The sequence below is a fragment of the Rhizobium sp. RCC_161_2 genome (genome assembly GCF_041355235.1).
GTDB lineage: Bacteria > Pseudomonadota > Alphaproteobacteria > Rhizobiales > Rhizobiaceae > Rhizobium.
Genome location: NZ_JBFUPL010000001.1, coordinates 746,006 through 803,676, shown reverse-complemented (window position 1 = coordinate 803,676; position 57,671 = coordinate 746,006). Strand labels below are relative to the sequence as shown.

Genomic DNA, 57,671 nt, shown 5'->3' with positions numbered 1-57,671 from the left:
CGCGCCGCGTACTCGACCAGACGGGCAATGACGTCAAACTCGCCATTCTCATGGAAATTACCGGAATGGGCATTGAAGAAGCCCGCGCGGCGTTGCAAAACGCTGGTGGATTCCTGCGCAAGGCGATCAGTGCGAAGACTGCATGAAGTAATATCGCGATCATAAAGAAATGGCCAAAATCGGCTGGGGTAACAAGCTCAGGGGGCAAAAAGAATGAAAAGGTATTTTCCAGGCAGGCTGATGTCCTGCATCGCATTGGCGGCCGGTCTCGGCATCGCGGCGATATCGACACAAGCCCATGCGGCTACGTTGCGCATGGCATGGTCGCAGGATGCAACCGGGCTCGATCCGCACAAGCAGACTGCCTTTTCCTCCATCCGTTTGCTGGAGTTGATCTATGAGCCGCTCGTCCGGCTCGACGGCAATCTGCAGATCGTACCGGCTATTGCCGATAGCTGGCAGTTTTCGCCCGATGGCAAGGAACTGACCTTCAAGCTCAATGCGAATGCCAAGTTCCAGAACGGCGCCGCGGTTACTTCGGCCGATGTGAAGGCGTCGTTCCAGCGTATTCTCGATCAGGCGACCGCCGCTGTCGCTCGCGCTAATTTCCTCTCGATCGCCAGCATCGATACGCCTGACACGACGACCGTCGTCTTCCATCTGTCGCAGCCGGACGTTCCGATCCTCACGGCGATGACCAGCCTCAACGCCTCTATCGTTCCGGCCAGCGAAATCACCGCCGGTTCGATCGGCACGAAGGCGATCGGTTCCGGTCCCTTCAAGCTCGACAGCTGGGTTCCGAATTCCAAGGAAGTTCTGAGCGCCAACAAGGCCTGGGCCGGTGGCGCGGTCGGTGTCGACGGGATCGACATCAGCGTCCTTCCGGACGAGACGGCGATCCTGGCGTCGCTGCGTACGGGCCAGATCGATTTCGCGCTGCTGAACGACCCGCTGGTGGCGACGCTTGTTCCCAAGGAGCCGAAACTGCAACTGACCCGGACGCCCGGACTTTCCTATAATGTGCTCCAGCTCAACCCTTCGCACAAGCCGATGGATCAACTCGCGGTGCGCCAGGCGATCTCATGCGCCATCGGCCGGCAGGATGTGATGGATACGGCGGCGCTCGGCGAGGGCAAGGTGACGGGACCGTTGACCATGCCGCTCTATGCGACCGATCCGAACCAGCTCTTCTGCTACAAGCGCGATGTCGAAAAAGCCAAGAAGCTGATGACTGATGCCGGCTTTGCCAATGGCTTTTCGGCAACCGTGATCGCGGCGACCGGCGAGCCGCCGACCGCAACGGCCGAAGCCCAGGTCATCCAGTCGCAGCTTGCCGAGATTGGCATCAAGCTCGACATCAAGGTGATGGAACTCAACGTCTATGTCGATGCCTGGCTGAAGGGCAATTTCAACATGGCGGTCGCGCTCAACGGCGGCAGCGCCGATCCCTATACGATGTATAACCGCTACTGGACGAAGACCGGAAACCTGCAGAAAGTGGCGAACTATATCGACGATACGCTCGATAGCCTGATGCAGAAGGGCCGCGTCGAGACCGATCCGGCCAAGCGCAAGGCGATCTTTGCCGATTTCGAAAAGCACATCGCCGAGGTGTCGCCCTGGATCTGGCTCTATACCGCCTATGGCTATACGGCCGAGCAGAAGAATGTTCAGGGCTTCGTGCCGACGCCGACGGGCTCTCTCTTCGGTCTCAGCAAAGTCTCCATCCAGTGATGGAAAGCCTGACCTAGAGGACGTTTCATGGGGTATCTGGCGCGCCGGCTGATGACATTCCCGCTGATCATGTTGGGGGTGTCCGTCCTCGTGTTCATCGCCATTCGGCTGGTGCCAGGCGACGCGATCACGGCGATGCTGGGAACCAATGCGGGCCTGCTGACGCCGGAGCAGCGGCAGGCGCTTTCCGCCTATTTCGGCATCGACCAGTCGTGGTTCGTGCAGTACTGGCGTTGGCTGTTCGGCATGCTGCAAGGCAATCTCGGCCTCTCCGTCACCTACGGCAAGCCGGTGCTCGATATCATTCTCGAGCGGTTTCCGCTGACCCTTGAGCTTGCGCTGCTCTCCATGATCATCGCGCTCCTGATCGGCCTGCCGGCGGGCGTCTTCGCCGCGACGCGAAATGGGAAACTGTCAGATCTTCTGGTGCGTATCGCCGCCATGGTCGGACAGTCCACGCCGAATTTCGTGCTTGGCCTTCTTATCATCTATGCGCTCTCGGCGGGCTTCGGCGTGCTGCCGACCATGGGCGCCTTCACGCCGATCTGGCAGGACCCGCTCGGCAATCTGGGACAGATGATCCTGCCGGCGCTGACGCTCGGTTTCGCCTTTGCGGCTTCTGTCACGCGCGTTGTGCGCTCGGCCATGCTCGATGTTCTGAGCGATGACTATGTCCGCACCGCCCGCAGCCGCGGCGTGCCGGCGCGCGGTGTCATCTGGCGACATGCGCTGCCGAACGCGCTCATTCCGGTGGTGACGCTGAGCGGTGTCGAGTTCGGCTATCTGCTTGGCGGGGCTGTTCTGGTCGAGCAGATCTACGCTCTTCCGGGGCTTGGACGTATGGTGCTCGATGCCATCCTGCAGCGCGACTACGCGCTGGTGCAGGGCAGCGTCTTGTTCATCGCTTTCAACTTCATGGTCGTCAATCTTCTCGTTGACCTCGCCTATGTCGCGCTCGATCCGCGCGTTCGCCTGGGGGAGGGCTGATGCGTATCGTCAGGGCCATTTTCGGGCACACGAGCGGCCGTATCGGCGGCGTCATCGTCCTGATCTTTTTCGCGCTTGCCGTGCTCGGCATGCTGGGGCTGACGCCGCACAATCCGCTGACCCAGAACCGGATCGACCGCCTGCATTCGCCGAACGCCATCTACTGGATGGGCACCGACCTCTTCGGTCGCGATGTCGCAAGCCGGCTGATGAACGGGATCGGCGAATCCTTCACCGTCGCCTTCCTGTCCGTTGCGCTTGCGAGCCTGATCGGCACTGTGCTGGGTTTGACCGCCGCCTGGTTCGGAAAGCGCTGGGATGGGGTGATCATGCGGATGATGGATGTGCTTCTGGCTTTCCCGGCCATCCTGCTTGCCCTCCTGATCATCGCCATTGTCGGCCCCGGCACCTGGACCAGCGTCGCGGCCATCGCCATCGTCTATACGCCGATCTTCACCCGCGTCGTGCGCGGGCCGGCGCTATCGCTGAAAGCGCGCGATTTCGTCGATGCCGCCCGCACCTTCGGCAGCAGCAAGCGCTATATCCTGACGCGGCACCTGCTGCTCAATCTCGTTGCACCGCTGACAGTGCAGATCACGCTGGCGCTCGCGTGGTCGCTCCTGACCGAGGCCGGATTAAGCTTCCTCGGTCTCGGCACGCAGCCACCGGCGTCTTCGCTCGGGCTGATGCTGAGCGACAGCCGTAACTTGATGGAGACAGCACCTTGGCTGCTGATCTTCCCCGCCATCACCATCATGATCAGCATCCTCGGCTTCAATCTGCTCGGCGATGCCCTGCGCGATATTCTCGATCCAAAAATGCGGAGAGCTGGCTCATGAACCCTCTGCTTTCCGTCTCCAATCTGGACATAGGCTTCGGACGTAATCCGGACGCCAACAAGATCGTCCGTGGCGTCAGCTTCGATCTTGCCGCCGGCGAGACGCTGGCCATTGTCGGCGAGAGCGGTTCGGGCAAGTCGGTTACCGCACTATCGATCAACCGCCTCGTCGATTTCGGTGGCGGCCGCATTGTCGGTGGCTCGATCAGACTGAAGCGTGCCGACAATAGCATTCTCGATCTGACGACGGCGTCGGAAGCGGTGCTGACGAAAATCCGTGGCGCCGAGATCGGCATGATCTTTCAGGAGCCGATGACCTCGCTCAATCCGGTGCTGACCATCGGCACACAGATCGAGGAATCCTTCCGCCTGCATCGTGGGCTGACCGGCCGGCAGGCAAGAGTGGCTGCAAAGGACGCACTGGATCGCGTTCGTATCCCTGACGCCGCGCGGCGTCTGAAATATTGCCCGAACCAGCTCTCCGGCGGCATGCTGCAGCGGGTGATGATTGCGACCGCACTTGCCTGCAATCCGCGTCTGCTGATCGCCGATGAACCGACGACGGCGCTGGACGTGACGGTGCAGGCGCAAATCATGGCGTTGCTTGCCGAACTGAAGCGCGAGACCAGCATGTCGATGATCTTCATCACCCACGATATCGGCCTCGTTGCCGGTATTGCCGACAAGATCATGGTGATGCAGGCCGGTCAGGCTGTCGAGCAGGGCGAGTTGAACCAGATCCTCGATAGACCCGCGCATCCCTATACGCAGCACCTTCTTCATTCCGTTCCGCACTTTTCGGCTGGCCGTGCGGCGCGATCGGATTTTAGTCGCGACGAAGTGGCTGAACCCGCCCCAGCGTTAAAGGTCGAAGGGCTGACCGTTCGTTTTCCCGTATCGGGCAGTTTCTTTCATCGTCCGACCGGCGCAGTGCATGCAGTCGAAGGCGTCGATTTCGATCTGCTGCCCGGCGAAACGCTGGCGATTGTCGGTGAAAGTGGCTCGGGAAAATCTACCACCGCGCGAGCGATCCTCGGACTGGTGAAATCGACACGCGGTACGTTTACGGCACGTTCCGGCAAGACTGCGGATCGGACGAGTGCCGTGCAGATGGTGTTCCAGAATCCCTACGCCTCGCTCAATCCCCGGCTTCGTGTCGACAGTATCCTGGCGGAGCCCGTGATCGCGGCCGGTGGCCGGACTTCCGGAGAGACGCGCGACAGGATGGTCATGCTGTTGAAACGCGTCGGCCTGCCCGAAAACAGTCTAGAGCGCTATCCGCATGAGTTCTCGGGCGGGCAACGGCAGAGGCTCTGTATCGCCCGCGCGCTGATGCTGAACCCCTCTGTTCTGGTGCTGGACGAAGCCGTTTCGGCGCTGGATGTCTCTGTTCAGGCGCAGGTGCTGGACTTGCTGATTGAATTGCAGCGCGAATATCGCCTCGCCTATCTCTTCATCTCGCATGACATGGCGGTGGTCGAGCGGATTGCGCACAGGATCGCCGTGATCTATGCCGGAGAGATCGTCGAGATCGGCGATGCCGCTTCGGTGCTGTCTGAGCCGAAACACTCCTATACCAGGCGGCTGATATCGGCCGTTCCGACGGTCGAGCGCCGACGGGAGAATTTCGCGCTGGATACGCGCCAGGTTCCGTCTCTGGTGCGCCCGATTGGTTTCGAGCCGGACGCACCCGAATGGCGCCGGTTCGCTGCGGATCATATGGCCCAGGCGGAAGCTTGAGAGAGATGCGGTGGGGAGGGACATGACGGCAGCGGCGAAAACGGAACTCACACAGCGTTTCGACCGGGCATTCGCCCCTGTCGAAGCCGCCGTTGCGGCCGGACGCATTCCCGGCGGCGTGCTCGGCATTGTCGATCTCGATGGCGGCCGCATGGTCCGCGCGGTCGGCTTGGCGCAGAAGGTTCCTGTCACACGACCGATGCTCGCCGACACATGGTTCGATCTGGCCTCGCTGACCAAGGTCATCTTTACCACTCCGCGCATTCTGGCTTTGGCGGACGCCGGCACGATCGATCTCGATGCGCCGCTGACCTCGCTGCTGCCGGACCTGCGCCAATATGATGCGAACGCGTGGGAGCGGAAGGTAACCTTCCGCGAGTGCCTCGGCCACCAGACGCCGTTTCCCGCTGTCGCGCCGCTCTATACCTATGGCCAGAGCCCCGATCTGCTGCGTGCCTTCATCCTGCAGCGCGAATGGCGGTCCGGTCCGCCGGTCTATTCCGACATCAACTTCATCCTGCTTGGCTTCGCGCTGGAGCGCCTGACCGGGCAGACGATTCGCGATATGGATGCCGGTCCCGGTTTCGCTTTCTCCGCCGCGCCCGATCAGGCGGCCGCCACGGAAGACTGCACCTGGCGTCATCGAGTGCTCTCGGGCGAAGTCCATGACGACAATTGCTCGGCGCTGGAGGGTGCCGGTCATGCCGGCCTTTTCGGGACAGTTACCTCGATCCTCGATTTTGCCGAGGGATTGCTGACCGGCACCGGTGCCGCCGAACGCTCAATCAACTTGATGCGGACACCACTGTCGGCGACGCGCACCCATGGATGGGAGCGTCCCTATGATGACTGGTCCGGCGGCCAGCTATGTTCGTCGGGCACGATCGGCCATACCGGCTTTACCGGCACCGGCCTCTGGATCGATTTCGACAAGGGCAGGGCCTGGACCCTGCTCACCAATCGCATTCATCCGACACGTCATTTCGACAGCGGGATACTGATGCTTCGACAGAGCGTCGGCGATCTCGTCAATAGAGTTTAGGAGCTTGATCATGGAACCAATCTGGGCAGTCGGTCTGATGACCGGGACCGTTCTCGACGGCAATATCGATGTAGCCTTGATCAAGACCGATGGCGAGCGGATCGCGGAATTCGGACCCTATGCGCTGGCACCCTATCCGGACTGGATCAGGCGGCTGCTGGAAGAGACCTTGGCGCAGGCAAGGGTGTGGAATTTCAACGGGCCGGAGCCGGCGATCTTCAAGGAGGCCGAAGAGGCATTGACGCGCGCCCAGTCGGCTGCGGTCAAGGAACTCGTCGAAGGCTTTGGCCTGACCATGGCCGATATCGGCGTGGTCGGCTTCCATGGCCAGACCGTGCTGCATCGCGCCCCGCAGAAAGGCCGCCTCGGGGATACGCGCCAGCTCGGCGATGGCGAGTTGATGCATTCCATCCTCGGCACGAAGGTCGCCTATGATTTCCGTTCCGCCGATGTGCGCGCGGGCGGTCAGGGTGCGCCGCTGGCCGCCGCCTATCATACCGCTTTGCTGCGCAGCGCGGGTACCGGTGACGACACCGCCATCCTCAACCTAGGCGGTGTCGCCAATATCACCTGGTCGGATGGTGAGGGCAATTTCGTCGCCTTCGATACCGGGCCGGCCAACGCGCCGCTCAATGACTTCATCAAATCCCATGGGCTTGGCGAGATGGACCGGGACGGCGCGCTCGGCCGGGCGGGGACGGTAGACGAAGCCAGGCTCGCCAAGCTCCTGGAGCATCCCTATCTCAGCGCCCCCTATCCGAAATCGCTGGATCGCTTCGATTTCGGCGCCTCCATGGCCGATGGGCTCGGTGTCGAGGATGGAGCGGCAACGCTGTCCGCCTTTACGGCCTCGGCCGTCGGTAAAGCGCTGGACCTACTGCCGCGCCGTCCGAAAAAGCTGGTCGTGAGCGGCGGCGGCCGCCACAATCCGACGATCATGTCGATGCTCGAGGCGCGCGCCGGTGTAACGCCGATCGGTGCCGAAATGTTTGGCTGGCGCGGCGATGCCGTCGAAGCCGAATGCTTTGCATTTCTTGCTGTGCGCGTACTCCGCGGCCTGCCGATCAGCTTCCCCGGTACGACAGGCGTGCCCGCGCCGATGCGCGGCGGCCGTCTTGCCGAATAGATTGTGCCATCGGCGCCATTGCGGCCTTTGCGGTTTTCGTCAACGCGCATCGATGCTATCTATTCCAGAGCTAGCGATTTGACGGTTTCCAATGGGTCTCGCACGAATGGCAGGCAGACAGCTTCGGCCCGGCTTTGTCGGAAAGACCATAGGCTTCGTTGTTGCGTTCGGCGTCTTGACGATGTCTGCCGTTGTTCCCGCAAGGGCGCAACCCGAATGGAGCGTGGCACCGCCGTCCTGCATCTCCGGACCGTTCATCACCGACAGCGGCGAAACGCTCTGTATCCGCAAGGAAAGCTACAATCGCGATCTCTGCCAGGCGATCGACTATTTCGCCAAGGCCAACAAGCTTCCGCCGGACTATCTCGCCCGGCTGATCTGGCGCGAGAGCATGTTTCGGCCCGACGCCGTCAGCCCGAAGGGAGCGCAGGGCATTGCCCAGTTCATGCCGGGAACGGCGAGATTGCGCGGCGTTCGCGACAGCTATGATCTGTTGGAAGCGCTCAGCAAGTCGGCGATCTATCTCGATGAATTGCGTGGCCGTTTCGGCAATCTGGGGTTTGCGGCCGCTGCCTATAATGCCGGTGAAAATGGTCTGGCGAATTTTCTCAATTCCGGCAGCCTTCCCTATGAGACGCGCAGCTACGTCACGGCGATCACCGCCTATACGGTCGAGCAATGGAAGGATGATCCGCCTGAGATCGCAGCACCGGAACTCGACAAGGGCAAGCCCTTTCTAGAGGCCTGCATGGCGCTGGCCGGCACGCGGCGGCTGAAACAGGTCGCATTGCAGCAGGAGCGGCCCTGGGCGCCTTGGGGCGTTCAGCTTGCGGAGCATTTTCAGCCGAGTGCCGCCAGACAGCTTTTCTCCGAGGATGTGAGCAAGCTTCCGGCACCGCTCAACAAGGAAAAGCCGCTCATCGTGCGCCAACGCAACCGTGACTTCGGTTTCCGCGTCCGATATGCGGCCCGTATCGGCCGGGAGACGCGCGCCGAGGCGGAGGCGGTTTGTGCTCAAATCCGCCAGCGAGGCGGCACTTGTTTGGTGTTCAAGAACTGAGCTCTTGCGGCGGCCCGACCGATCCTTTGGATCGTCCAGACGACACATCGATTTATTGCACTTTACTCGCCAATGTCCGAAGAATATTCGTCAATCATCCAGGCTCGGGGAGGGAGTCTTGGGATAGAATTAAAGGAGCGTGCGATGGTGCAGAAACGTGAAGTCCCGGGTATCCGACCCTATAGTGGCCCCGCCGGCGGCTGGGGTGCGCTTAAAGCCACCGCGAAAGCCGTCCGCGAGCAGATGGATGTGACCGAAGCGCCTCTGCTGTTGTTTCGTACCAACAAGCCGGATGGTTTCGATTGTCCCGGCTGCGCCTGGCCCGACAAGGAACATACATCGACCTTCCAGTTCTGCGAAAACGGCGCCAAGGCGGTAACTTGGGAAGCGACGAACAAGCGCGTGACGCCCGAATTCTTCGCCGAGCATACCGTGACCGAGCTGCTCCAGTGGAGCGATTACGATCTGGAGAACGCCGGCCGGCTGACGCACCCGCTGGCCTATGACAGCGCGACGGACACATACAAGCCAATCGAATGGGAGGCAGCCTTTGCCCGGATTGGCGAAGTCATGCGCAGCATGCCCGATCCGGATATGGTGGAGTTCTACACTTCCGGCCGCGCCTCCAACGAGGCCGCCTTCCTGTTCCAGCTCTACGCGCGCGAATACGGCACCAACAACTTCCCCGATTGCTCCAACATGTGCCACGAGGCGACGAGCACCGGCCTGCCGAATTCGATCGGCATCGGCAAGGGCACGGTATCGCTAGACGATTTCGACCATTGCGACCTGATCATCTCGATGGGCCATAATCCCGGCACCAATCATCCGCGCATGATGGGGACACTGCATGAATGTTCGAAGCGCGGCGTGCCGATCATCGTCTTCAATCCGCTGAAGGAAAGAGCGCTCGAGCGCTTTGCCGATCCGCAGAGCCCGGTCGAGATGGGCACACTCAGCTCGACGCGGATCGCGTCCTCTTATTATCAGGTCAAGATCGGCGGCGATGCGGCGGCGCTCAAGGGCATCATGAAAGCGGTGCTGGCGCTGGCGGAGACACAGCCGGATGCGATCGATCGTGCCTTCATCGACCAGCACACCAATGGCTTCGACGCGCTCGCCGCCGATCTCAAGCAGACGGAATGGGCCGATATCGAGCGGGTTTCCGGTCTGACGCGCGCCGATCTCGAACGGGTTGCCGACGCCTACGTCAAATCCAAGGCGACGATTATTCCCTACGGCATGGGCATTACCCAGCACGCCAAGGGCACTTACAATGTGCAGCAGATCGCCAATCTTTTGCTGCTGCGCGGCAATTTCGGCAAGCCCGGCGCCGGCATCTGCCCGTTGCGCGGCCATTCCAACGTCCAGGGCGACCGGACGGTCGGGATCACTGAAAAGCCCAATGCAGCGTTGCTGGCCGGCATCGAGCGCGCTTTCGGCTTCAAGCCGCCGGAACATCACGGGCATGACGCGGTTGCCGGCATGCAGGCGATGGCAGAGGGGCGCTCGAAGGTGCTGCTCAGCCTCGGCGGCAATCTCGCCATCGCGCTTCCCGATCCCGAGCTTTGCGCCGAAGCCATGCGCAAGCTCGATCTCGCGGTCCACATGAACACCAAGCTCAACCGCTCGAACCTGCTGATCGGCAAGGAATCGATCATCTTGCCGGTGCTCGGGCGCACCGAAGTGGACATGCAGGCGTCCGGTCCGCAATCGGTGACGATCGAGGATTCCATGTCGATGGTGCATGCCTCGCGCGGCAAGCTGAAGCCGGCCTCGGATCAGTTGCGGTCGGAGCCGGCGATCGTTGCTGCCATGGCGCAGGCGACATTGCCCAACAGCAAGGTCGAGTGGATGCATCTGGTCGACGACTACGACCGCATCCGCGACAAGATCGAAATCGTCTTTCCCGATTTCGAACGCTACAACGAGCGCATCCGTGTGCCAGGTGGCTTCCGCCTGCCCATCGGGCCGACCGAACGCGTCTGGAAGACACCGTCGGGCAAGGCGGAGTTCCTACTGTTTCCGGGTCTCAACGAGGACAAGGAGCTTGCTGACGCAAGCATTCTGAAGCTCGCGACCATTCGCAGTCATGACCAGTACAATACGACGATCTATGGCCTCGACGATCGCTATCGCGGTGTCTTCGGCCGCCGCGACGTGCTGTTCATGAATGATGGAGACCTGGCGGCAAACGGCCTGGAGCATGGCGACCTCGTCGAGATCTCGACGGCGTTGCCCTCCGGCGGCAAGCGACAGATGAAGCTGACGGCGATTTCCTACGATATCGCCCGTGGCTCTGTCGCCGCCTATTATCCGGAGGCGAATTGCCTGATCCCGATCGACTATCAGGACAAGCAAAGCGGCACGCCATCCTATAAATCGCTGCCGGTGCGTATCACCAAGGCAGCATAGCCTTGGTGTCTCTCTAAACCTTGCGGCCACCGACCCAGGTGGCCGTGAGGTTTGGCTTCGATGCGGTGTAGATGATTTTCTGCAGGATGCCTTCACCCTGATCGCGGTCTTCGAATAGCCTGACGGTGCCTTTCTCGGCTTCAGTGTCGATGAGCACGGCGTCGAACTGATAGCCGGGCGCGAACTGCCCGACAGGCAGGTCGAGCGCGATGCCACCGCCCGATGTGGCGATATAGAATGCATCGCGGAAATTGATCTGCGCCGGGCCGAAGGTCGAGCGCGGGGCGGGCGGCAGGTTCGGGTCGACGCCGCTTTGCAGCATCCGCGAGACGAGGATCGCGCCGCGAGCGTTTTCGAGCATCGACGCGCTCGGGCCGCCGGAAATGTCCGTGCCGAGACCGACATGCAGCCCCTTTTCGAGCGCAGCCCGCAAGGGAAAGACGGCATTGGCGAAATAGGCGTTCGACAGCGGGCAATGGGCAACCGCTGCCTCACGCGCCTTGACGGTCTCCATGTCCTTCGCCGTCAGGAAATTCGCATGCGCCAAAACCGTCTTTCGTCCAAGTAGGCCGAAGCGATCGAGGCTGTCCGTATCCGTCATGCCATGGCGGGCGAGAACGTAGCCGTGCGCCCAATCGCTTTCCGAACAATGGGTCTGCACATGGCAGCCGCATTCCCTGGCAATGTCGCTCAGACCTTCGAGCGTTGCATCGGTGCAGGAGGGAATGAAGCGCGGCGTGACAACAGGGACAACGCGCCCTTCGCCATTGTCCGGATGGCTGCGAACATAATCGATCAACGCCCGTGTACCGTCGAGCGCCTCCACCGGCGACAGATCGCGATAATAGTCCGGGCATTCCTCGGCATTGTCCATCGCCACCTTGCCGATCAGGGCGCGCTGGCCTTTTTCCAGGCAGGTATCGACCAGCACGCGCGTCGCTTCCTGATGGATGGTGGCGAAATAGAGCGCTGTCGTCGTGCCATTGGCGAGCAGGTCCTCGACCAGCAGGTCATAGACCCGGCGTGCGAAGGCGGCGTCCTGATAACGTGCTTCCAGCGGGAAGGTGTATTTCTGCAGCCAGACCTCCAGCGGCACGTCGAGCGCGTCGCCGAGCTGCGGATATTGCGGCGCGTGCACATGCAGATCGACGAAGCCGGGCAGGATATAAGAACCCGCCGGCAGGGTCACTAGCTCGCCGGAGGCGTCACGGGCATCGCGAATGGTCCGGTAATTTGGATCGCCGTGGCGATGAACGGCGGTGATTGCTCCGTCGGCATCGATCTCGATCAGCACGTCGTCCAGAACATCGATTGTGCCGCGTTCGGGCGAGTGAAAACCCGATGCGCTCAGCGTCTTGCCGCGTAAATCCATTGCACTCTCTTTCAGGCGGCCATGATTGTCGTGCCGTAGGTGATACCCTTTTCCTTCAGCCAGCGACGATAGGCAATCGAGGTGGCATCGGCCCGCGTCGGAATTTCGGCGCGCGGCTCCAGTGGTAGCAGCACGGGACGCTGGTTCTCAAGAATGATGCGGTCCTGCAGGAAAATGAGCTGTTGGAAATGCACCAGTTCCGTCGTCGTCGAGACATCGTCGATCAGGAACATCACCGGATGGGCGCGGCAGCGGTCGGGATCGAGTGGCTGCACGAAGAGGCAAATCACATCCCAGCGGTTCGCCGCATTCGGGCAGGTCTTGTAGAGCAGGGTCGTGAACGGAGTCATGACGCGATAGATGTAATCGGTCATGATGCCTTCGCTGGCCGAAAGAGCGGCCTGCGGTTGGAAGAACTGGCAATTGGTCGCCCAGACCTCATCGACATCGCGGCGGATCTCGACATTGTACTGCGTCACCTCGGTATGCGGTTCGGCGCCGAGGATATCGGTGTGGACGAAGGGGAAATGTGCCAGATCGAGGAAGTTCTCGACGATTCTTAGCCCGGACGCGCGCACCGCGACCGTGCCGCAATTGACGACGCGCCGATCCGGCTCATCGGCTTCCGGCAACTCGAAGAGCCCGCCTGCCGGTGTGCCCAGCGTGGTCCAGACAAGGCCGAAGCGCTTGATCAGTGGTAGGGGGGCCTCTCGATCCTCGGCTTTGACAATCACCGTGCCGTCTCTGCCGCGCGTGACCGTAAGATTGGTGCCGAGAAGACGGTTTGCGGAGGTTCCGAACGGAATCTCCTTTTCGGTCTCAAGCGCATACCACTGATCGAGGGCTGCCTTGTCGGAACATGGGCTCATGTGACGCTCCTTTTCCTTGTCCATCGATACCTTACCGGACATCGCGATAATAGGGCAGGCCGATTGCGGCGGGTGCTGCCATGATACGGCGCATGCGCTGCCAGGCAAGAACCGGCACGATGATGAAGGCCATGGTGCCAAGATAGGGCAGCATGGACAGGAAGGCAGGTGCGATCGGCCAGCCACGCGCCTGGCCGACGAAGCCGAGCGCGGTGATAAGGCCGAAGAGTAAGCCTGAGAGAACAGCGGGGATCGGCCGATAGCCGGCAAAAATCACCAGCGCCACCGCAATCCAGCCGCGACCGGCAATGACACCGTCGGACCAGGAGGGCACGAAGGCGAGTGTCAGGTAGGCGCCGGCCCCGGCTGCAAGCGCCGAACCGGCGGTGACATAGGCAAAGCGAATGAGATTGACCGGAATGCCGGCGGCGTCGGCTGCGGCCGGATTTTCGCCGACGGCGCGCAGGTTGAGACCATGACGGGTACGGAACATGATGTAGCTCAGCGCCACCGGCAGGATGATGTAGATGAGATAGACAAGGATATTCTGCGAAAAGAAGGCCTTGCCGAGAATGGGGATATCGCTCAGCAGCGGAATCTCGATCCCGGAAAAGGTGGCGCGGGCCGGCATGCCGGAATAGGCACGGCCGATGCTGGAGGCGATGCCGTTGCCCATCAGCGTCAACGCCAGACCGCAAAGCACCTGATTGGCGCGCAGCAAAACGGTGGCGGCGGCAAAGAACATGCCGAAGACCGCGCCGATTGCCAGCGCGGCGATGAAGCCGATTACCGGCGAGGGGAAGGCCGCGACTGTTGCAATCGCCGTTATTGCTCCCATCGCCATCAGGCCCTCGACACCGAGATTGACGACGCCGACACGTTCGGCAAGCACTTCACCGAGAGCGGCAAGCGCCAGCACGCCGCCGGCAAGGAAGGCTGTGGTGAGGATGCCGGTCAGAAGTTCCATGGTCTCGCTTCCCTTCAGGCCTTGTCGCGGGCGATGCGGTAATGGGCGAGCTCGTCACCAATCGCCGTCAGGAATAGGATGAGGCCGGTGATTGCCAGCACCGCCGACGTCGTTAGCCCCTGGGTTTGCAGAATGATGCCGGAATTGAGGATGAAGGCCATCAGCGCGGCGGAGAAGATGACGCCGATGGCGGAGTTGCGGGCCAGCACCGCGACCATGATGCCGAGATAGCCGTAATTGTTGGATATGCCGCCTTGCAGCCGGTGTACGGTGCCGGCGATCTCCAGCATGCCGGCAAGACCGGCGATTGCGCCGGAAAGCAGCATGACAGTGATGAGATGGCGACGGGCCGGCATGCCGGCATAGTGGGCGGCCGACGGATTGGAGCCGACGAGCCGCACCTCATAACCCCAACGCGAAAAGGCCAGTACGCCCGCAACGAGGAGGGCGGCAAGAATGGCAATCGGGAACCCCCAATGGACCGATCCCCACAGTTCCGGGATTTCGGCTGAGAGTCTCCGTGTCGCTGAGTTTGACATCCGGTCGCGCCAGGCGCCGGTGGAGACGTAGAAGACCAGGAGAATGGCGACGAAGTTGAGAAGCAGCGTGGTGATCAGCTCGTTGACGTTGCCATAGGCGCGAGCAAGCGTCGGGATGAGGATCCAAACAGCGCCGCCGAGGAGACCCGCGACAAACATCAGCGGCAGGATCACGACCGGCGGCCCTGGCACGAAGAGGCCAACCGTGGCGGCGCCAAAGGCCCCCGCGTAGAATTGCCCTTCGGCGCCGATATTCCAGACACCGATCTGCTGGCCGACCGCAACCGAAAGCCCGGTCAAAATAAGGGGGACGATAAGAACGCCGAGATCCTGAAGACCAAAGCTGGAGCCGAAGCTCGCATCAATCACCTCCGAGGCAAGCTCCAGTGGGTTTGCACCGGTGGCGGCCAGAATGAGGCCGGCGAAGACCAAAGCCAGCAGAATGGCGGCGATGCGGGCACCAAAGGCAATGACGGGCGAGGCGGAAGGCATGCGCTGGAAACGCCAGGATGCGGCCATGTCAGGCGACCTCGCGCACTTGGGCGCGACCGCCCATCATGAGGCCGATCTGGTCGATGTCCGCCTTGTCATTTTCCACAATCCCCATGACCTTGCCTTCGTAGAGGACGGCGATGCGGTCCGAGAGGTTCAAGAGCTCTTCCAGCTCTTCGGAAATCAGTACGATGCCTGCGCCTGCATCGCGCAATTCGACGATATAGCGCAGCATGGTATTGATGGCGCCGACGTCGAGGCCTCGGCTTGGATAGGCGGCGATCAGCACCTTGTTTGCGATACGCATCTCGCGGCGGGCAACAAGACGTTGCTGGTTTCCGCCCGAGAGGTTGCGGATAGGCATGCCGAAATCCGGAATAGCGACATCCGCGACCGCCGCAATCTCTTTGGCAAGCGCCGTCGCAGCACCCGGACGGTAGACACCGCCGGATGAAACCGGAGGGTGCTTATATTCGCGCATCACTGCATTGACGGTAATGCTGAGCGCTGGCGCGAGGCCACTATGCAGACGGTCTTCCGGGATATGACCGATGCCGCGCTCGACGAAGGCGGCGGCGTTGCTGCGGCTGATAGGTGCTCCCTCGATCAGGATACGACCGCCGCTGACCGGCCGCATGCCTGCCAGCACCTGGCTGAGTTCGCGCTGGCCATTGCCCGCCACGCCCGCCACTCCCAGGATCTCGCCCGCGTAGACCTGCAGCGAGATGCCATGCAAGGCTTCGTCGCTGGCATCGTTAAGGGCGGATACATTGTCGAGGCTGAGCACTGGTTCAGGCGAGATCGGTGCGGCTCCCGCTGCCCGTTGCCGCATATCGGCGAGCACGATGTCGCGTCCTACCATCAGCTTGGCGAGCATACGCGGATTGCAATCGGCCGTCTTCTCCGTGGCGATCTTGCGCCCGCCGCGCAGGATGCTGATGCGGTCGGAAATCTCCAGGACTTCATCGAGCTTGTGGCTGATGAAGATGACGGCGTTGCCCTGTGCCACGAAATCGCGCAGCGCCTTGAACAGTTCGCGCGCCTCGGCCGGTGTCAGCACGGCCGTCGGTTCGTCCAGGATCAGCACGCGGGCCTGCCGCGCCAGGACGCGGAGGATCTCGACGCGCTGTTGCTCGCCGGTGGAGAGATCGCTGACACGGCCGCCGGGGCGGGTTTGCAGGTTGAATTTCGCAGCCAATGCCGCCGTGCGGGCCTCCAACACCTGGGCCGAGGCCCGGCGCGGCGTTTCCGACCAGCCGAGATGAATGTTTTCGGCCACAGTGAAGGCCTGCACCAGCTTGAAATGCTGATGCACCATGCCGATACCGGCCGCGATCGCCTGAAGCGGCGTAGCGAATTGCTTGGCATAGCCGTCGATGATGATCTCGCCGGCATCGGGTTGATAGATGCCGGTCAGGATGTTCATCAGGGTCGATTTGCCGGCGCCGTTTTCGCCGAGCAGCGCGTGGATCTCACCCGGCAAGACGTCGAGATCGACATCCTCGTTGGCGATGACACCCGGAAAATATTTGGCGATGCCCTTGAGCTGCACCAGAGGCGGTGTGCCCGGGGGCGCGGAGAAGGGTGTCGCGGTCTCAGTCATCGGAAGGGCACCAGAGTGTCATGAAGAGCAACTCTGGCCGGACGCGCCGGCCAGGTTCTTGTTGGGCGACGATATCGGTCAGGCGCTGAGGCCGGTGACGCCTTCGACCGACCAATCCCAATTATAGAGCTCATTGTCGGTCATCGCCTGGCCGGCGGCGACGCGAACCTTGCCGGTCGAATCCTTGATCTCTCCGGTAAACGGCGACCAGCCGCCAATGATCTTGGCACGCACCGCATCGGCCGCGGCAGCGACATCGGCCGGAACCTTCTCGCCCCATTTGTCGCGATCGACACCGGCGCCCATCGCAAAGAGCGTGTCGCTCGGCGCCCAGGTCCCGGCCAGGCGCTTGCCTACTTGATCGACGTAGAACTTGTTGAAATCGATGAGAATTGAGGAGACATAGGAATTCGGGCCATAACGGCGGACGTCGGTGTTCCACATGGCGGCCCAGACACCACGCTTTTCGGCGACCTGCAGGTAACCAGCTTCGTCCATGATGCCGAACAGGAAGTCGCAGCCATTGTCGATCAGCGCCGTGCCGGCCTGGGTTGCGGCCTGCGGGTCGAACCAGGAGTTGATGGCGATGGTTTGCAGCGTCGCATTCGGATTGACGGAGCGGGCGCCCATCAGGAAGGCGTTGGTGGAGGCAAAGACCGACGAGACCGGGAAGGAGGCGACATAGCCGAGCTTACCGGTCTTCGACAGGTGGCCGGCGGCAACGCCGATGACATAGGTCGGATACCAGTGAGCCAGATAATACCAGCCGAGATTGTCCATGTTGACGAGGCCGCCGCATTCGAGGAACGCAACCTCGGGGGCCTGCTTGACGACGGCGTGCAGGAAGTCGCCATTGGAGGATGTGTCGAAGATGATATTGGCGCCCTGGCTGACAAACTGGCGATAGGTGCGCGTCGCGTCGGCCGAATAGGGGATGTTCTCGACTTCCAGGATCTTCTTCAATTTCGGATAGGCGGCTTTGACCGCGAGCAGGCCCTGGTGATGCGCCCAGGTCCAGCCCTCATCCGAAATCGGCCCGACATGGCCGAAGCCGACGACCGCATCCTCTTCCTTGATCGCCGGAAAGGATGCCGCCGCGAGCGCCTGGCTGGCAAGGCCGGCAGGCAGCGTCAAGGCGGCCGCGCCGGCAGCACTCATATTCAAAAATCCGCGACGGGACAGCGAACGCAAGTCAATCATGAAATCCTCTTTTGGTTTGGCACGCCAACCGCGTCCGGAGGTAATCGACGCAACAATTATGCCAGTTGGAGAAGGGCGCTCTGGGTGCTTTGCTCACATGGCTTGTTGGCAGCTATGCGTAGGCCCTTGAATTTTCATGGGGAGGCCGGCTAGAATGCCTAAAAGTGAAGCACGTATGATTTTTATGCATCGTGAGTATTTTTAATGCAAAAGGTGAGGCGTGACGAGGGCGAACGGACATTCCGCAATATGACCGAGCGTGCGCGATTTATCTTTCGAGGGCAAATGGTCTGCGACAGTTTCATCGAGTTTGCGCAGCATCGCGCCCGGCGGCTGGATCTGGACATCGAGATGGAAGCCTGTGATGCAATGTCGGCGACGCTCGCCGTCAAAGGGCAGGAAGATCTGGTCGACGCCTTTGAAATGGCCTGCAGTCTCGGGCCGTATGACTGTATCATTCTCGATATCGAGCGGAGTGACATATGAAACTGGAAGCGGGATGGGTGCCTGTCGCCCTGTCGGGGTCGATCGAGCGGGGGACCTCGGCGGGCGCCGTCGTCGAGGGCAGCGAGATCGTCGTCTGGCGTGACAATAGCGGCAATGCGCATGTCTGGGAGGACCGTTGTCCGCATCGCGGCATGCGTCTCAGCTTCGGCTTCGTCCGTGGCGACCACATCGCCTGTCTCTATCACGGCTGGCAGTACGATACCGCCGGGCAATGTCGCTACATTCCCGCGCATCCGAGCCTGGAGGTGCCGCAGACGATTAAGGTGCCGACCTACTTTGCAGAGGAAAGATACGGGATCATCTGGGCGACAACGGCGTCGGAAGCTGCCTTGCCGGAGATCGACGTCGCGATGGGCGTTACCCCGGTACGTAGCCTCTATGTCGAGCGCGGGGCAGACGATATCTTGACGGCGCTGGAGAAAGCTGGCGTGGGCAATTTCGCCGGGAATGCCGGCATATTGCAGGCGGGCGACGATAGGCTGCTGGTTGCGGTTCAAGTCGTTTCACCGGCAAAAACCGCCATCCACATAGTTATTCTCGGCTCGCCGGCGGTCAATGCCGGCGCGAAGCAGAAGCATTATGCGCAATGGGCCGAGGGTCTTCGTTTCGACCTCGAAACTATGGCGGAGGTCGCGTGATGGCGGAGATCACGCTTTATAATTACGAGATGGACGAGGGGAGCTATCGCGTTCGCCTGCTGCTCTCCATGCTCGACCTCCCATACAAGACCATCGCCGTCGATATGTTTCCGGGCAAGGAAGAAAGCAAACCAGCCATGCTGGCGCTTAATCCGCTCGGCACCATGCCGGTGCTCACCGACGGCGACCTCGTGCTTCACGGCACGGAAGCGATCCTCGCCTATCTCGCCAAGGCTTACGACCCGGTGCGGCACTGGTTGCCGGAAGAGGCGGCGAATTTCGGCCTAACGACGATGTGGCTGCATTTCTCCGCGACCGCGCTTGCGCCCGCCGTCGCCGCGCGCCTGCAATCGCTCTTTGATACGCCGGGCCACGAAGTGTTCCTCAGCGCCGCCGCCCGCAAGGCTTTCCGCATCATGGACGACCATATGACGCTGCGCCACTTCGACGGCTGCGAGTGGTTCGTCGGCGATGGGCCGACGCTTGCGGATCTGACGCTGTTTCCCTCCTTTGCCCTCAGCCGCGATTACGGCGTCAATCACGACGACTATCCGGCGCTGCGCCGATGGCTGCGTCGTTTCCGCGCCATCAAGGGCTTCCGCACCATGCCCGGCATTCCCGATTATCATTGATTTTGAATTGGATATCCGATGACGCTCACACGTTTTTCCGTCAAGCCGCTCTCGACCATGACGCGCACGCTCGCAGACGTCGCCTCTGCCCGCCGCGATCCCGATCTGGTCATTCAGGGTGCGCGCGTGCTTTCGACCTACTCCGAGCGCATCCTTCCCGACAAGGAAATCTGGGTTTCTGGGGGGCGTATCGCCGCAGTCAAACCGGCCGGCAGTTATCGCGGCGGCGGCGCCAAGCTTTACGACGCCAGGGGAGGGATTATCGCGCCCGGCCTGGTCGATCCGCATATCCATATTGAATCCAGCATGGTGACCGCTTGCGCCTATGCCGAGGCCGCGCTTCTGAACGGTACGACGACGATCTTCTGCGATAGTCACGAAATCGGCAATGTCATGGATGTCGCCGGTGTCGAGGCAATGCTGGAAGATGCCCGCCAGGCGCCGCTGTCGATCTTCTTGACCGTGCCGAGCACCGTGCCGGCCACGTCGCCGGAGCTTGAGACCGCCGGCGGCGATCTGACGCCGGGAAAGATCGCTGATTTGTTCGACAAATGGCCGGAAGCCGTGGCGCTCGGCGAGAAGATGGATTTCGTGCCTGTAGCTATGGGTGACGAGCGCAGCCATGCCATCCTGGCGGCAGCGCTCGAGCGCGGGCGTCCAGTCTCGGGCCATGTCTACGGCCGGGAATTCGTGGCTGCCTACGCCGCCTCCGGCGTGACCGACACGCACGAGGCGATCGACCGAGAAATCGCAGATGATCTGCTGGAGGCCGGTATCTGGCTCTTTCTGCGCGGCGGCCCACCGACGACGGCGTGGCACAGCCTGCCGCATGCGATTAAGACCATTACCGAGTTCGGCGCGTCCCACAAGCGCATTGCGGTCTGCACCGACGACCGCGATGCCGACGATCTTCTGCTCTTCGGTCTCGATTGGGTCACGCGTCAGGCTGTCGTGGCCGGCATGACACCGGAGCAGGCCTGGGCCATGGGCTCGTTGCATGGCGCGACCCGCTTCGGCATGGAGAACGAAATCGGCGGCCTCGGCGGCGGACGCCGGGCCGATCTCGTGCTCCTGACAGACGACCTGAAGCCGGTCAGCACCTGGTATGGCGGTGAACTGGTGGTCGAGGATCGCAAGATTACCTCGGTCCTCGATGCCGCCCTGTCCAATCCCTATCGCTATCCGGAAGCCGCCTACCATACGGTGAAGCTGCCGAAGGACCTGAAACTGACGCCGGAACTGCCGACCGAGCCTGTGATCGCGCATACCATCAAGACCGAATTGCCGGGCATCGTGCTCGGTCATGTCACGGTCGAACTCGAACCGGCCAATGACTGGCAGACGCATTTCGACCGCCACGGCCTGTGCTTCGTGACGGTGGTCGAGCGCCACGGCAAATCATCAGGCAATGTCGCACATGGCCTTCTGAGCAACTTTGGTTTGAAGAAGGGAGCGGTCGCCTCTTCCGTCGGGCACGACAGCCACAACATTATCGTTGCCGGCACCAATCAGGCCGACATGCAGGTCGCGCTGGATGCGATCGACGCCAAGCAGGGCGGCGCCTGCGTCGTCATGGACGGTAAGGTGACGGCGATGGTGCCATTGCCGATCGCCGGGCTGCTCTCCGACAAGCGGGTGCACGAGGTTGCCGAGGAGGTGAAAGCATTGAAGGTGGAATGGGAAAAGGCTGGCTGTACCATCCCTTATATGGGTTTCAACCTGATCCCGCTTTCCGTCATTCCGGAAATCCGCATCACCGATAAAGGCTTGGTCCTTGTGCCGGAAATGGAGATCGCACCGTTGTTCGAACCGGTTTGACACTGCCATCTAGCCATCACTTGCCATCTTGATGGCTAGATTGGGACGGCTTATATTGGTTAGACAGGAGATCAATATGGCTGAACCGCAACTGTCTGTCCGTAGCGCCAAGGCGCGTGATCTGGCGCATCGGCTGGCCCGACGCGAGAACCGCACCATTGCGGATATCGTCGAACGCGCGCTCGAATCCTATGAAATTCGGGAGGCTGGCCGCGAGCCGGCTTCGTCTTTCTATGCTCGCATGGCTATGAGCGACGACGAGGATATTGATCTGGACGCCGTCATTCGCGAGGGACGGCAGGTTAATCACGGAATCGATCTGTGATATTTCTCGACACAAACGTCATATCGGAGACACTCCGGAAGCTGCCCGATCCGGCTGTTATTGCTTGGCTCGACCGACATGATGCGGAGATCGCCTTGTCGACCGTTGCGATTGCCGAAATCGCTTTCGGTATTCAGAAGATCGTGCCCGATCAACGCGCGGCACGGCTGGAGCAACGATTGTCCGAATGGCGTCGTCGGTTCGCCGATCGAATCTTCGGCCTCACGGAGGAGGCCGCATTGACTTATGGCGACATCATGGGGGCAGCCAAGAGGCAAGGGCGGCCAATGTCGACAGCGGACGGGATGATCGCTGCCATCGCCCGTGTGAACGGCGGCCGCTTGGCGACCCGCAATTTACCCGATTTCCAGACAACGGGCCTTGAGCTCATATCACCCTGGGAATTCTAGCGCCGCATCCAGCTTCAATAATCTTTCCCGATCATCTCCGCCGCCTTCGAGCCGATTGCCATGGCCGGGGCATTGGTATTGCCCGAGGGGATGAACGGGATGATCGAGCAGTCGATCACCCTCAATCCATCGATGCCGCGCACGCGTAGCGTTCCGTCGACCACGGACATCGGATCGCTGTCCGGTCCCATGCGCAGGCTGCCGGACGGATGGTAATTCGTCTTGACCGTCTGGCCGGCGAATTTGGCCAGAGTTCCGTCGTCCTGAAGCGCCCGGCCGGGAAGGATCTCGTCGGCAATTTTCGATTTGAAGGGTTCCGTCTCCAGCAATTGCCGCGCGACCTTCAGCGAGGCGAGCGTTAGGCGCAGATCGTCGGGGTCGCCGAAGAAGTTGCAGTCGACCAGGGGCTGATCGGCTGGATTGGCCGAACGCAGCTTGACGCTGCCGCGCGCCTTCGGGCGTAGTAGGCAGGAGGTGAAGGTGACGCCGTGGGTCGGCTTGGCGGAGGAGACGTCACGGTCGAGATAGACGATCGGGGCGCAATAGAGCTGGATCGTCGGCCGCTCGCTTCCGTCCGGGTCGTAGAACAGGCAGGACTCGATGCCGGTTGTTGTTACAGGGCCGGAGTTGAAGAGCAGGTATTGCAGCCCGTTGCGCAGCATCGGCCAACCCTTGTCCTCGCCAAAATAGCCAGACTTTCCCTTCGTCGTGGCGATGACGGGGACTTCATGATGATCCTGCAGATTGGCGCCGACGCCGGGGAGATCGAGGGCGACCGCAATACCGTGCTCGCGAAGATGGTCGGCCGGACCGATGCCGGAGAGCATCATCAGCTTGGCGCTGTTATAGGTGCCCGAGGCGACAAGGATTTCACGCTCCGCCCGAACCATGTGGCTTTCGCCATTTCGTGTATAAGTAACACCTGTCGCGCGGCCGTTTTCGATAACGATGCGATCGACGCGGGCGTCGGTGATGATATCCAGGCGTGGATCTCCATCGAGCGGATCGAGGAAGGCCTTCTTGGCGTCAGAGCGCTCGGTCTTGCCGTTCCATTCGCCGTAGGTGTGCTGCATGATGCCGACGCCGTTTTGTCGGACGCCGTTAAAGTCTGGATTGTAGGCATGGCCGAGCCCTTGAGCTGCCAGCAGGAAATCCTGTGTGGTATCGCAGGTGTGCTGTGGTTCCGATATCCGCAGATTGCCGGAAATGCCGTGATACTCATTGTTGAAGCGCGTATTTGCTTCGATGCCCTTGAAGTGCGGCAGCATGTCCTCGTAGGACCATTCCATCCCGTTGCCGAGATGGGTGGCCCAGCCGTCGTAATCCTCTCTCTGGCCACGCATATAGACCATAGCGTTGACGGCACTGCCGCCACCAAGTGCCTTGGCGACCGGAACAATGGGGCCGCGACCACCAAGCTGCGGCTGCGAAACCGTATGGTGCATTTCGAGGAAGTCGTCGCGGGCAAGGTATTTCATATAGCCGGCGGGGAAAGCCATCAGCTTCGCTGTTTTGCGCGGCCCGCGTTCGATGATGAGCACGGAAAAGCCGAAATTCCGCACCAGCCGCATGGCCGCGACGCACGCCGCCGAGCCGCCGCCGGCGATAATGAAATCATACGTCTTCGCCACCAAAACTCCCCCCTTGATCCGATCTGACGGGGCGAACATCGCCATAATTTTCATTATTGGTCAAACGATTAGGCCGCGTCACTTTGACAGAGCAGCGCATCAGCGCAGCCGATTTCCCTGTCCGTCGAAATAGCGACGTCGCTCGGGCGCGCAGCGCAGATGAAGCGTGTCGCCGCGCTGGATGTCCGGACCCTCGCGATATTCGGCGATCAGGCTCTGGCCGTCCTCCGTCTGGCAATAAAGATAGCGTGTGCCGCCGAGATATTCGTCGAAATCGACCTTTACCCGCACGGTATCATCACCATCCGATACGACGACCAGATGCTCCGGACGCATCCCCAGCATTAGCTTTTCGCCGGACGCGAGGCTGGCTTGCGATAGATCGGTCTTGATCGCGCCACCCGCGATTTTTGCAAGGCCATCGGAGCCCCATTCGGCTGCGATCATGTTCATGCGCGGCGAACCGATAAAGCCGGCAACGAAGATGTTGGCCGGATCCTCGTAGACCTCGCGCGGGCTGCCGACCTGCTCGATCTTGCCGTCCTTGAGCACGACGATCTTGTCGGCAAGCGTCATCGCCTCAGTCTGGTCGTGCGTTACATAGATCATCGTGTTGCCGAGCTCGCGGTGGAGCCGGGCAATTTCGATACGCATCGAGACCCGCAGCTCCGCGTCGAGGTTGGATAGCGGCTCGTCAAACAGGAAGACGTCCGGCTTGCGCACGATCGCCCGGCCGATGGCGACGCGCTGGCGCTGACCACCGGAAAGCTGGCCCGGACGGCGGTCCAGCAGATGATCGATCTTGAGGATCGCCGAGGCAGCCTTGACGCGCGCCTCGATCTCGGCTGTCTCGGTTCGGGCCATCTTCAGCCCGAAACCGAGATTGTCGCGCACGCTCATATGCGGATAGAGCGCATAGGACTGGAAGACCATGGCGATGCCGCGCTCGGACGGGTCGAGATCGGTGACATCCCGGCCCTTGATGGCGATCTCGCCATCCGTCACTTCTTCGAGCCCGGCAATCATCCGCAGCAAGGTCGACTTGCCGCAGCCGGAGGGGCCGACAAAGACGACGAATTGACCTTCTTCGACTTCGAGATCGATGCCGTGAATGACCTCCAGCCCGCCGTAGCTCTTGCGGACCCCAGTCAGCATCATGCTGTTCTTCGCCATGTCAGGCTCCGCGTTGCAACTGGTCGGCACGGATCCAGACCAGCATCTCGCCCGGCTCGCGGTTGTCCCAGAGATGATAGGGAACAAAACGCGCCGTGGTGGACCGGCTTTGGGGCGGCGCTGTCCGGTAGAGGTCTGCTCCCCAGTCCGCATCGTCGCGTGTTACCGGAATGTCGAGCGCCACTGCGCCTTCCAGCGCAGCAATCTCCGCTGTCTGAGCAGCCGCTGGATCGCCGGCAAGCGAGATGCCGTTGAGATCCGCGCCGTTGTCGGTTGTTTCGACGCAATAGACCAGTGGTCCGCGCATCAGTGCCGCGCGGCCGGCATCCTGGCGCACCTTGGGATTGGCAAACAGGGTGCGTGGAATCAGCGGAATATTGAGATCGACCCTGTCGCCAGCCTGCCAGTCGCGCTCGATGCGCGCATAGCCGTCGATGGTAACAGCGGAGAGGTCGATGGGTGCGCCATTGACGGCCAGAGTCGCGCCGTCGGCCCATTCGGGAATGCGCAGCGAGAGCGCGAAGCGGGCGTTGCGGTCGGGATGTACCTCGAAGCGGATAGCGCCATCCCAAGGGTAACGCGTCTCCTGAGCAAGTTCGACGGTTACGCCGCTTGCAAGCGGAACGCGGGCTTTGCTTTCGCCGTAGAGATGCACGGCAATTTCGTTGTCGGCAGCGGCATACATGTAGGAGCCGATCGAGGCGAGCAGGCGAGCGATGTTCGGCGGGCAGCAGGGGCAATGATGCCATGTCCAGCGGTGATGCTTGCCGCCGCTTTCCAGCGGGTTTTCATAGAAGAATGTCTTGCCGTCGAGCGACAGCCCGGCCATGGCGCCGTTGTAGAGCGCCTGTTCCATGATATCGGCATAACGCCGGTTCGGACCACGGCCGAGCATCCGGTTTGCCCAGAAGACCAGCCCGACCGAGGCGCAGGTCTCGGCATAGGCGCTTTCGTTCGGCAGGTCGTAATAGTCTGTGAAACCTTCATTGGATGCGGCCGGCCCGATGCCGCCTGTGACATACATCTGCTTGGTGGTCAGGTCGTCCCACAGCGTTTCCAGCGCTGAGGTCAGGCTGTCGTCGTTATATTCGGTCGCGATATCGGCCATGCCGGAATAGAGATACATGGCACGCACCGCATGTCCCACAACCTTGATCTGCTCACGCACCGGCTGATGCGCCTGATTGTATTCATAGGTCTTCTGTACGAATTTCGCCGGGTCGCGGCCATCGCGCAGCGCCTCGTCGGTAAAGAAATGCGGCTCCTGCCCACGCTCATCGACGAAGTATTTGGCAAGGTCGAGATATTTCTTCTCGCCGGTGACGCGGGCGAGCTTGACCAGCGCCAGCTCCACTTCCTCATGGCCGCAATAGCCCGGCAGTTGGCCCTCGCCATGGCCGAAAACCGTGATCATGTAATCGGCGAAGCGGCTCATGATATCCAGCAGCTTGCGCTTTCCCGTTGCCTGGTAGTAGGCGACGGCAGCCTCGATTAGATGGCCGGCGCAATAGAGCTCGTGATGGTCGCGAAGATTGGTCCAGCGGCGGCCTGGCTGGACACGCTGGAACCAGGCGTTCAGATAACCATCCTTGTCCTGCATCTTGCCGTACATGTCGATGATGGCGTCGGCGCGGGCCTCTAACTCCGGGTTGGGGCGACGATAGAGCGAGTAGGCGATGGTCTCGATCGACTTGCCGAGGTCGCTGTCCCAGAACATCTGCGTCGAGCCCGACCATGTCTGCAGCGGAATGACGATGCCGGGGCTTGGCCGTTCGACGTCGATCGCCTGGATCATACCGGCCTCGACGCAGCGGTCGAGCAGGGTTGCCGCTGTCGAATTGCAGATCGCGTCCTGGCGAGCGCCGAAAAGGCCGTGCAGTTCGACATTCGGAACGGGCAGCGGACGGAATTGGCGATTTTGCTTGTTTGACATAGCGTTAATCCGTTTCGTTAGAGTATCTATTTCACCGCGCCGGCCATCAGGCCGCGCATGTAGTAGCGTTGCAGAAGCAGGAAGACGATGACGCAGGGGATGGTCATGACGGCGATACCGGCCTGGACCGCGCCCCAGTTGACCGCGCCGAGCCGCCCGGTCCTGACGGCGATCATCAGCACCGGCAGGGTGAATTTCTCGCTGCTGGAGAGCAGGATCAGCGCCGCTAGGAATTCGTTCCAGGCGTTGAGAAAGGCGAAGATCGCAACGGTCGCCACGCCGGGCAGTACCAGAGGTAGCAGCACGCGGAAGAGCAGCTTCAGGTCCCGCGCCCCGTCGATGCGCGCGGCCTCCTCAATTTCCTTCGGCACGGCATCGAAGGCGTTACGCATCATGAAGACCGAGAAGGGCAGTTGCAGGGTGACATAGACGAGCGTCAGCCCGATGAGCGAATTGTTGAGCCCGAGCTTCGCCAGCATGATGAAAAGCGGCGTCAGGATCGACTGGAAGGGGATCATCAGTGTCGCGATGATCAGGACGAAGAAGACGTTCTTGAACGGAAACTGGTAGCGCGAGAAGCCGTAGCCGGCGAGCAGGCTGACCGTGACGGTGAGAACGACCGTCGCCACCGAGACGAAGAGCGAATTCAAAGTGTGCTGCAGGACGCCGGCGCCGAAACCATCGAGGGAACGATAGGCGTCGAGGCTGAAGCCGGTTGTCGGCCATGGCGGCAATGGCGGCAGGCTCGCCTCCGTGCCGTGCCGGAAGGAGGAGAGCAGGGCGATCGCAAAAGGCGCGAAGAAGAAGATGACGATGATGACGCCGACGCCGTGATAGCCGATGCCGCTCAACAATTTCCGGCGCGCCCGTCGCTCTTTTGCGGGTGTGAAGTTCTTGACGGTCATGGACGATCCTCCCCAACGCGCAGCAGCCAGAGCTGGACGATGCTGATGAGCACGAGAATGACGAGGAGGACGATCGACAGCGCCGCGCCATAGCCGAGATTGAAGGACACGAAGGACTGGTTGAAGATGTAATAAACCACCGAGATCATGCGGTTCTGCGGGCCGCCGCTGGTCATGATGTAGAACTGGTCGAAGGCGAGCACGGAGCCGGTGACCGAGATGATCAAGGCGAGCGCGATTGTGCGGCGCATCAGCGGCAGGGTCAGGAAACGGAAGCGCTGCCAGCGCCTGGCGCCATCGATCCGAGCCGCTTCCGTCAATTCGGATGGGATCGCCTGCAGGCCGGTCAGCAGGATGATCATGGTGAAGCCGGCGATCTTCCAGACCACCATGACGACGATGGTGGCAAAGGCCATGTCGAAATCGGCAAGCAGGTTCGGCTTCTTGTCGACCAAGCCGAGCGCCTGCGCCACTGGTGAGAAAAAGCCGCTATCGACATTGGCAAGCCAGACCCAGAGCAGCGAGGCGGTCGCGAGACCGACAACGACGGGCAGGAAGATGATTGTGCGATAGAAACCGACAAAAGGCCGCTGCTTTTCGACGTAGAGCGCCAGGGGAAAGGCGATGGCGAAGATGGCGATAGTGACGATCACCGTATAGTACGCGGTGAAACGCAAGGCCGCCATGAAGCGGATATCTGACAGCATCCTCGTGTAGTTACTGAAGCCGATCCAGCGCGGATTGCCGAGCAATGGCCAGTTATGCAGGCTCATCCAGCCGGTGAAGAGAACGGGTACGACGAAAAAGACGATGACGAGCGCCATGGCCGGCGCGATGTAAAGAAATCCGTGCCAGTTGGCACTTCGCCGCCGTGTGCGCCGCCGCACTGCTCCAATAGCTCCAGGGCTCGCCATGGAATGCTCCTGATGTTCCGATGGGAAGGACCGGGAGACTTTAAGCCTCCCGGTTGGTCGAGCGATTTTTGTTACTGGGCGTTGTCGATGATCGACTGCATTTCCGACTGCGCGTTAGAGAAGGCAGTGTCGACATCGTTGCCGAAGATCGCGGCATTGGTGAAGCCGGCCCATGGCCCGTTGGCGCTGTTGATCAGATCGTTGAACTGCAGCGTATAGGGCGTCTTCGCAACGGAGATAGCTTTCAGCCCCACCTGCATGCGCGGATCAAGGCCCTGAAGCACCTGATCGGCAATATCGCCGCGCGTCGGCAGGCTGCCATATTTCGCCATGATCTTCTGACCTTCCAGCGAATAGGTGTATTCGAGGAATTTCTTCACCGCATCGAGCTTCTTCGTGCCCTTGGAGATGACGAAATTATCGCCGCCGGCAAAGGAGGACGGGTTACCGTCGACGCCGGGGATCAGGGTCACGCCGAAATGGATATCGGGATATTGCGTGATCAGTGTGCCGATCGAGAAGGCACCGATGGTTTGCTGGCCGATTCGACCGTTGCTGATGCTGAGGAAGTTGGCGCCGGTATCGCTGGCGGCGCCCGCCGGAACCAGATCTTTCTTGACCATGCTGCGGTAGATATCGACCGCCTTGCGCATCTGCGGCGTATCCAGCGTCGCCGTCTTACCATCAGCCGAAAGAATGTCGGCACCGGCGCCCCAGACGAGTGGCGTGAAGGTGAAGATCATGCAGCCGCCGCAACCGCCGCCGGAGAAATAGAAGCCGTAGGTGTCGCCGCCAAGCGCCTGGATCTTTTCGGCATTCTTCTCGATCTCGTCCCAGGTCGTCGGCGCCTTGTCCGGGTCGAGGCCGGCCTTCTTGTAGAGGTCCTTGTTCCAGGCGAAGACCGAGGTCTCGACCGAAAGCGGCAGGCCGTAAACATGGCCGTCATAGGTGCCGAGCTTCACATGCGATGGCGAGAGCGAGTTGAAATAGGGCAGGGCCTTCGCCCAGTCCGTCAGATCTTCGAGCTGGCCCGCTGCGGCAAAGGCCGGCGTGTAGATCAGGTCCATCGACAGCGCGTCGGGTGCCTGGCCGCCGGCGATCGCGGTCGCATATTTCTGCACGAGCTCGGAGAAGGGCACTTCGGTGAGGGTGACCTTGTCGTCGTGGCCGGCATTATACGCCTCGACGACCTTCTTGAAGGAATCGCCGATGCCGGACCGCACCCACATCGAGATGTTTTCGGCGGCAGATGCACTTGTCATCAAGCATAAGGATATGAGGCCCGTCGCGGCCAGAAGTCGCTTCATCATGTTTCTCTCCTCCCATGGGCGTTTCTCCCGCCCTTTTCCTCAACCAGTCAATTCTCGAGGTTTACCCTCATGACTGCCGCACGATCAGTTCGCACGGCAATGTCCTGATCCCCGGTTCGACGGCGCGTCCCTCCGCCAGCGCCAGAACCGTCAGCCCGGCTTCCCGCCCGAGCGCCTTGAGATTCATATCCACCGTCGTCAGCGGCGGTCGGGTTTGAGCAGCGACAATCTCCCAATTGTCGAAACCGACCACGGACACATCCTCCGGCACCCGTACGCCACGCTCGCGCAGCGCATCCACGACCGCCCGCGCGATCTGATCGTTGCCGCAAAAGATGCCATCCGGCTTCGATCCGGACACACTCCACATCCTGGCTACGGCCTCATGTCCCCAGGCTTCGGACCATTCGCCATACATCACCGGCAAAGCATCGCCGGTGAGATCCCGATAGGCCCTGGCGCGCTCGCGCACCGAGACGAAACTGTCCGGCCCGGTGATGTGGGCGATCCGTTTGCGGCCGAGGCCAATCAGCCGCTCGACGGCGAGCGTCGCCCCCTGAAAATCGTCAGCGCAGAAGGTAACGCTGTCGGCCGTTCCCTCAGTGAAAGCGTAGACGACCGGCACGGGCAGGTTGGACAGATCCACCGGCAGCCGGCGGTCGATCCTTTTTCCCGAGGCGATGATGCCATCGACGTGTTTGTCGAGCATGGCGTCCACATGAACCTTTCCGAGCGCAGGATCGTCTTCGATCGTGCAGAGAAACACCGAGACCCCGTGATCCACGAGAGCTTCCGTAATGCCTGCCATCACCGGGAGGGTAAAACGGCCATAGGTATCGTTGGTCAGAAGACCGATGGTGAAGCTGCGGTTGCTGAGCAGACCCTTGGCCAAGGCATTTGGCCGAAACCCGATTTCGGTGGCGACCCGCTTGACCCGCTCACGGGTCTCCTCGCCCATTCGACCGGTATTGTTCAACGCCTTCGATGCCGTCGAAATGCTCACACCCGCGGCGGCGGCAACGTCGTGGATCGTCGTCCGCCCGCTTCTGCCACGCTGATTTTCCAGATGTCCTCTCCCGAATTATTTGCAGTGAGAAAAGCTTTTCTCATATCGAGAGTCAAGATGAGAAAAGCTTTTCTCAAGATTTTTTGATTGTGCGGTGCAATCAGGGTTGAGCTTCATGGAGGTAGGCAACACAGCTGAGTTCGTGTTGCAGTTCTTGGGATATCAGTCAGATGTGATTGCTGCATGATGGGGGCAATGGTCAGGAATCTTGCTGCAGACTGACCCAGGGCCAATTCCTACTATAAGAGCTTGTGCGCGCTTGATCATGACCTACTTTTCTTCTTCCGATTGCAGGCCATGGAGACTCGGTGATGAACTTAAAATACTGGCGAGGCTTTGTTGGGGTGTCGGCATGGGTGGTCAGCACGCTAGCCGCCGTCGGATTTGCCATTGCTGCACCTCAAACACTATCACCGACGCGTCTGCTGGAGGTTTGCAATTCTGAGACCATCGCTGAGGTCACTGCGAAAGGCGATCAGCTTGGCTGGGAAGCTATACCTGCGACGGACCCCGGCAATATTGAATGGCGACAAAGTTTCATGTCGTACAATGGCGGGTCAGTCGATGTCGTTGGTTGGCGAAAAAACTCTGCGGAAAATGATGAGTCGATTTTGTTTTGGATAGCGCAAGGTGCTAATGCTCACAAAGCATGTTCTTATTCGGTCAAAGTCGCCGGTGGATTGTTGGATGCGCTGATCGAACTTCTTGGCCGTCCGTCAAATCTTGACAGAAATGAAGTAGCAACAACCGCTCTCTGGAAGCCGGGAAGGGGAGAGGTTTCTTTCTCGCAAGTCGGTTCGGCAGCCCTGGTCGTCGTTTCCCCCTGAGCCGTCAATCCTATCATTGCTGAATATCGCCTCCCGCTCTGATCATCGGGAGGCGACATCCCTTGATACTCGTCTACCGCATATCGGACACGTCGATACCATGCGTGTCGAACCACCATTCCGGGCTCATGTCGGAATATCTGTCTCGGTGCAATTATTCGCACGCTCCCGATGTCTGTTCACTGGAGCGGTAAGCGGACAAACATCATCTCCAGATGCATGTTTCCATTCCCGACCACATCATTGGGCTCCCCCTCGGCTGGCTTGCTGCCGCGCCCAGGCGATCCCGTCGGCGAGCGACTCCGCCTTGTAGGACAGGTCGGTTCCGCCAGAAAATGCCGCCATAAATCGCCGGATCTTGCCATAGCTGTTGTCGAGGACAGCATGTGGTCGTCCGAGCAGCAGCGAGCAAATGTGCACATGCAGGCGATCAGTAACGATCGCGCGTCCGCGTGAGATCTGCCGAATGCCGCGCTGGAAGCGGTTGTGTGCAGCCGCATCGAGCTTGCGTAGCCGCGTCTCCGCGGGCTTGAGCGCCAGGAGCGCCCCCGCCGCGCCTAATGCCTTGGAAAGGCGCACGCGCTTGGCGGATTCGGTTGTCCAGTCTTCTATCGGAATGTCGGAAAAGGCCGACAGATCCGCGTCGCCAGCCTTTTCGAGATCCGTCCGCAGCATTCCAAGTACGGGGAATTCGGACGCTGCAGGTGGGAGTGCTCCGATAGAGAAGGCCATGTCCGGGCAGAGACGCACAACGCAATCGAAGTGCTTCTCAGCGAATTCTTTCGATTCCTCATCGCGGACTAGCAACACGAAGTTCTTGTGACGTCCGATGATCCGCGCGCTCTCGTCCAGGCGGGCCTGCGACTTGTAATGGATCGACTGAGGAAACTGGATGACCTGACGATTGGGAAACCGCTCGAGCACACGCTCGCGGAAATCCTGATGCGCAGGCCAGATATCGCCGAAATTGCCGCCGCCATGGATGAAGATCGGTCCCGTCGGCATGACACGTTCAAGATCATCGGGCGAGAAATCATCTACCCGCGAAACATAGGCTGGCCGCTTGCCGTATCTATCCTTGAGATAGGCCATCTCCCCCAACCAGATGGCCGAGTCACCGCAGTTGCGGATATCAGGAAAGTCAAGAATCGCCACGGGCTCGTCTTTAGAAACGTAGTCCTTCAGGCAATCGTGAATCATATCCTGCAATTTTGCGATCAGGACCAGATTTGATTGTGACGTCATTCCCCATTCCCCTTTTACTGGTATTGCAAACTACGCGACTGGAAGTTTGCGGCGCATTCTTCAAGCAAGACGAAATTTCGGAAGGATCTTCCCGATGATATTCCGGACCTCCGTTTCGGGGCCGGCCGGTCGCTGCATCGATATCCAGAGCAGCAAGCTTGATCCGCAGTACAGAAAGCCACCGAGCACAATCAGGATCACCAAGTGCAGCGAGAGCATGACCTTGTCCGTTGTGTAGGCCAGATGGCTGGAAGCAAGAGAAACCCCTGCCGCCATAACGGCGACGCTTATAAGCGCACGCAGGTTCACCGAAAGCTGCTTCAACACCGTGACGCCAATGAAGCGCCGCACCAGCATCATGTTGACAAATGTGCTGAACAATCCGGTAAACACGCGGCCAATGATGACCCCCGGAAGTCCATAGAAAATCAGGCTGACGATCATGATCGGAACCCGGATACACAGCATCTGGCTGTCGCGGATGAACAGCACGCGCGTCTCACCCTTTGCCATACCAAGGGGCTGTACCAGCGAACCCAACGTCTGGAGCGCGAAAACTGCGGCGAGCGACTGGATGATGAAGACTATCGGCACCCATTTCTCACCGAGTGCGAGTCTGACCAGCGGATCGGCTACCACCGCAACCCCGATACCGGCGGGAAGTGCGACCGCGGCGACCAGCGCCTGCACACGCTGATAGGCGGCGGCAAGGCGTGGGGGGTCGTCGCGAATGCTGGAGAAGGCGGGGTAGATTGTCTGGGTGAGCGGCGCGGTCGCTTCGCGTGTAGGCATCATAGCCAGATTGCTACCGACTGAATAGTAGCCGAGCGCGCCCCCGCCGAGCATCTTGCCGACCAGCAGATAATCAAATCGCCAGTTGAGCGTGCTGACAATTTGGCCGGCCGTCAGCCACGCGGAGAAGGAAAAGAACTCACGCATATGCCGGAAAGTGATCCTGGGCCAGAACGGCAACACGAGATAGGAGACGATGACGTTCGTAGCCTGGCTTACCAGCGTCCCAATCACCAGCGCCCAATAGCTGTGATAGATTATCGCGATTGCCACGGCAGCGACGAAGCCCGTGAACTTTTGTGAGACGCTGAGGACAAACTCCTGCCAGAAGATCAAGTCGCGCTGAAGCATGATCCGACGCGGGTTGGTCAAACCGCCCATTAGCACGCTCAGGCCCAGTGCAAACATGACGCCGAACAGCCTCGGCTCTTCGAACAGTTTGGACGCCGGATAGGCGCAGACCGCAAAAAAAAGGCAGAGGAGCAGTCCGCGTGCGGCGTTAAGTGTCCAGGCGGCGCTGAAATGCGATTCCTCGGGCGCTTCGTGTCGGATAAGTGCCTCGGCAAGCGAAAATTCGGTAACGGTGGTGACGATCAACAGGATAGTCATCCCTAACGCGACGACACCGAAATCGGAGGGCGCCAAGTACCGCGCCAGTACGAAGGTGCTTAGCGTCGCGAGCCCGTTCACAATCGCCCGCGATAGGCTCAACCACATGCTCCCCTTAAAGAGCCGCCCGGTGATGCTGGTCATAGTATGTTCAAATCCCACAGCTCGGCGACACGATCGCCTCATTCTTAGTCGCAGAAATATCCCTTGACGCCGCAACCATTGGTTACGGGCCAGAACAACAACAGTTCAAAAACATACGATAGTCGTGAACGAATGATGGACCCCAGTGTCTGAACGTGACTTAGTTCGGGGTTTCTATTTGTCAATTTTTCTTCGTCGTTTTTAGGCCGTGTCTGTGGGCTCGGCAAAACCGGGCCCTGGGAATCATGGGGAATCCCTACTCAACTTTGGTCTAAATGCCGGAAACAGAAGAGAGCGCGAGACGACCGCGCATCTGCATTTTCTTCGACCGCGACACCTTTTGGTCAAGGTCATGCTGCAATGCAATATATATGTCTGTCTTTTGCTGGACAAATTCGAAGCGTGGCCTAGATGAGCATCGACGGCGCCTTTCAGTTCGCATCGGATGACAGGCAACTATGCAATTCGCTGACGTCGGGAGACGTTGGCGCCACAGAATATGCGAAATGACTGATATGGAGCAGGTGATTGCTGGCTTCCCAAGCGGACGATATCGTCTTTGAACATTTAAGTGAAAACCGATCGAGGGCGGCGCTGAGAGGGGCATTCTGGTCGGCATTGGATACCTTGATACCCACCGTGCTCAACGGCCTGGTTTTCATCGTCACATCACGGTTTCTGCAGCCACGGGATTTCGGCCTTGTGGCGCTCGCTTTCAGCATCGTGAGCTTTACCGCGGGTCTAGGGCCGACCGCCTTTGGCGAAGCGCTGATCCAGCAGAAGTCCATTAGGCGAAGCCATCTCGATACGGTTTTCTGGCTGTCATTTTTTTCGGCGGCACTTCTTTATGGAGTGTTGTTCGTATTGTCTCCGCTGCTTGCCCATTCACTGGGTCACGATGAAATCGTCGGCCTCTTGATGATCATCGGATTGAAGATCTTCTTCGACATGATGATCATTGTTCCGAATGCCCTGATCGGAAGGACGATGTCCTTTCATTTGGCGGCGGCGCGCACCGCGATTTCCACCGTCGTTTCTGCCATCATCTGTCTGTCGCTGATACTGGCCGGCTTCGGCTTATGGGCTTTGGCGATTGCGCAGATCGCTGCGCCGGCGGCAGCTTGTGTCGCAGCTTTCTGGGGCGCGCGTTGGCTGCCCGGCGTCCGGATCAAGCTCAGCAGTCTTCGCGAACTGCTGCACTACGGTATCTTTGCTTCCGGGAACCGATTCCTGCAGACCATGAATCTGGATCAATTGATCATTGGGACGCTGGTTAGCCCGGCAGCACTCGGCATCTATAATTTCGCGAGACGGCTGTTCGAAATGATCAACAACGTTGTCGCCGGCGGCTTGACCTCGGTGACCCACGTTCTCCTCTCTTCCCTGCAGCACGATCAGAACAAAGTCCGCGACGCGTTTCTGATGACGACCTTCGGCTGCTCGCTCATTTCCTTTCCGGCGTTCATGGGACTTGCAACGGTGGCGGGCGATGCCATCCCGCTGATCTTCGGGCCACATTGGGCCGCCGCCGTCTGGCCGGTTCGTTTCTTCTGCGTCATTGGACTGATGAGCAGCATCGGCGTTGTCCAGTCGTCTTTGATCACAAGCCAGGGACGATCGGACTGGTGGTTCTACTATCAGCTGGTACGCAATATCGTCACGATCCTGACGGTTCTCCTCCTCTATAAATATGGTGTTGCCACCATTGTCTTTGCGCTGATGCTCGAGGTGTTGCTGATGTGGCCCATCACGCTGTGGATGGTTTCACGGCTGATCGGCTTGAGCATCGGAGAGTATTTTGTCCAGTTCCTGAGACCGACGGCGGCCTATCTCGGCATGCTTGCGGTTGTGTTGGCTGCGTCGGCAGTGTTGCATGACTGGCCGCCGGCGTGGCGATTGGTCATCGAGATCTTGGTCGGCGGCATCACATACTCAAGTCTCATATTCCTGTTGTGCAGGGAGAGGATCCTCTTCCTCATGCGAATGGCGCTGCAAGGTCGCCGCGTAAAAATGCAGTAGTTGCCATCAGGAACCGCAGACCGAAAGCGGCTGCGATTCCCGACATTTCCACAATTTCCGCGATTGCGATTCCGACCCTCAAAGAAGAGGAAGCTCAATGACGCTGATGACATTCATCATCCCAGTCCGTCACCAGGAAAATTCGAACGATTGGCCTTCTTTGAAGAATAGGCTGTCGCAGACGATAGCGTCGATCGCCGGCCAATCAAATAGCGATTGGCGTGCCGTTATCGTCGCCAACGAGGGGGCGGATCTCCCCGATCTGCCGCCGCAATTTTCGGTCGAAAGGGTTACCTTTCCACCAAATCAACTTTACGATCTGAATGGTCCGGATCGTGAAAAAGCCTATGACGCATTCCGTCTGGATAAAGGTCGTCGCGTGATGAGCGGAATGCTCTCCGCTCGTGACACGCGGTTTTTTATGATTGTCGACGACGACGACTTCGTCAGTGCGAATATTGTCGCCTTTGTCGCCAAGCATCCAGATGCAAACGGCTGGAAAATCGAAAAAGGTTACATCTGGAGCGACGGCGGCCGCTTGCTTCTGCACCAAAACGACTTTGCAAATTTCTGCGGTACATCCTTGATCGTGCGTTCGGATCTTTACCGCCTTCCCGCAAAGTTCGAGGATGCCGATATCGACCACATGAAATCGATGATGGGCAGCCATGTCCGCGTTGGCAAGGCACTTGCCGAGGCGGGTAATCCGCTCGCAATATTGCCCTTTCGAGGTGCGATCTATCGGGTAGGACACAGCGGCGCTCACAGCAAATCGCCCAGCCTGCTCAGGACGCATTTCCTGAGCGCATTTGTCCTTTGCCGCCCTCACCGACTGCTCCGCAATCTCTCACGGGTCCGCCTGCTCGATAACGGCTTGCAAAAGCAGTTCTTTGGCACGAGGGCGAACGGGTAAATACGCATCCAGTCATTTAACGAGACATCGACCAATGCCGGCTGATGAGACAAGACACAGATACGCCTCTCTGGATGCGATGCGCGGCTTGGCCGCGTTCGCGGTCGTCGTTTACCACTTGCAGAGACCATATGCCCCCTCGGCCTATGTCGCGGTCGACTTCTTCTTTGTTCTCAGCGGATTTGTAATTGCCAGAGCCTATGGCGAAAAGCTTGCAAGCGGCATGACTGTCCTGGCGTTCATGAAAGCTCGCTATTTGCGGCTTTATCCGCTTTTCCTGATTGGCAGCTTCTACGGCCTTGTCCAATTGCTGTCGCATTGGCCATCTTCTGGGGCCAGCCGTACCGATCTGCTGGCGAGCCTCATATCGACCGCATTCATGCTGCCTTCACCCAGCTTTATGACGAGGTCGGCAGCGGATCTTTGGCCGTTATATCCGCTGAACGGACCTGCTTGGTCCTTGTTCTGGGAACTGCTGGCAAACCTCATATTTGCATTCGTCTTGTTCAGGTTGAGAACACGAAACCTCGCCGCCATCGCCGCGGCTTCGCTGATCATGCTCCTTTGCTCGGTCTTCGTGCATAAGTCGCTCGACCTTGGCTGGGAATGGCGCTCTGTCGACGGGGGCCTTGCTCGGGTTTTCTTCTCGTTCACGATCGGAATGATCATTTACAGGCTCAGAAGTTTCCACGGAATTGGACGCACCGTTACCAGCTATTTCGCCATCCTTCCCATTGCCGCGGTTTTCGGACTGCTTTTCCTGCCGACTGACTCGCTGAAATTCGCGCTGCCGTTTTGCATCCTGATCTCTCCGCTCATCGTTTTCGCAGGCACGATGCTCGAAATCCCCTCTAGATTTCAGCGGTCCTGCATTTTTCTCGGTTACTTGTCCTATCCCATCTACATGTGCCACCGAGGCTTTACCGAAATCTATGGCCACCTTCTCCGCAACGTACAGATCTCACCTGTCGCTTACATCCTCCTGTATATCGCGTTGATTTCAGTGATAGCTTTTCTGTCAGCGCAAGCAGCGACTGTTCTGATGAAATATGTGTTGTCGTGGAGAGACGCGACCAGAAAGGTACGCGCGAGCACGGCTGGCTCTTAGCGTGCAGCTTGCCACGTTTGGCCCGCTGACGGTTTTCAGATATGCGGTCAAGCTGATCCACGTTGGTTTCAAAGTCATTGAGGCTGAGATAGTTCAGTGTCGAGTGGCGACGCTTCGGGTCGTAGGAGCGCTCGATGTGATCGACCATATCCGCTCCGGCATCATCTCTCGTCTGATAGATCTACCGTGCTGTTCTCTCCGTTTTCGGCCAGGCGCACCGTCATCAGGCACAACATGCCCATACAGTGTCAAACTTTCGATGGACTGGAATTTCATGAGGCATTTTCCGCTCTGGCTAACCAGACTGCTTGTCGTTTGCTTGGTCTCGCTTGCGCCGTCCGCATACGCGCAGGGATTTGTCCGTGCCGACCACCAGCAAATCGTGGATGGTCAAGGCAATCCCCTGATCCTGCGCGGCGTGGGTCTGGGAGGTTGGATGGTCCAGGAAGGCTATATGATGGGGCTGTCCAATCTGAAGGCGCAACACATCATTCGCAGCCACATTTCCCGGATCATTGGTGAGAAAAAGACCGAGCAATTCTATCAATCCTGGCGCGACAATGCCGTGACGAAAGCCGACATCGACGCAATGGCCAGGTGGGGTTTCAACAGCGTGCGCCTGCCGATGCACTGGAACCTGTTCATTAAGGATGTGTCCCTCGACACCACCACAGGTCGGATCGTCTGGAACGAAGAGGGGTTTCGGCGCGTCGATGCACTGATCGCCTGGGTAAAAGCCAACAACATGTTCCTGATTCTCGACCTGCACGCGGCCCCAGGTGGGCAGGGTCATGATATTGCTATTTCCGATCGTGATCCGCGCAAGCCCTCCCTCTGGGACAGTCGTGAGAACCAGGCGAAAATGATCGCGCTCTGGAGCGAGATTGCGCGGCGTTACAAGGATGAACCGGCGATTGCGGGTTACGATCTGCTCAACGAACCAAATTGGGGTTTTCAAGACAAGGACGATAAAGGCGGCTGCCGCGAAACCGGCAACAAGCCAATGCGCGACCTTTACGAGCGTACCATCCGGGCAATACGTGCCATCGATACCCATCATATGCTGATTATCGAGGGCAATTGCTGGGGCAACAATTACGCCGGTCTATTGCCCGTTGCCGACAGCAACACGGCACTGAGCTTTCACAAATACTGGACACCCACGACGCAAGAATCGATCGAACCATTCCTGAAGTTGCGGGAACAATACGACATGCCGCTATGGAACGGCGAATCCGGCGAGAATAACAATGACTGGTACGCGCGCGCTGTCGCGTTACAGGAAAGGAACGGTATCGGCTGGGCGTGGTGGCCGCTAAAGAAGATTGGCGCGGGCAACCCCCTCGAAATCAAGGCTGGAGCGGATTACCGCCGCTTGTCCGCTTATCTGCGTGGGGAAGGCAAGAAACCTCCGGCCAAGGTGGCCTTCGCCGGTCTCATGCAACTGGCAGCCGACAGCCGTTTCGACAGAAATACGTATCATCAAGACGTGGTCGATGCTCTGTTGGGGCCTTCGGGTCGCCACAAGAAGATGCCATCCGGATCGCAATAATTGAAAATTGGTGCCCTCCTTTCTACCGTATGGCGAGAGGCATTGTCTTGGAAGCGGCAAGCTATCACCAGCGCGATGTGGTCGCCTCGCTTGCCGAGGCGAGCCAATTCTGCGGGGAGGGGACTGCCTTTGGACTCTTATTGGCCGATCAGTCCTTCGCTCGCGATGCCCTTCGTCAGCTCCAGCGCCTGGCGCTCGAACAGCCCACGATAGATCCCGCTTTCGCGCCGAATGAGGCTAGCATGGGTGCCTTCCTCGGCAATATGTCCGTGCTCGAAGACCAGCAGTCGATCGAGCGCGCGCACAGTCGACAGTCGGTGAGCGACGACGAGCGTCGTGCGTCCCTCCATCAGCCGCTCCATTGCCTGCTGGATGAGCATTTCCGATTCCGAGTCGAGGCTTGAAGTCGCTTCGTCAAGGATCAGGATCGGCGCATCGGCCAGGAAAGCGCGGGCGATGGCTATGCGTTGCCGTTCGCCGCCGGAAAGCTTGATGCCGCGTTCGCCGACAAGCGTCGCATAGCCCTTTGGCAGCGCTTCGATGAAGTCGTGGGCGCTGGCAAGCTGTGCAGCCCTCCTGATCTCCGCTTGCGTGGCTGTCGGCCTGGCATAGGCGATATTTTCCGCCAGCGAGCGGTGAAACAGGATCGGTTCCTGTTGCACGATGGCGATCTGGCGGCGAAGAGAGGTCTGCGCCACCTTGGAAATATCCTGTCCGTCGATCGAGACCCTGCCGTGGTTGACGTCATGCAGGCGCTGGATCAGCTTGATGAAGGTCGTCTTTCCGGAGCCCGAATGGCCGACGAGACCGACCCGCTCGCCCGGTTTGATGGTGACCGAGAAGTCCTTGTAGAGCGGGGCGTGGTGGTTGCCATAGTGGAAGGTGACATGATCGAACGTGATCATGCCGGCCTTCACATGCAGAGCCGGCGCACCGGGAACGTCCTCCACGCCCAAAGGCTGCGCATGAATGGTGACAAGCTCCTCCATGTCGTTCACCGAGCGCTGTAGGTTGCGGATATGCATGCCGATTTCACGCAGATAGCCCTGAAGGATGAAAAAGGCAGTCAGGACGAAGGTAATGTCGCCCGCATTGGCCTTGCCGTTGGCCCAGAGCCAAAGGGCAAGGCCAAGCACGCAGCCACGCAACAGGCTGAGCAGCGCGTTCTGCGAGGTGCCGTTCAGGGTGCCCCGCGTCCAGGTGCGAGCGGTGCGATCCCGCCACTTGCGCATGACTGTGGCGAGACGCTTGTCCTCACGGTCCTCGGCGCCAAAGGCCTTGACCACGGCGTTGCAGGTCACGGCATCGGCAAGCGCGCCGCCAAGGCGCGTATCCCAGCTATTGGCCATGCTGGCCATCGGCGCCACATAGCGCAGAGCCATCGTCGCCGTGAAAGCGATAAAAAGGACGGATCCGGCGCCAACCAGCAATCCCATCATCGGCCAGTACCACGTCATGAGAATGGTCGAGCCGATGAGCATCACCAGCGATGGGAACAGCGCGACGAAGACGGTGTCGTTGAGTAGATCAAGCGCCCACATGCCGCGCGTCACCTTGCGAACGGTGGAGCCGGCAAAACTGTTGGCGTGCCAATCGCTCGAAAAGCGCTGAATATGGAAGAAGGAATTCGCCGCGATCTCCGACATCGACTTCAGCGTGAAGCCAATGATGGCGGTGAACGTGGCATGCCGCAGAATGACGGCGCCGACTGACAGTGCCATCAGCCAGCAAAATGCGTTGACGGCGTTGTTCCACGTTGCGGCGTCGCCGGCATGGCCGGACACCACGGCATCGACCAGCCGGCCGGAGAACAAGGGCGTGAGCACATCCGCAAATGTAGACAGCATCGCTGTGAACAACATGAAGGAGGCGCGGCCCGGCTGTTGCTTCCAGTGAGCCCAGCAAAAACGGAAAACGCTACGAAAGGCACCGCCGCGGCGGGATTTGAAACCAAGAGCCATTGATGTATCCGGCTTTCGCCGGCTCCGTCATAGGGAAAAGGATCTCCGCGCAAAACCGCGCGAAATGGTTTGGTGAGGAACGATCGACGGGAGGGTTAGCACCAGTCCATCAGGTTCTGTCGCGTTGGAAAACGCTGACAGCTTCAGGCGATATTCGCGGAAGCCACTGGGGAGTCGGAAAAAATAGCCATCGAAAACTCCCTCGAACCGTGTTGATGATGTTCAACCCTAGATCGGTTGGGCGCGCAGGCCAAGTCAAATCCGGCGAAATTTTCGACTAAGCTTTGAGATGCGGCATACTTGCAACAGCGGCGCGGTCGTATGCTTCCTCGGGACTCTTGTCGAGCTGAACCTTGACGATCCATATTGGTTCGTAGACAATCATAGTGAACCAAGGGAGGTTGAGTGTTATGACTGCATTCACCGTGCGCGTTTCGGACGAAACGGCTAGAAAGCTCGACCAGATCGCGGAAAAGCTCGATCGTTCTCGCTCTTATATGGCAGCCCAGGCCATCGAAGATTACGTCGCTCGTGAAGAGTGGCAAATTGCCGAAATCGAGGCCGGATTGGCTGAAGCCAACCGGGGAGAATTCGCTAGCGATGACGAGGTAGCGAAAGTCATCGGAAAATACGTCAAGTCTGCTCGCCAATCATGAGCGGAAAGCGCATTCGCTGGACGATGAGAGCGATCCGACGGCTTGATGAGATCGGTGCACATATCCAGAAGGATAATCCAGACGCCGCAGCGCGAGTGGTCGCGCGGATCGTGTCGGCGGTAGATATGCTCGTCGATTTTCCCGCGACGGGTCGTGTTGGTCGCATTAATGGCACGCGCGAAGTGGTGCTGGCAGATATACCATATATCATCCCCTATCGTGTTGGGCAGGACATAGAGATTCTCACTGTCATGCATGCTCACCAGCGATGGCGCTCGGTGCTTTAGGTTTCGCCTCGGGCTCCGAGCCAACGTGGGCGATAGAGACAATGTCGTTGTGAATACGCACGCAGCGGGAATGAAAAATTTAAAAAGGATGTTTGGGGCGGACGCCGATTCCCATCCCTGCCGCCTCCCTTCCAGCCTCTTGAAAACGACTTTCGACTGTTGAGCTTATTCGCGCTGTGCGAGTAGTCTCATTGAGGAGTTGTCCGGCATCCACCTCGCCAATTTTTTCTCCCTTGATACAATCTTTTTCACCGTTCGACGCCGTGGAGTTCGGCAATATCGCTCCTGACGCCATATCTTCTCGCCATCAACCATTCGCTGCGCACCTCGCTGATGGCACGGGGCATGGAAATACCGGTCATGGGTTCGTTCAACGAAGCTGATGACAATATCGTCGCGCGCATCACACCGGAATCGATCGAACGCGCCATTCTCGATATTGGCGCCTCCGACGAATGCGACGCAGTCTTCGTATCCTGCACAAGCCTGCGTGTTGCTCGAATTGCCGAGGATGTCGAGAAGACGCTCGGCAAGCCGGTAACATCGAGCAATCATGCGCTCGCGTGGCACATGGTGCGTCTGGCCGGGATGGAACCAAGCCTCGAAGGCAAAGGCGAGTTGTTTCGAAGAAGGGGATGAAGCGTTCGGATATTGTTCTCTCCCGCTATCCGGCTGATTGATTGTCGCTGGCCGATGAACAGAGGTTTTTGCGCGAAGCCAGGAAATCGATGAAGGTGCGGACCTTGGCGGAAAGGTACTTTCTGCTGGGATAAACGGCGTGGAGGGTCGCGCTGAATTTGACGGCATCGGGCAAGACCAATTCCAGCCGGCCTTCGGCAATGTCGGTTTGCGTCATCCATACAGGCAGAAAGACAAGTCCCATGCCCTCAAGCGCCGCCAGATGCAGCATGATCTCGTTTTCACTTTGCATGACGGGGCGGAAGTTCACCGTCTCCGGCCCCTGTGGCCCCTTGAATGCCAAGCTGCCGTCCGCGTTCATGCCGCTATAGAGCAGCAGCGAGTGGCCATTGAGATCGGCCAGTGCGACCGGACGGCCGGTGCGCGACAGATAGGCGGGAGCCCCCACAAGATGAAAGCCGACCTCCATCAATGGGCGTGCGATAAGGCTGGGGTCTAGCCGCTCGGGTGTCGTCGCCCGTAGGGCAAGATCGAAGCCTTCGTCCACGAGATTGACGATCCGGCCGCTGAGATCCATGTCGAAGCGCACATCAGGATAGCGCTGATGATACTCAGCAATCGTGCGGGCTATGAGCGTATTTGCAATCCAAACGGGAGCGCTGAATTTCAAGATCCCGCGCGGCATGACCGTGACGTTGCTGACGGCGGCTTCCACTTCGTCCAACCCGTCGAGCATTTGCCGGGCTTGATTGAAATAGAGCATGCCGGTTTCGGTGATGCTGACGTGGCGGCTGGTTCGGTTCAGCAGCCGGGTTCCGAGGCGGTTTTCCAGGTGCATCACATGCTTGCTCGCCATCGCCGGCGAGAGACCAAGACGATCCGCGGCAGCCGTGAAGCTCTTAAGCTCCGCCACCATGCAGAAGACCCGCAGGCTCGTTAACGTATCCATTGATCATCAACATATAGGAAATGTTCCTTCAATGTAAGGCGCATTGATCAACTTTGGTGAAAGGCTCAGTTTAGACGGACGAGAAGGAAAAACCTTCCTATCGGTTTTGCACCCGCTGCTTCGCAAGGATAGACTATGACGACCGAACTCCGCCTTCCGACCTATTTCGTCAGTCATGGCGGCGGTCCCTGGCCGTATATCACCGACGACTTTCGCCGTAATTTCGACAGGCTCGAGCAATCGCTGATCGAGATGCGGGCGGAGCTCGACAACGCACCCAAGGCGATCCTCGTGGTCTCGGGTCATTGGGAGGAGCCGGGCTTCACCATCTCATCCGGGGTTAGGCCGGGCATGGTCTACGACTATCACGGTTTCCCGGAGTACCTCTATCAGATCAAATATGACGCCCCCGGTTCGCCCGCGCTTGCAAAGCGCGTGCAGGATCTTCTGCAGGCACGCGGTTTCGATGCCGGACTTGATCCGGCCCGCGGCTTCGATCACGGTACATTCAGCATCATGAAGCCGCTCTATCCGGATGAGAATATTCCGGTCGTTCAGCTCTCACTGGATGCCAGCTACGATCCGGCGCTGCATCTTGAGGCCGGGCGCGCTCTGGCGCCGCTGCGTGACGAGGGCGTGCTGATCATCGGCAGTGGCCTCAGCTATCACAACCTGCGGGAAATGCGGGGCAGCAACGGCCATGAGCCCTCCCGCCAATTCGACGCCTGGCTCCAGCAGACGCTGGTTCACTCCTTGCCGCATGAGCGTGCCGAGCGGCTGCTGGAATGGGAGAAAGCTCCCTTCGCCCGTGCCGCTCATCCACAGGAAGATCATCTCATCCCGCTGATGGTGGCGGTGGGTGCTGCCCGGGACGAACCCGGCGCGGTTACCTATCACCAGACTGACTTCGCGGGCGGGCTTACCGCATCCAGCTTCCGCTTCGGCGACCCGCCCGGAGCCGCCGCGCGCTGAAGCCGCCACCGCTTGACACTCTCAATGCTTACTCAGGAGAAATACCATGCCTAACACGGCCAAATGGACGCCCCATATCCTCACCATCTTGCGGATTGTGACCGCGCTGTTGTTCCTTGAACATGCGACGATGAAATTCTTCCAGTTCCCGGCAGCGATCCCGGGCGTGCCTTATCCGCTGCCCGCCATCATGCTGGTCGCCGGCGCAATCGAGATCGTGACCGGATTGTTGATGACGGTCGGATACTACACCCGCATTGCCGCCTTCGTCGCCGCAGGCGAAATGGCCGCCGCCTATTGGATGGCCCATGCGCCACAGAGCTTCTGGCCGGCGCTCAATATGGGCGAGCCCGCCATCATGTTCTGCTTCATCTTCCTTTATCTCGCCTTTGCCGGTGCGGGCAGCTGGGCGCTCGATAATGTCTGGCGCCCGTCCACGAAAGAGGTGTCGCTCGCCAAAGGCGCGTGACCTTCAATCAATGCGCTCCCCTAGCCCGGGGAGAGAAATAGTCCCCGTCAAACCGATCAGACACGCTCCCTGATGGGAGCCCTTAAAGGACGACTCGATGAAACTGCTACACATTGATTCCAGTGTTCTCGGTGACAATTCCGTCAGCCGCATTCTCTCGGCCGAGATCGTCGCCCGCCAGAAGGCATTGCACCCTTCGATCGATATTATCTATCGCGATCTGGCCTTGGATGTTGTGAGCCATCTTTCGGGCGGTCACATCGCTGCCCGGCACGGTGCACAGATAGAAGAACAGGGCCTGCGTGGAGACATTGCCAAAGGCGACGAATATCTGACTGAGCTCCTCGGCGCTGATATCGTTGTCATCGGAGCCCCGATGTATAATTTCTCGGTCTCTTCGCAATTGAAGGTCTGGATCGACCGTATTGTCGTCGCGGGTCGCACATTCTCGTACAGCGATACTGGTGAGGTTCAGGCCCTGGTCTCTCCGTCGAAGAAGATCTTCATTGCGTCCACACGCGGTAGCACCTATGCCGCTGGTTCGCCTTATGCCGCATTCGAGCATCACGAGAGTTATCTGAAGGGCGTTTTCGCCTTTCTGGGACTGCATGATGTAACCATCATTCGGGCAGAAGGCCTGGCATTCGGCCCCGAAGCCAGAGATGCAGCTATTTCCCAGGCTCGCGGCGAGATTTCGTCTATGGCAGTCTAGACATCTCTGCGCGGTAATTTTCCGTTGCGAACGCTCCCAGGAATGTGAATCGGCATCGGATTCCGATGCCGATAAAGCGCAATCAACGATTGTTTTGCCGATGTGTCCGAGGTCATTGCGCGGTGCTTATTCACAGGCATCATTGGCCCGTAGCCGCGCACAATCAACCGATCGAGCTCGGCGATGGTGGAGAGACGGGGTACCATGGTAAGGACGGTCTTGTGCTGCATCAACCCGTTGAATTTCACGGTTGCGGCCCGGTCGGACGTGCGGACCGACTATCCCAGTTCGCAAAGTTAAGCTCGTATTTCGAACCAGCCCGTCGTGGCACGAATGACGTTCCAGATCTTGGCCGGAAGTCCAATCGCCGAAACCACGGCTGGGCTCAGCTCTATGACGATTTCATGGTCTATTTCGCTTTGCACAGGGAACCGAGCCCAGCCGCGTCCAGGACGGATTTCGGAGGTAAGGTATATATAAAGAATAGTCCGGTAATGGACTGTATTTTTGAATAGATATACCAATGGATTCGTAATAATAATCCTTCCTATTGATACCTGCCTGACGGTAGCAATAAATGAAGGATTGAAGCTGCATGGCTCTTCCATCGAAAAAACTGCCCCGAACATTTCTGATGGCGGTACTGTCCTCCCTGCGAAAGGCGTTCCTGAGCATTGCGATCGCCAGCGCCGTGTTAAGTGTGCTGGCCCTGACAGGCTCCTTTTTTATGCTGCAGGTCTATGACCGGGTCATCCCCGGCCACAGCCTTCCGACGCTTGTCGGCATTGCGATCATTACTGCGACTCTTTTCGTATTTCAGGGCATTCTTGAGCTGTTGCGTTCGATGCTGCTGGCGCGTGTCGGCGTGGCGCTTGACGAGCGGCTGAACGGCAAGGTCTTTGCTTCGCTGGTGCTTCAACCACAATTGATGCCGGCGCCAGGTGACGGAATGCAGTCGGTTCGCGATCTGGATAGGGTCCGGTCGTTTCTCTCCAGCACCGGTCCGGTCGCGCTGTTCGACCTGCCCTGGATACCGCTTTATCTCGGGCTGTGTTTTCTGTTCCACTTCTGGATCGGGTTGACCGCGACCTGCGGCGCCATCGTCCTCGTCGTTCTGGCGGTCCTTGCCGAGATCATGTCGCAACGTCCGGCAGCCGAGGCCGCCAAACATTCGGCAGCGCGGCTTGCCTTTGCTGAAAGCGCGCGGCGAAACTGGGAAGCGGTTGTCGCAATGGGTTTCGTCGGCCGGATGACGGAGCGATGGGCCGACATCAACGACGCCTATCTGGCAAATCAACTGGCAGCCGGCAACGTAACCGGCATGCTGACGACCGCATCCCGCATCCTGCGCATGATGCTTCAGTCTGCCGTGCTCGCGGTCGGCGCAGTTCTCGTCATCCGCCAAGAAGCGACCGGGGGCATCATGATCGCGAGCTCGATCCTGGTCAGCCGGGCGCTCGCGCCGGTGGAGCTCGCTATCGGCCAATGGAGGGCCTTCGTCGCCGCCCGGCAAAGCTGGTCGCGGCTTGTCAGCCTGTTGGAGATCATGCCCGCCGGACACCAGAGCGTCAGTCTGCCGGCACCCAGATCAAAATTGACGGTAGACAATCTGAGCCTCGCGTCTCCGGGCAGCCGTGAGCTCATCCTTCGCAACATCTCGTTTGACATATCGGCCGGGACCGTACTCGGGGTCATTGGTCCCAGCGCCTCGGGAAAGTCGTCGCTCGCTCGTGCGGTGACCGGCCTCTGGCCGGCCACGATCGGCTCGATACGCCTCGATCACGCCGCCCTCTCACAGTGGGACCTTCCCGATCTGGGGCGTTACGTCGGCTATCTTCCGCAGGATGTCAGCCTCTTCGACGGTTCGATTGCCGACAACATCGCTCGCTTTGAAAAACAGCCTTCATCGCAATCGGTTGTCGCCGCTGCAAAGTCAGCCGGCGTCTATGACATGATCGTAAAGCTCCCACAGGGCTTCGATACCATAATCGGGGAGGGCGGCTCCCGGCTTTCGGCGGGGCAGCGACAGCGTATCGCACTTGCGCGAGCGCTCTACGGAGAGCCATTTTTGGTGGTGCTGGACGAACCCAATTCAAATCTGGACGCCGAAGGCGAGGCGGCACTGACGCAGGCTCTGCTCGATGTCGGTGCGCGGGGCGGCATTGCGCTGGTCATTGCCCATCGCCCGAGCGCTTTGGTGGCGGCTGATATGGTAATGGTCATCGCTGGGGGGCGGTTGCAGGCCTTCGGAGCTAAGGACACGATTCTTGGAAAACTGGTGAGGCAACCCAACAGGCAGAGTGCGGTCCGACTGATGGTCGCCGGCGAGGATGCCGGATCATGAGCGGAGAAAAGCTGTCCCCCAGCGAGCGTTCGATACCCAGACTTTCCCTTGTGGTGCTCGGGACGATCGTCCTGCTTATCGGGGTTATGGGGGGGCTTGCCGCGACGACGGAGATCTCAGGTGCGGTCATCGCCCCCGGAACGCTTGCGGTCGACAGCTATGTAAAGCCAATTCAGCATCTAAAAGGGGGGATTGTCGGCGACATTAAAGTCAAGAACGGTGACCGTGTCGATGCGGGCCAGCTTCTGATCCATCTCGACGATACGCAAACGAGTGCCAATCTGGCGATCATACGAAAACGTCTGGACGAACTTTCCGCGCGGACCGCACGGCTCGTTGCGGAACGTGATGGCGCGCCGGCGATCATTTTTCCGGCGGAACTGCTTTCGCGGGCGGGCGAAGATGAAATTGCGCGGACGATCGCCGGCGAGAGACGCCTGTTCGACGATCGACTGGCATCCAGGCAAAGCCGCAAATCACAGCTAGGCGAGCGTATCCGGCAGTTGAGCCAAGAGGTGGACGGTCTGATTGCGCAAGAGAATGGCAAGCGCATCGAGATCGATCTGATCGCCAAAGAGCTTTCCAGTCTCCAGCGGCTTTTCGATAAGGGCATCGTCCCGGCAGCGAAGGTCTATGCGCTGCGGCGCGAGAGCGCCAGCCTGACGGGAGAACTCGGCAATCTTGTTTCGAGCATCGCGCAGACCAAGGGTAAGATGACGGAGACGGAACTGCAGATCACGCAGGTCGACGACGATCACAGCGCTGAGGTGTCGGAGCAACTGCGTCAGGCACAGAGCGACACTGGCCAATTTATGGAACGATTGATCGCCGCAGAGGATGATCTGAAGCGGATCGATATAAGAGCGCCGCAAGCCGGCATCATCGACCACCTGAGCGTGCATGCGGCGGGTGCCGTGATATCGCCCGGCGAAACTATTATGCAGATCGTGCCGGATCAGGATGCGCTCGTCGCCGAGCTTAAACTTTCGCCGCAGGACATTGACCAGGTGACCGTCGGGCAGTCGGTCAGGTTGAGGTTTTCAGCGTTCAATCAACGGGACACGCCTGAACTCAACGCAGACATTACCAAGATATCAGCCGAGCTGACCACCGACCAGCATTCCGGCGCAAGCTACTATATCCTTCGCGCCCACATATCGAAGGAAGAGTGGAGCCGGCTCGGGAAGCTGACTGCCGTCTCCGGCATGCCGGTCGAGGCCTTCTTGCAGACCGGCGGAAGAACGGTCCTTGCCTACCTGACGAAGCCGATGGCGGACCAGATGGCTCGAGCACTTCGCGAAGAATAGCCCCTCGTTATCACAAGTAATTTTGAAAATATTCCACGGAAACAAGAATATAATACGCAATATCAATTGGATAAATGGAAGTATTTCTTTAGTTGTTGATTTTGTAGTTTTTGAATCGCAGGATAAGACTTCATTTTGGCTTGGAGGAGGGGGAGATGATTAAGCGAGTTCCGATAACAGCATCGAGTCTAACCGACCATCAAATCGGCACGGACGACATCCTGGTGGCGCCGGATTCGATCAGCATTCTTTATGGTGATGCCGGAGAAAGCCTGTTGGATCACTCCAGGGGCGGCAATGATAACCTGACGATCCACGGCTCGGGCAGCTTTTATGGCGACGCCGTCAGAAATATTGCTGACCACGCGATCGGCGGCGACGATATTCTGTTTGTTCAGATAACCGGGTTAAGCGCTACTACCACCAATTTGTATGGGGATGCGGGAGAAAGCATCTCGGACAGCGCAAAGGGCGGTAACGACATTCTGAGTGCAGCTCCAAGCTCAACCAACATCGCAGTCGCTATGTACGGCGATGCCGGAAAGGATATGTCGGGGCACGCAGCGGGAGGTGACGATACCTTTAAGCTTTCCGCTTTTCAGAATACGTTCACAATCTATGGCGACGCTGGCGGCGATATGAAAGACCATGCCGTTGGTGGTAATGACACAGCCACGGACAGTAGCTCGGAAGGGTTCGTTACATTCTACGGAGATGCGGGCAGTAATATATCCGGTCATGCACATGGCGGTAATGACGTTCTCGATACAGGCCTTGAAGACAGCGTAACGTTTTACGGCGATGCCGGTGGCAATCTCGGCGATCGTGCCGTTGGCGGCAACGATACCATGAACGTCGCTTCTGTCGGTGCCGTTCTGGCCTATGGCGATGCGAAGAGCATGTCGGGTCATGCTCACGGTGGCGACGACAGCCTTATCGTCAGGGCGCAACAAAACGCGAATGATATGATCGTGGGCGATGCGCAAACGATGTCGGGCAATGCGCATGGAGGCGACGACGTGCTGAACGTTGATGCCGTTCGCCACAGAGAAGGGTCTATTACGCTTATTGGTGATGCCCAAACGATGTCCGGTCATTCTCGTGGCGGCAACGATACTCTGATCAGCGGCAACGGAAACGACGATATGTGGGGTGATGCGCAGGTCATGGTCGGTCACGCCAAAGGTGGAGACGACACGTTCGTGTTTAAATTCAATAATGGCCAGGACAAAATCGGGGATTTTGGTCAGGGCGCTTGCGGCGCGGGATCGAATTGGGGAACCGACCATATCGACGTTTCCGCACTGGGAATCCAGGACTTCAGCCAGCTGAATATTTCAGCATTCGAGCCAACCACGCACGATAGTATGATTTCATTCGGTACGGGTGATGTGGTCGTGCACAGCCAGCATGCGCTCATGGCAGACGACTTTCTGTTCGCATAAGGGGCGGAGCTGGGCCATTTTTGCGGATTGACCGAAAGGGCTTTCCGATTTCAATCGGGTGAAGTCGTTCTAAGATGTGACGCGATTGCGTTATCCACAGCCGATTGCAAATTTCCAACTGTTTGCTCGATCGAAAATTCGGCGCAAACCCGAAGTAGCAACTATGTCGTGTTTTCAATAATATAGTTCAATGGTCGTAAGGCTGGCTCGACCTCTAACAGCCAGCGACCCCTTGCGTTAAATAGCCCGATTTTCGACTGGGCTATTGCAGGTCGTTTGTATGTTATGCTATCCTTATGAATGAGCTTGATTTGAGCTCTTTCCAGCGGTTAGTTTGACGTCGCTCAAGCGGATTAATGGGGGAGGCAGCTTCGAATTGATGACGCTGCCATCGGATAGAGGGGATATCATATCCCCGTTATATCGACATGTTTTTGCATTTTGTTGGCTTTGAATGTTCGCGGTCCATGCGATATTGGAAACGCGTGCGGATTCATTTGCCCTGGAGGTGAAAATGTCTGCGATTGATCTTACCAAATACAAGCTGACGTTTGACGACGAGTTCAACACTCGCAGTATTTCTCAGACTGGGAATAGCACGACTTGGGCAGATATTCGGCCGCAATGGCGTTATGACGCCAACTCCGATATCGGCTTCGGTCATTCTTCATTTGTTGACCCTTCGTCGGGCTACGATCCTTTCAAGGTGAGCAATGGTGTGCTGACGATTACGGCCGTGCCCGACCGCACTGCGTCGGGCATCCCCGGTAGCTGGGAATCCGGCCTGATCACCACGCAGGGACATTTTTCGCAAACCTATGGCTACTTCGAGATGCGGGCTGACTTCTCGAACCTTGCCGGAGCATGGGATGCGTTCTGGCTTCTGCCGGACCATGTGATCGCCGATCCGAACAAAACCGGGCACTGGCAGGAACTTGATGTCGTCGAAAACTATGGGAGTTTCGAGAAGGGCGTATATAGCGGCATTCACACGACCGACGCGGCGCCGAACGCCAACTGGCAACAGAATTTGCAGGTCTATAGTGAGCTCGCTCACCCAACCGGGTTTCACACTTATGGGTTGGATTGGAATGCGGATACCATAGGCTTTTATGTCGACGGTCAGCTTATGGGAACGAAGGCCACGCCCAATGATATGCATGGGCCAATGTATCTCTTGGCCAATCTGGCCACCCAGAACGATCCTCATAACAATGCTGATATTACCAAAGCGCCCATTTCAGAGCAGATCGATTATATCCGGGTGTATTCTCACCTTCCTGCTACTGTTCCCACCACTCCTCCCGTAACTGTCACTCCGCCAGCCGGCGGCACACCCACAACCAGCGCCACTATCGGCGCGGGAGCTGACAAACTCGTTTTGTTGATCAGCGAGGATGCCTACCTCGGTGACGCCCAGTACAGGGTTGCTGTTGACGGAAAACAAGTCGGCGGGATTCAGACGGCGCACTCTCATCACGCCTCCGGCCAATCGGACCACTTATTGGTGCAGGGTGATTGGGACAAGGGCAGCCATGATGTCAGCGTGACATTCCTGAACGACGCTTGGGCTGGGACACCCGCTACGGACCGAAATCTCTATTTGAATGGCGCTACCTACGATGGCACGGATGTCTCTGGCGCGGAACATGCGTTGATGGGCGTCAGCGCATTCCACTTCCATGTCTTTGATATCTGAGGCCCGGAGCGGTCACTGTTGTTGTCTTCAGGCCGTTGGCGCTCGGCCCAGGACAGATCGCCTAAGTGGCATTGACATCGCGGCTATTGACCGTTGCGGCTGAAATCCGCAATCCGTCCAGCGATCCCATGCGGCAGACGCGCTTTATTCGACCCTCGGCCTGAATCCCGGGAGCTGGTTGAAAACAGGATAGTGACTTGTGGTGCATTCTCTATGCAGCGCGTTTGAGATTTCGCTGAACGTCTCCTGACACAATGCGGGCAAGACAAACGGCGTGACCACGGGATCGATGGTTTGAGTCCACTCAAGGTGGACTATCTTTGCCTTTGTGGCGAAATCATTTCGGCATCTTAGCTACGACGGTCAGGATCCGCTCGACGCTTTCTCGGACATCCATTCGGTTGTGCTGCGTAATTCGTAGACGAGAGAATTAGCATATGATAATACCATCTATAAGCGTATCTTGATTTCAAATTTTGATCTTTCGCGCAACATTGACTTGTTGCGAGCGCAATTCTGCATGCCCGATCGGAGGCATCAATGACGAAGCAATATATTGTTCTTCCGGCATACGGTTTCCGGGCCGGGAGGTTGACTCAAGCTGCTTCTCTTCGCCTCACTATTCCGCTTGCAGCGGTGGCTGGCGGCCAGGTTGCGGCAGCCAATTCCGCCGTTGACATCGGCTCCGTCAGCGCCGGCGATCCCAAACTTGTCGAAATGACACCCGAGACGGAGCTCGGTCTTGAAGACGAGTTGTGCAAAGGTTATCGCCACGGTGCCAGATGCAACTGGCGACGCGATTTCCCTCGGCCGCATAAGTATTTGTTGCCTGGAACAGTAATATGCCGAGCGTGAGCGTCTCCTGGCTCACGCTGTCGAGATTGCCGCGACCACTCCTGTTTGCGACAGCGTTTGGTTGGATTCTAATGGCTGGCTCAGATGACGTCCCCGTAATGCCAGCCCTATGCCTGTCAGGTCCGTTCGGACAGGCGCTTGTCACGAGGACAGCGGCAACGCTTGCTGGCGGGGACGTGATCGGGATCGCGGTCTCATGGATTGCCATGCTCGTCGCGATGATGGCTCCGCTTCTGTCCGCTCCGCTCACGCATGTCTACGGGCAAAGTCTCAGCCATCGTCGGTGGCGCGCGATCGGGCTATTCCTGCTGGGTTATGCGGCCGTCTGGATCGCCGCCGGTGGCGCGCTGATCCCGATTGCGGTGACAATTCAAGCCTCGGTCTATAATCTTGCTTTCGCGCCGGCCATTTTGGGATGTGTCATCGCCCTGATTTGGCAAATCACGCCGGTCAAACAACTGTGTCTGAATGCTTGCCACAGGCTGCCTCCGCTTGCGGCTGGCGGTCTTCGCACAGATGCCGATGATGTCCTGTTCGGCCTATCTCATGCCCGCTGGTGTGTTGGGACGTGCTGGGCATTGATGCTGTGCACGATCATGTTCAGAGGTCCGCTCCACTGGGCCGTCATGTTCGCGATCACCTTATTTCTGATGTTCGAGAGAAGTCGTGCGCCGCAGCGGCCGAGATGGCTTGCCGCGCTCGTCCCCGCCACCTCCATTTTTACGCGACAAACACTGTTCAGCCGAGGTGCGCCATGATCATCAGCATTCCTGTGTACGACCAGGTCGATCTCCTCGATGTAGCCGGGCCGCACGAAGTCCTCAAGTGGATGGATATTGCTCCCGAGGTTCGGCTTGTTGCTGCTACGGCAAACGCGACGATTGTGACCCGCGATGGCTTTCGCTTCCTGTCGACACACTCTTTTGACGAGGATACGGCCCCCGATGTTCTATGGGTTCCAGGGGGAGCCCCAGCGGCCTTAGCGCCAATAATGAACGGTACTGGAGATCGTCACTATATCGACTATCTCATTCGGGTCGCTGCTGATGCCAAGTGGGTCTGCTCGGTTTGCGAGGGAGCTCTTCTCTTGGCCGCGGCGGGCCTTTTGGATGGCTATCAGGCAACGACGCACTGGAAGTTCCTGCCCTGCCTGGAATCGTTCGACAAAGTATGTGTTGTGCCAGGATTTCCTCGCTTCCATCTCGATCGAAATCGCCTGACAGGTGGCGGGATTTCGTCTGGCCTTGATGAGTCCCTGGAACTTGTTCGCTTGCTTACGAACGACGAGGATGCCGTTCGCGACGTACAGCGAACGCTGCAATACTATCCGGTGCCTCCCTTCCCGAGCGATCTGCGGAAACCGCTACGCTGCATGTTCTCCTGGTGAGTGTCGGTTGCCGGCTGCTGCTCGGATCGAAGCCGGCGCCGCTGCCAAAAAGCTGTGTCCCACTGCGCGGCGGCGGCGTAGTGGGCAGCTAGCGCCGGGATGTAGTCGGCAAAGCCTTGCGAGGCGATCATGGCGTAGCGCGTGCGGGCGAGTTCCCCACGTCCATCGATTATGTCGGATGCGGCATAGGCGGCAAGGATACCTGAGCGCAGCGCATGCACAATGCCGCGTGACGACAGCGGATCGGCGCAGAACAGGCAGTCACCCGCCGCGATCCAGCGATGGCCCGCGGCCGGGTCGATCGTAGCCGTTCCCGCAGAGTTAACCGATGCCGCGGTTTCACGCGCGCCTTGGGGCAGGAGCGGGGCTATGAATTGCGTCGCCGCCAGGACGTGGTACCACGATTTCGGATCGCGCAGTTCGCTTCCGAGATCCGGATCGGTCAGGCACGAGACCGCTCGGCGCTCGCCAGGCAAGTCGGCGCTGTACCACCAGCCCTCGGGGCGAGCCTCGATAACCATTCGGCAATCGCCCGGCACGCCATCGAAAAAGCGGGTATATGCCGCAAGATGCCCATGTACTCGGAGCTTCGCGCCTAGGGATCGAGCCAGCTTCCAACTGCGGCCGGTTGCCCAGATGACCGCGCTGGCGATGATCTTTCCATCGGTCAGTTCGAGGCTCCAGCCTTCGCCCTCACGCACAGCTGAACGCACGGGCGTGCCAAGCCGTACCTCGACGCCCGCATCCGATGCCGCTTGCACCATAAGCCGATCGAACCGTGCCCGGTCGAGTTGCCAGCCGGCGCCGTGTGCCGAGAATATACTTGGTCGCTCGTCGAGCGCTTCGTTTCCCCAAGACGAAATCACCGCGCGGCTCTCCACGAAAGTAGCGGCCAGGAACGGCGCCCATACGCCGAGTTGGCGCAGCAACCCCTGCGCCGCCGCCGGCAATATTTCGCCGGGTTTTGCCAGCTCGTGCCGTCCGGCATCGAAGAGAACCACGCGCAAATGGGGCGCATGGCGGCGTAAGGTCAGCGCCGCCGCTGCACCCGCGGGCCCGCCGCCGATGACGACGATGTCAGCCTGCTCGCACGGCATAGAAGGACGCTACCACTCCGGCCGGATGTATGCTGCCGCCATCACCCGAATGCGGGATCGTGCGCACCACCGAACCAACGATGGCGGGCACTTCCAGTCGGTCGGTGCTGTTGGGCCAGACCGGTACCAGCCAGCCGATATAGTCGTAAATCCACTCCTCACCGCCCACCACGCCCTTGCCCTGAAAGCGGACCTGCATCGGAGATCCGTAACCGAAACTGCCGCGCAGATCGAGCGACCAACCCGGCCCGCCGATCGTGCCCGAAAGCTCGGCCACCGACTGTTCTACAATGGCGAGCGTGCCTTCACCGAACAACAGGTCGTTGGCAGCCTTGCTGATATCGGGGTCGTTGAGGAAGCTGCGATAGGTCCAGTTGCCGACAAAAGGATTGGTCATGGTGTTTCTCCTGAATCTTCGACACAGATGTATTTGATTC

The 57,671-nt window shown here is 59.2% G+C and carries 53 protein-coding genes and 1 pseudogene (2 of these 54 running past the window's edge); 33 read left to right on the top strand and 21 right to left on the bottom strand.

Features of this window, described 5'->3' with window-relative positions; all coding sequences use genetic code 11:
• From murQ to AB6803_RS03515, 9 genes are all read left to right on the top strand, one after another.
• On the top strand, positions 1-146 hold the end of the coding sequence (murQ, locus tag AB6803_RS03555) for an N-acetylmuramic acid 6-phosphate etherase (RefSeq protein ID WP_371107567.1). It extends 778 nt beyond the left edge of the window; only the last 146 of its 924 coding nucleotides appear in the window; its start codon lies off the left edge, out of view; the stop codon is at positions 144-146.
• Between the two features lie 67 nt (positions 147-213).
• Positions 214-1,734, top strand: a complete 1,521-nt coding sequence (locus AB6803_RS03550) for an ABC transporter substrate-binding protein (protein ID WP_371107566.1) — start codon at positions 214-216, stop codon at positions 1,732-1,734.
• A 27-nt stretch (positions 1,735-1,761) separates the two neighbouring features.
• On the top strand, positions 1,762-2,721 hold the full coding sequence (locus AB6803_RS03545; RefSeq protein ID WP_371107565.1) for an ABC transporter permease: 960 nt from the start codon (positions 1,762-1,764) through the stop codon (positions 2,719-2,721).
• Positions 2,721-3,560 (top strand): ABC transporter permease, encoded by an 840-nt coding sequence (locus tag AB6803_RS03540; RefSeq protein WP_371107564.1) that lies wholly within the window; start codon positions 2,721-2,723, stop codon positions 3,558-3,560. The genes AB6803_RS03545 and AB6803_RS03540 overlap by 1 nt, the downstream gene beginning before the upstream one ends.
• Positions 3,557-5,299, top strand: coding sequence for a dipeptide ABC transporter ATP-binding protein (locus AB6803_RS03535; RefSeq protein WP_371107563.1), 1,743 nt, complete (start codon positions 3,557-3,559; stop codon positions 5,297-5,299). The genes AB6803_RS03540 and AB6803_RS03535 overlap by 4 nt, the downstream gene beginning before the upstream one ends.
• A gap of 22 nt (positions 5,300-5,321) precedes the next feature.
• Complete coding sequence (locus AB6803_RS03530; protein WP_371107562.1) at positions 5,322-6,341, top strand: serine hydrolase domain-containing protein; 1,020 nt, start codon at positions 5,322-5,324, stop codon at positions 6,339-6,341.
• A 10-nt stretch (positions 6,342-6,351) separates the two neighbouring features.
• Positions 6,352-7,467 carry an anhydro-N-acetylmuramic acid kinase gene (locus AB6803_RS03525; protein ID WP_371107561.1) on the top strand — a complete coding sequence of 372 codons (1,116 nt, stop codon included), beginning with the start codon at positions 6,352-6,354 and terminating at the stop codon, positions 7,465-7,467.
• 106 nt (positions 7,468-7,573) lie between these two features.
• Positions 7,574-8,527, top strand: coding sequence for a lytic transglycosylase domain-containing protein (locus AB6803_RS03520; RefSeq protein WP_371107560.1), 954 nt, complete (start codon positions 7,574-7,576; stop codon positions 8,525-8,527).
• 144 nt (positions 8,528-8,671) lie between these two features.
• Positions 8,672-10,942 (top strand): FdhF/YdeP family oxidoreductase, encoded by a 2,271-nt coding sequence (locus AB6803_RS03515; protein WP_371107559.1) that lies wholly within the window; start codon positions 8,672-8,674, stop codon positions 10,940-10,942.
• 13 nt (positions 10,943-10,955) lie between these two features.
• On the opposite strand, the gene guaD is transcribed toward AB6803_RS03515, so the two are convergent.
• From guaD to AB6803_RS03485, 6 genes are all read right to left on the bottom strand, one after another.
• Complete coding sequence (guaD, locus tag AB6803_RS03510) at positions 10,956-12,314, bottom strand: guanine deaminase (RefSeq protein ID WP_371107558.1); 1,359 nt, start codon at positions 12,312-12,314, stop codon at positions 10,956-10,958.
• A gap of 11 nt (positions 12,315-12,325) precedes the next feature.
• Entirely contained in the window at positions 12,326-13,183 is an 858-nt protein-coding gene (locus tag AB6803_RS03505; RefSeq protein ID WP_371107557.1) for an aromatic ring-hydroxylating dioxygenase subunit alpha, read from the bottom strand.
• 31 nt (positions 13,184-13,214) lie between these two features.
• The gene (locus tag AB6803_RS03500) at positions 13,215-14,150 is read right to left on the bottom strand and encodes an ABC transporter permease (RefSeq protein WP_371107556.1); all 936 of its coding nucleotides are present in this window, start codon (positions 14,148-14,150) and stop codon (positions 13,215-13,217) included.
• A gap of 14 nt (positions 14,151-14,164) precedes the next feature.
• Positions 14,165-15,208 carry an ABC transporter permease gene (locus AB6803_RS03495; protein WP_371107555.1) on the bottom strand — a complete coding sequence of 348 codons (1,044 nt, stop codon included), beginning with the start codon at positions 15,206-15,208 and terminating at the stop codon, positions 14,165-14,167.
• Position 15,209: 1 nt separating this feature from the next.
• A complete protein-coding gene (locus AB6803_RS03490; RefSeq protein WP_371107554.1) occupies positions 15,210-16,784 on the bottom strand; it encodes an ABC transporter ATP-binding protein in 1,575 nt (524 codons plus the stop codon).
• 78 nt (positions 16,785-16,862) lie between these two features.
• Positions 16,863-17,984 (bottom strand): BMP family ABC transporter substrate-binding protein, encoded by a 1,122-nt coding sequence (locus tag AB6803_RS03485; RefSeq protein WP_371107553.1) that lies wholly within the window; start codon positions 17,982-17,984, stop codon positions 16,863-16,865.
• Positions 17,985-18,233: 249 nt separating this feature from the next.
• Between AB6803_RS03485 and AB6803_RS03480 the strand changes: the two genes are divergently transcribed.
• The 6 genes from AB6803_RS03480 (at position 18,234) to AB6803_RS03455 (ending at position 22,314) form a co-directional block, all read left to right on the top strand.
• Positions 18,234-18,470, top strand: a complete 237-nt coding sequence (locus AB6803_RS03480) for a hypothetical protein (protein WP_371107552.1) — start codon at positions 18,234-18,236, stop codon at positions 18,468-18,470.
• Positions 18,467-19,129 (top strand): Rieske 2Fe-2S domain-containing protein, encoded by a 663-nt coding sequence (locus AB6803_RS03475; protein ID WP_371107551.1) that lies wholly within the window; start codon positions 18,467-18,469, stop codon positions 19,127-19,129. The genes AB6803_RS03480 and AB6803_RS03475 overlap by 4 nt, the downstream gene beginning before the upstream one ends.
• Complete coding sequence (locus AB6803_RS03470; RefSeq protein ID WP_371107550.1) at positions 19,129-19,761, top strand: glutathione S-transferase family protein; 633 nt, start codon at positions 19,129-19,131, stop codon at positions 19,759-19,761. Before AB6803_RS03475 ends, AB6803_RS03470 begins: the two co-directional genes overlap by 1 nt.
• Before the next feature lie 18 nt (positions 19,762-19,779).
• Positions 19,780-21,579, top strand: coding sequence for an adenine deaminase (locus AB6803_RS03465; protein WP_371107549.1), 1,800 nt, complete (start codon positions 19,780-19,782; stop codon positions 21,577-21,579).
• A 76-nt stretch (positions 21,580-21,655) separates the two neighbouring features.
• A complete protein-coding gene (locus tag AB6803_RS03460) occupies positions 21,656-21,904 on the top strand; it encodes a plasmid stabilization protein (protein WP_371107548.1) in 249 nt (82 codons plus the stop codon).
• Positions 21,901-22,314, top strand: a complete 414-nt coding sequence (locus tag AB6803_RS03455) for a type II toxin-antitoxin system VapC family toxin (protein WP_371107547.1) — start codon at positions 21,901-21,903, stop codon at positions 22,312-22,314. The genes AB6803_RS03460 and AB6803_RS03455 overlap by 4 nt, the downstream gene beginning before the upstream one ends.
• Before the next feature lie 14 nt (positions 22,315-22,328).
• On the opposite strand, the gene AB6803_RS03450 is transcribed toward AB6803_RS03455, so the two are convergent.
• From AB6803_RS03450 to AB6803_RS03420, 7 genes are all read right to left on the bottom strand, one after another.
• Positions 22,329-23,984: a GMC family oxidoreductase gene (locus AB6803_RS03450; RefSeq protein WP_371107546.1), complete on the bottom strand. Its 1,656-nt coding sequence runs from the start codon at positions 23,982-23,984 to the stop codon at positions 22,329-22,331.
• A gap of 60 nt (positions 23,985-24,044) precedes the next feature.
• Positions 24,045-25,118 carry an ABC transporter ATP-binding protein gene (locus tag AB6803_RS03445; protein WP_371107545.1) on the bottom strand — a complete coding sequence of 358 codons (1,074 nt, stop codon included), beginning with the start codon at positions 25,116-25,118 and terminating at the stop codon, positions 24,045-24,047.
• Between the two features lies 1 nt (position 25,119).
• Positions 25,120-27,051: a glycoside hydrolase family 127 protein gene (locus tag AB6803_RS03440; protein WP_371107544.1), complete on the bottom strand. Its 1,932-nt coding sequence runs from the start codon at positions 27,049-27,051 to the stop codon at positions 25,120-25,122.
• 26 nt (positions 27,052-27,077) lie between these two features.
• Positions 27,078-27,956, bottom strand: a complete 879-nt coding sequence (locus tag AB6803_RS03435; RefSeq protein ID WP_371107543.1) for a carbohydrate ABC transporter permease — start codon at positions 27,954-27,956, stop codon at positions 27,078-27,080.
• Positions 27,953-28,870: a carbohydrate ABC transporter permease gene (locus AB6803_RS03430; RefSeq protein ID WP_371107542.1), complete on the bottom strand. Its 918-nt coding sequence runs from the start codon at positions 28,868-28,870 to the stop codon at positions 27,953-27,955. Before AB6803_RS03430 ends, AB6803_RS03435 begins: the two co-directional genes overlap by 4 nt.
• A 71-nt stretch (positions 28,871-28,941) precedes the next feature.
• Entirely contained in the window at positions 28,942-30,180 is a 1,239-nt protein-coding gene (locus tag AB6803_RS03425) for a sugar ABC transporter substrate-binding protein (RefSeq protein ID WP_371107541.1), read from the bottom strand.
• 67 nt (positions 30,181-30,247) lie between these two features.
• On the bottom strand, positions 30,248-31,183 hold the full coding sequence (locus AB6803_RS03420; protein ID WP_371107540.1) for a LacI family DNA-binding transcriptional regulator: 936 nt from the start codon (positions 31,181-31,183) through the stop codon (positions 30,248-30,250).
• 374 nt (positions 31,184-31,557) lie between these two features.
• Between AB6803_RS03420 and AB6803_RS03415 the strand changes: the two genes are divergently transcribed.
• A complete protein-coding gene (locus AB6803_RS03415; protein ID WP_371107539.1) occupies positions 31,558-32,073 on the top strand; it encodes a hypothetical protein in 516 nt (171 codons plus the stop codon).
• A gap of 240 nt (positions 32,074-32,313) precedes the next feature.
• Here AB6803_RS03415 and AB6803_RS03410 read toward each other — a convergent pair whose 3' ends face one another.
• Both AB6803_RS03410 and AB6803_RS03405 read right to left on the bottom strand, forming a co-directional pair.
• Positions 32,314-33,318: a polysaccharide pyruvyl transferase family protein gene (locus tag AB6803_RS03410; RefSeq protein WP_371107538.1), complete on the bottom strand. Its 1,005-nt coding sequence runs from the start codon at positions 33,316-33,318 to the stop codon at positions 32,314-32,316.
• Positions 33,319-33,378: 60 nt separating this feature from the next.
• Positions 33,379-34,863, bottom strand: coding sequence for a lipopolysaccharide biosynthesis protein (locus tag AB6803_RS03405; RefSeq protein WP_371107537.1), 1,485 nt, complete (start codon positions 34,861-34,863; stop codon positions 33,379-33,381).
• 528 nt (positions 34,864-35,391) lie between these two features.
• On the opposite strand from AB6803_RS03405, the gene AB6803_RS03400 reads away from it, so the two are divergent.
• From AB6803_RS03400 to AB6803_RS03390, 3 genes are all read left to right on the top strand, one after another.
• Positions 35,392-36,882, top strand: coding sequence for a lipopolysaccharide biosynthesis protein (locus tag AB6803_RS03400; protein ID WP_371107536.1), 1,491 nt, complete (start codon positions 35,392-35,394; stop codon positions 36,880-36,882).
• Between the two features lie 97 nt (positions 36,883-36,979).
• The gene (locus AB6803_RS03395) at positions 36,980-37,795 is read left to right on the top strand and encodes a galactosyl transferase (protein WP_371107535.1); all 816 of its coding nucleotides are present in this window, start codon (positions 36,980-36,982) and stop codon (positions 37,793-37,795) included.
• A 34-nt stretch (positions 37,796-37,829) separates the two neighbouring features.
• On the top strand, positions 37,830-38,903 hold the full coding sequence (locus AB6803_RS03390; protein WP_371107534.1) for an acyltransferase family protein: 1,074 nt from the start codon (positions 37,830-37,832) through the stop codon (positions 38,901-38,903).
• 58 nt (positions 38,904-38,961) lie between these two features.
• Here the strand turns inward: AB6803_RS03390 and AB6803_RS03385 are convergent.
• Positions 38,962-39,108 (bottom strand): annotated as a pseudogene (locus AB6803_RS03385) (IS3 family transposase); the annotation flags it as partial.
• A gap of 54 nt (positions 39,109-39,162) precedes the next feature.
• On the opposite strand from AB6803_RS03385, the gene AB6803_RS03380 reads away from it, so the two are divergent.
• Positions 39,163-40,455, top strand: coding sequence for a glycoside hydrolase family 5 protein (locus AB6803_RS03380; protein WP_371107704.1), 1,293 nt, complete (start codon positions 39,163-39,165; stop codon positions 40,453-40,455).
• A 137-nt stretch (positions 40,456-40,592) separates the two neighbouring features.
• Here AB6803_RS03380 and AB6803_RS03375 read toward each other — a convergent pair whose 3' ends face one another.
• Positions 40,593-42,416, bottom strand: coding sequence for an ABC transporter ATP-binding protein (locus tag AB6803_RS03375; RefSeq protein ID WP_371107533.1), 1,824 nt, complete (start codon positions 42,414-42,416; stop codon positions 40,593-40,595).
• Positions 42,417-42,826: 410 nt separating this feature from the next.
• On the opposite strand from AB6803_RS03375, the gene AB6803_RS03370 reads away from it, so the two are divergent.
• From AB6803_RS03370 to AB6803_RS03360, 3 genes are all read left to right on the top strand, one after another.
• Positions 42,827-43,072 (top strand): CopG family ribbon-helix-helix protein, encoded by a 246-nt coding sequence (locus AB6803_RS03370; RefSeq protein WP_371107532.1) that lies wholly within the window; start codon positions 42,827-42,829, stop codon positions 43,070-43,072.
• The gene (locus AB6803_RS03365) at positions 43,069-43,359 is read left to right on the top strand and encodes a type II toxin-antitoxin system RelE/ParE family toxin (protein ID WP_371107531.1); all 291 of its coding nucleotides are present in this window, start codon (positions 43,069-43,071) and stop codon (positions 43,357-43,359) included. The genes AB6803_RS03370 and AB6803_RS03365 overlap by 4 nt, the downstream gene beginning before the upstream one ends.
• A 333-nt stretch (positions 43,360-43,692) precedes the next feature.
• Positions 43,693-43,998 (top strand): hypothetical protein, encoded by a 306-nt coding sequence (locus AB6803_RS03360; RefSeq protein WP_371107530.1) that lies wholly within the window; start codon positions 43,693-43,695, stop codon positions 43,996-43,998.
• Positions 43,999-44,023: 25 nt separating this feature from the next.
• Here AB6803_RS03360 and AB6803_RS03355 read toward each other — a convergent pair whose 3' ends face one another.
• Entirely contained in the window at positions 44,024-44,947 is a 924-nt protein-coding gene (locus AB6803_RS03355; protein WP_371107529.1) for a LysR family transcriptional regulator, read from the bottom strand.
• Between the two features lie 135 nt (positions 44,948-45,082).
• Between AB6803_RS03355 and AB6803_RS03350 the strand changes: the two genes are divergently transcribed.
• From AB6803_RS03350 to AB6803_RS03305, 10 genes are all read left to right on the top strand, one after another.
• Positions 45,083-45,919 carry a class III extradiol ring-cleavage dioxygenase gene (locus AB6803_RS03350; RefSeq protein WP_371107528.1) on the top strand — a complete coding sequence of 279 codons (837 nt, stop codon included), beginning with the start codon at positions 45,083-45,085 and terminating at the stop codon, positions 45,917-45,919.
• A gap of 46 nt (positions 45,920-45,965) precedes the next feature.
• Positions 45,966-46,388, top strand: a complete 423-nt coding sequence (locus AB6803_RS03345; RefSeq protein WP_371107527.1) for a DoxX family protein — start codon at positions 45,966-45,968, stop codon at positions 46,386-46,388.
• Between the two features lie 97 nt (positions 46,389-46,485).
• Positions 46,486-47,100, top strand: coding sequence for an FMN-dependent NADH-azoreductase (locus AB6803_RS03340; protein ID WP_371107526.1), 615 nt, complete (start codon positions 46,486-46,488; stop codon positions 47,098-47,100).
• Positions 47,101-47,695: 595 nt separating this feature from the next.
• Positions 47,696-49,444: a type I secretion system permease/ATPase gene (locus AB6803_RS03335; RefSeq protein WP_371107525.1), complete on the top strand. Its 1,749-nt coding sequence runs from the start codon at positions 47,696-47,698 to the stop codon at positions 49,442-49,444.
• Positions 49,441-50,751: an HlyD family type I secretion periplasmic adaptor subunit gene (locus tag AB6803_RS03330; protein WP_371107524.1), complete on the top strand. Its 1,311-nt coding sequence runs from the start codon at positions 49,441-49,443 to the stop codon at positions 50,749-50,751. The genes AB6803_RS03335 and AB6803_RS03330 overlap by 4 nt, the downstream gene beginning before the upstream one ends.
• A gap of 155 nt (positions 50,752-50,906) precedes the next feature.
• Positions 50,907-52,196 carry a calcium-binding protein gene (locus AB6803_RS03325; protein ID WP_371107523.1) on the top strand — a complete coding sequence of 430 codons (1,290 nt, stop codon included), beginning with the start codon at positions 50,907-50,909 and terminating at the stop codon, positions 52,194-52,196.
• Positions 52,197-52,710: 514 nt separating this feature from the next.
• Positions 52,711-53,895 carry a family 16 glycosylhydrolase gene (locus AB6803_RS03320; RefSeq protein WP_371107522.1) on the top strand — a complete coding sequence of 395 codons (1,185 nt, stop codon included), beginning with the start codon at positions 52,711-52,713 and terminating at the stop codon, positions 53,893-53,895.
• Between the two features lie 540 nt (positions 53,896-54,435).
• The gene (locus AB6803_RS03315; protein WP_371107521.1) at positions 54,436-54,750 is read left to right on the top strand and encodes a hypothetical protein; all 315 of its coding nucleotides are present in this window, start codon (positions 54,436-54,438) and stop codon (positions 54,748-54,750) included.
• Positions 54,751-54,926: 176 nt separating this feature from the next.
• Positions 54,927-55,508 carry a DUF2182 domain-containing protein gene (locus AB6803_RS03310; protein WP_371107520.1) on the top strand — a complete coding sequence of 194 codons (582 nt, stop codon included), beginning with the start codon at positions 54,927-54,929 and terminating at the stop codon, positions 55,506-55,508.
• Positions 55,505-56,137 carry a DJ-1/PfpI family protein gene (locus AB6803_RS03305; protein ID WP_371107519.1) on the top strand — a complete coding sequence of 211 codons (633 nt, stop codon included), beginning with the start codon at positions 55,505-55,507 and terminating at the stop codon, positions 56,135-56,137. The genes AB6803_RS03310 and AB6803_RS03305 overlap by 4 nt, the downstream gene beginning before the upstream one ends.
• Here AB6803_RS03305 and AB6803_RS03300 read toward each other — a convergent pair.
• The 3 genes in view from AB6803_RS03300 to AB6803_RS03290 are tightly spaced (each overlapping or abutting the next) and all read right to left on the bottom strand, a layout consistent with a single transcriptional unit that may run on beyond the window.
• Entirely contained in the window at positions 56,074-57,234 is a 1,161-nt protein-coding gene (locus AB6803_RS03300) for an NAD(P)/FAD-dependent oxidoreductase (RefSeq protein ID WP_371107518.1), read from the bottom strand. The genes AB6803_RS03305 and AB6803_RS03300 overlap by 64 nt on opposite strands.
• Positions 57,215-57,631 (bottom strand): hypothetical protein, encoded by a 417-nt coding sequence (locus tag AB6803_RS03295; protein WP_371107517.1) that lies wholly within the window; start codon positions 57,629-57,631, stop codon positions 57,215-57,217. The genes AB6803_RS03300 and AB6803_RS03295 overlap by 20 nt, the downstream gene beginning before the upstream one ends.
• A protein-coding gene (locus AB6803_RS03290) for a LodA/GoxA family CTQ-dependent oxidase (RefSeq protein ID WP_371107516.1) crosses the window boundary here: on the bottom strand, positions 57,628-57,671 show its 3' portion. 2,608 nt of this gene lie beyond the right edge of the window; only the last 44 of its 2,652 coding nucleotides appear in the window; its start codon lies beyond the right edge, outside the window; its stop codon occupies positions 57,628-57,630. Before AB6803_RS03290 ends, AB6803_RS03295 begins: the two co-directional genes overlap by 4 nt.

Coding starts and splice junctions, on each gene's coding strand:
- AB6803_RS03390 (WP_371107534.1), top strand. CDS start 37,830: ATGCCGGCTGATGAGACAAGACACAGATACGCCTCTCTGGATGCGATG.
- AB6803_RS03450 (WP_371107546.1), bottom strand. CDS start 23,984: ATGTTCGCCCCGTCAGATCGGATCAAGGGGGGAGTTTTGGTGGCGAAG.
- AB6803_RS03460 (WP_371107548.1), top strand. CDS start 21,656: ATGGCTGAACCGCAACTGTCTGTCCGTAGCGCCAAGGCGCGTGATCTG.
- AB6803_RS03440 (WP_371107544.1), bottom strand. CDS start 27,051: ATGTCAAACAAGCAAAATCGCCAATTCCGTCCGCTGCCCGTTCCGAAT.
- guaD (WP_371107558.1), bottom strand. CDS start 12,314: ATGGATTTACGCGGCAAGACGCTGAGCGCATCGGGTTTTCACTCGCCC.
- AB6803_RS03540 (WP_371107564.1), top strand. CDS start 2,721: ATGCGTATCGTCAGGGCCATTTTCGGGCACACGAGCGGCCGTATCGGC.
- AB6803_RS03395 (WP_371107535.1), top strand. CDS start 36,980: ATGACGCTGATGACATTCATCATCCCAGTCCGTCACCAGGAAAATTCG.
- AB6803_RS03300 (WP_371107518.1), bottom strand. CDS start 57,234: ATGCCGTGCGAGCAGGCTGACATCGTCGTCATCGGCGGCGGGCCCGCG.
- AB6803_RS03375 (WP_371107533.1), bottom strand. CDS start 42,416: ATGGCTCTTGGTTTCAAATCCCGCCGCGGCGGTGCCTTTCGTAGCGTT.
- AB6803_RS03530 (WP_371107562.1), top strand. CDS start 5,322: ATGACGGCAGCGGCGAAAACGGAACTCACACAGCGTTTCGACCGGGCA.
- AB6803_RS03500 (WP_371107556.1), bottom strand. CDS start 14,150: ATGGAACTTCTGACCGGCATCCTCACCACAGCCTTCCTTGCCGGCGGC.
- AB6803_RS03435 (WP_371107543.1), bottom strand. CDS start 27,956: ATGACCGTCAAGAACTTCACACCCGCAAAAGAGCGACGGGCGCGCCGG.
- AB6803_RS03320 (WP_371107522.1), top strand. CDS start 52,711: ATGTCTGCGATTGATCTTACCAAATACAAGCTGACGTTTGACGACGAG.
- AB6803_RS03370 (WP_371107532.1), top strand. CDS start 42,827: ATGACTGCATTCACCGTGCGCGTTTCGGACGAAACGGCTAGAAAGCTC.
- AB6803_RS03340 (WP_371107526.1), top strand. CDS start 46,486: ATGAAACTGCTACACATTGATTCCAGTGTTCTCGGTGACAATTCCGTC.
- AB6803_RS03480 (WP_371107552.1), top strand. CDS start 18,234: ATGACCGAGCGTGCGCGATTTATCTTTCGAGGGCAAATGGTCTGCGAC.
- AB6803_RS03520 (WP_371107560.1), top strand. CDS start 7,574: ATGGCAGGCAGACAGCTTCGGCCCGGCTTTGTCGGAAAGACCATAGGC.
- AB6803_RS03550 (WP_371107566.1), top strand. CDS start 214: ATGAAAAGGTATTTTCCAGGCAGGCTGATGTCCTGCATCGCATTGGCG.
- AB6803_RS03380 (WP_371107704.1), top strand. CDS start 39,163: ATGGACTGGAATTTCATGAGGCATTTTCCGCTCTGGCTAACCAGACTG.
- AB6803_RS03485 (WP_371107553.1), bottom strand. CDS start 17,984: ATGATTGACTTGCGTTCGCTGTCCCGTCGCGGATTTTTGAATATGAGT.
- AB6803_RS03475 (WP_371107551.1), top strand. CDS start 18,467: ATGAAACTGGAAGCGGGATGGGTGCCTGTCGCCCTGTCGGGGTCGATC.
- AB6803_RS03365 (WP_371107531.1), top strand. CDS start 43,069: ATGAGCGGAAAGCGCATTCGCTGGACGATGAGAGCGATCCGACGGCTT.
- AB6803_RS03490 (WP_371107554.1), bottom strand. CDS start 16,784: ATGACTGAGACCGCGACACCCTTCTCCGCGCCCCCGGGCACACCGCCT.
- AB6803_RS03305 (WP_371107519.1), top strand. CDS start 55,505: ATGATCATCAGCATTCCTGTGTACGACCAGGTCGATCTCCTCGATGTA.
- AB6803_RS03425 (WP_371107541.1), bottom strand. CDS start 30,180: ATGATGAAGCGACTTCTGGCCGCGACGGGCCTCATATCCTTATGCTTG.
- AB6803_RS03525 (WP_371107561.1), top strand. CDS start 6,352: ATGGAACCAATCTGGGCAGTCGGTCTGATGACCGGGACCGTTCTCGAC.
- AB6803_RS03430 (WP_371107542.1), bottom strand. CDS start 28,870: ATGGCGAGCCCTGGAGCTATTGGAGCAGTGCGGCGGCGCACACGGCGG.
- AB6803_RS03410 (WP_371107538.1), bottom strand. CDS start 33,318: ATGACGTCACAATCAAATCTGGTCCTGATCGCAAAATTGCAGGATATG.
- AB6803_RS03315 (WP_371107521.1), top strand. CDS start 54,436: ATGACGAAGCAATATATTGTTCTTCCGGCATACGGTTTCCGGGCCGGG.
- AB6803_RS03345 (WP_371107527.1), top strand. CDS start 45,966: ATGCCTAACACGGCCAAATGGACGCCCCATATCCTCACCATCTTGCGG.
- AB6803_RS03465 (WP_371107549.1), top strand. CDS start 19,780: ATGACGCTCACACGTTTTTCCGTCAAGCCGCTCTCGACCATGACGCGC.
- AB6803_RS03535 (WP_371107563.1), top strand. CDS start 3,557: ATGAACCCTCTGCTTTCCGTCTCCAATCTGGACATAGGCTTCGGACGT.
- AB6803_RS03295 (WP_371107517.1), bottom strand. CDS start 57,631: ATGACCAATCCTTTTGTCGGCAACTGGACCTATCGCAGCTTCCTCAAC.
- AB6803_RS03350 (WP_371107528.1), top strand. CDS start 45,083: ATGACGACCGAACTCCGCCTTCCGACCTATTTCGTCAGTCATGGCGGC.
- AB6803_RS03445 (WP_371107545.1), bottom strand. CDS start 25,118: ATGGCGAAGAACAGCATGATGCTGACTGGGGTCCGCAAGAGCTACGGC.
- AB6803_RS03335 (WP_371107525.1), top strand. CDS start 47,696: ATGGCTCTTCCATCGAAAAAACTGCCCCGAACATTTCTGATGGCGGTA.
- AB6803_RS03355 (WP_371107529.1), bottom strand. CDS start 44,947: ATGGATACGTTAACGAGCCTGCGGGTCTTCTGCATGGTGGCGGAGCTT.
- AB6803_RS03515 (WP_371107559.1), top strand. CDS start 8,672: ATGGTGCAGAAACGTGAAGTCCCGGGTATCCGACCCTATAGTGGCCCC.
- AB6803_RS03325 (WP_371107523.1), top strand. CDS start 50,907: ATGATTAAGCGAGTTCCGATAACAGCATCGAGTCTAACCGACCATCAA.
- AB6803_RS03415 (WP_371107539.1), top strand. CDS start 31,558: ATGAACTTAAAATACTGGCGAGGCTTTGTTGGGGTGTCGGCATGGGTG.
- AB6803_RS03405 (WP_371107537.1), bottom strand. CDS start 34,863: ATGACCAGCATCACCGGGCGGCTCTTTAAGGGGAGCATGTGGTTGAGC.
- AB6803_RS03330 (WP_371107524.1), top strand. CDS start 49,441: ATGAGCGGAGAAAAGCTGTCCCCCAGCGAGCGTTCGATACCCAGACTT.
- AB6803_RS03470 (WP_371107550.1), top strand. CDS start 19,129: ATGGCGGAGATCACGCTTTATAATTACGAGATGGACGAGGGGAGCTAT.
- AB6803_RS03545 (WP_371107565.1), top strand. CDS start 1,762: ATGGGGTATCTGGCGCGCCGGCTGATGACATTCCCGCTGATCATGTTG.
- AB6803_RS03505 (WP_371107557.1), bottom strand. CDS start 13,183: ATGAGCCCATGTTCCGACAAGGCAGCCCTCGATCAGTGGTATGCGCTT.
- AB6803_RS03495 (WP_371107555.1), bottom strand. CDS start 15,208: ATGGCCGCATCCTGGCGTTTCCAGCGCATGCCTTCCGCCTCGCCCGTC.
- AB6803_RS03360 (WP_371107530.1), top strand. CDS start 43,693: ATGGCACGGGGCATGGAAATACCGGTCATGGGTTCGTTCAACGAAGCT.